The sequence below is a fragment of the Nocardia arizonensis genome (assembly GCF_001310275.1).
Taxonomy (GTDB): Bacteria; Actinomycetota; Actinomycetes; order Mycobacteriales; family Mycobacteriaceae; genus Nocardia; species Nocardia arizonensis.
In genome coordinates, this window is the sequence record NZ_LGYZ01000078.1 from 57,672 (window position 1) to 114,012 (window position 56,341).

Annotated in this window: 56 protein-coding genes and 1 pseudogene (2 of these 57 only partly in view); 40 read left to right on the plus strand and 17 right to left on the minus strand. The window is 68.8% G+C overall.

Features of this window, described 5'->3' with window-relative positions; translation table 11 throughout:
- The 23 genes and pseudogenes from APZ21_RS35570 to APZ21_RS14990 form a co-directional block, all read left to right on the plus strand.
- Positions 1-143, plus strand: a pseudogene (locus APZ21_RS35570) (zinc-binding dehydrogenase) (its annotated part extends 352 nt beyond the left edge of the window); the annotation flags it as partial.
- 233 nt (positions 144-376) lie between these two features.
- Positions 377-652: a hypothetical protein gene (locus tag APZ21_RS14890; protein ID WP_054813972.1), complete on the plus strand. Its 276-nt coding sequence runs from the start codon at positions 377-379 to the stop codon at positions 650-652.
- Between the two features lie 268 nt (positions 653-920).
- Positions 921-1,505, plus strand: a complete 585-nt coding sequence (locus APZ21_RS14895) for a MarR family winged helix-turn-helix transcriptional regulator (RefSeq protein WP_082393121.1) — start codon at positions 921-923, stop codon at positions 1,503-1,505.
- Between the two features lie 64 nt (positions 1,506-1,569).
- On the plus strand, positions 1,570-2,028 hold the full coding sequence (locus tag APZ21_RS14900; RefSeq protein ID WP_156371079.1) for a hypothetical protein: 459 nt from the start codon (positions 1,570-1,572) through the stop codon (positions 2,026-2,028).
- A gap of 352 nt (positions 2,029-2,380) precedes the next feature.
- On the plus strand, positions 2,381-2,746 hold the full coding sequence (locus tag APZ21_RS14905) for a nuclear transport factor 2 family protein (RefSeq protein ID WP_054813903.1): 366 nt from the start codon (positions 2,381-2,383) through the stop codon (positions 2,744-2,746).
- A gap of 141 nt (positions 2,747-2,887) precedes the next feature.
- Positions 2,888-3,991 carry an AMP-binding protein gene (locus APZ21_RS14910; RefSeq protein ID WP_054813904.1) on the plus strand — a complete coding sequence of 368 codons (1,104 nt, stop codon included), beginning with the start codon at positions 2,888-2,890 and terminating at the stop codon, positions 3,989-3,991.
- Positions 3,992-4,002: 11 nt separating this feature from the next.
- Complete coding sequence (locus APZ21_RS14915) at positions 4,003-5,367, plus strand: aldehyde dehydrogenase family protein (RefSeq protein ID WP_054813973.1); 1,365 nt, start codon at positions 4,003-4,005, stop codon at positions 5,365-5,367.
- A 14-nt stretch (positions 5,368-5,381) separates the two neighbouring features.
- A complete protein-coding gene (locus APZ21_RS14920) occupies positions 5,382-6,389 on the plus strand; it encodes an AurF N-oxygenase family protein (RefSeq protein ID WP_054813905.1) in 1,008 nt (335 codons plus the stop codon).
- Between the two features lie 3 nt (positions 6,390-6,392).
- Positions 6,393-8,489 (plus strand): aminodeoxychorismate synthase component I, encoded by a 2,097-nt coding sequence (pabB, locus tag APZ21_RS14925; RefSeq protein ID WP_054813906.1) that lies wholly within the window; start codon positions 6,393-6,395, stop codon positions 8,487-8,489.
- Positions 8,482-9,285, plus strand: coding sequence for an aminotransferase class IV (locus tag APZ21_RS14930; protein ID WP_054813907.1), 804 nt, complete (start codon positions 8,482-8,484; stop codon positions 9,283-9,285). The genes pabB and APZ21_RS14930 overlap by 8 nt, the downstream gene beginning before the upstream one ends.
- Positions 9,278-9,994 carry a hypothetical protein gene (locus APZ21_RS14935; protein ID WP_054813908.1) on the plus strand — a complete coding sequence of 239 codons (717 nt, stop codon included), beginning with the start codon at positions 9,278-9,280 and terminating at the stop codon, positions 9,992-9,994. Before APZ21_RS14930 ends, APZ21_RS14935 begins: the two co-directional genes overlap by 8 nt.
- Entirely contained in the window at positions 9,991-10,860 is an 870-nt protein-coding gene (gene fabD / locus APZ21_RS14940; protein WP_156371080.1) for an ACP S-malonyltransferase, read from the plus strand. Before APZ21_RS14935 ends, fabD begins: the two co-directional genes overlap by 4 nt.
- A gap of 4 nt (positions 10,861-10,864) precedes the next feature.
- Positions 10,865-11,335 (plus strand): FAS1-like dehydratase domain-containing protein, encoded by a 471-nt coding sequence (locus tag APZ21_RS14945; protein WP_054813909.1) that lies wholly within the window; start codon positions 10,865-10,867, stop codon positions 11,333-11,335.
- Positions 11,332-11,766 (plus strand): MaoC/PaaZ C-terminal domain-containing protein, encoded by a 435-nt coding sequence (locus tag APZ21_RS14950; protein ID WP_054813910.1) that lies wholly within the window; start codon positions 11,332-11,334, stop codon positions 11,764-11,766. The genes APZ21_RS14945 and APZ21_RS14950 overlap by 4 nt, the downstream gene beginning before the upstream one ends.
- A 108-nt stretch (positions 11,767-11,874) precedes the next feature.
- Complete coding sequence (locus tag APZ21_RS14955; protein ID WP_054813911.1) at positions 11,875-12,135, plus strand: acyl carrier protein; 261 nt, start codon at positions 11,875-11,877, stop codon at positions 12,133-12,135.
- Positions 12,132-13,133, plus strand: coding sequence for a beta-ketoacyl-[acyl-carrier-protein] synthase family protein (locus tag APZ21_RS14960; protein WP_204249101.1), 1,002 nt, complete (start codon positions 12,132-12,134; stop codon positions 13,131-13,133). The genes APZ21_RS14955 and APZ21_RS14960 overlap by 4 nt, the downstream gene beginning before the upstream one ends.
- Positions 13,130-13,372 (plus strand): hypothetical protein, encoded by a 243-nt coding sequence (locus APZ21_RS36000; RefSeq protein WP_204249102.1) that lies wholly within the window; start codon positions 13,130-13,132, stop codon positions 13,370-13,372. The genes APZ21_RS14960 and APZ21_RS36000 overlap by 4 nt, the downstream gene beginning before the upstream one ends.
- 25 nt (positions 13,373-13,397) lie before the next feature.
- On the plus strand, positions 13,398-14,402 hold the full coding sequence (locus APZ21_RS14965) for a beta-ketoacyl synthase N-terminal-like domain-containing protein (RefSeq protein WP_054813912.1): 1,005 nt from the start codon (positions 13,398-13,400) through the stop codon (positions 14,400-14,402).
- Positions 14,399-14,791, plus strand: a complete 393-nt coding sequence (locus tag APZ21_RS14970; RefSeq protein ID WP_054813913.1) for an ApeI family dehydratase — start codon at positions 14,399-14,401, stop codon at positions 14,789-14,791. The genes APZ21_RS14965 and APZ21_RS14970 overlap by 4 nt, the downstream gene beginning before the upstream one ends.
- Entirely contained in the window at positions 14,785-15,276 is a 492-nt protein-coding gene (locus tag APZ21_RS14975; protein ID WP_054813914.1) for an ApeP family dehydratase, read from the plus strand. The genes APZ21_RS14970 and APZ21_RS14975 overlap by 7 nt, the downstream gene beginning before the upstream one ends.
- Complete coding sequence (gene fabG, locus APZ21_RS14980; RefSeq protein WP_054813915.1) at positions 15,269-16,006, plus strand: 3-oxoacyl-ACP reductase FabG; 738 nt, start codon at positions 15,269-15,271, stop codon at positions 16,004-16,006. Before APZ21_RS14975 ends, fabG begins: the two co-directional genes overlap by 8 nt.
- Positions 16,007-16,043: 37 nt before the next feature.
- On the plus strand, positions 16,044-16,733 hold the full coding sequence (locus tag APZ21_RS14985; protein ID WP_054813916.1) for a DsbA family protein: 690 nt from the start codon (positions 16,044-16,046) through the stop codon (positions 16,731-16,733).
- Between the two features lie 325 nt (positions 16,734-17,058).
- A complete protein-coding gene (locus APZ21_RS14990) occupies positions 17,059-18,855 on the plus strand; it encodes an acyl-CoA dehydrogenase (protein WP_054813917.1) in 1,797 nt (598 codons plus the stop codon).
- Between the two features lie 123 nt (positions 18,856-18,978).
- Here APZ21_RS14990 and APZ21_RS14995 read toward each other — a convergent pair whose 3' ends face one another.
- Positions 18,979-20,340: an FAD-binding oxidoreductase gene (locus APZ21_RS14995; RefSeq protein ID WP_054813918.1), complete on the minus strand. Its 1,362-nt coding sequence runs from the start codon at positions 20,338-20,340 to the stop codon at positions 18,979-18,981.
- 173 nt (positions 20,341-20,513) lie between these two features.
- Between APZ21_RS14995 and APZ21_RS15000 the strand changes: the two genes are divergently transcribed.
- A complete protein-coding gene (locus APZ21_RS15000) occupies positions 20,514-21,659 on the plus strand; it encodes a response regulator transcription factor (RefSeq protein ID WP_054813919.1) in 1,146 nt (381 codons plus the stop codon).
- A gap of 12 nt (positions 21,660-21,671) precedes the next feature.
- On the opposite strand, the gene cysC is transcribed toward APZ21_RS15000, so the two are convergent.
- The 3 genes from cysC to APZ21_RS15015 are packed head-to-tail and all read right to left on the minus strand — an operon-like array spanning position 21,672 to position 25,379.
- A complete protein-coding gene (cysC, locus tag APZ21_RS15005; RefSeq protein ID WP_054813920.1) occupies positions 21,672-23,507 on the minus strand; it encodes an adenylyl-sulfate kinase in 1,836 nt (611 codons plus the stop codon).
- Positions 23,507-24,439 (minus strand): sulfate adenylyltransferase subunit CysD, encoded by a 933-nt coding sequence (cysD, locus tag APZ21_RS15010; RefSeq protein WP_054813921.1) that lies wholly within the window; start codon positions 24,437-24,439, stop codon positions 23,507-23,509. The genes cysC and cysD overlap by 1 nt, the downstream gene beginning before the upstream one ends.
- Positions 24,440-24,464: 25 nt before the next feature.
- Entirely contained in the window at positions 24,465-25,379 is a 915-nt protein-coding gene (locus APZ21_RS15015; protein WP_054813922.1) for a helix-turn-helix domain-containing protein, read from the minus strand.
- 84 nt (positions 25,380-25,463) lie between these two features.
- On the opposite strand from APZ21_RS15015, the gene APZ21_RS15020 reads away from it, so the two are divergent.
- From APZ21_RS15020 to APZ21_RS15030, 3 genes are read left to right on the plus strand one after another with little or no spacing between them, the layout of a single operon-like run.
- On the plus strand, positions 25,464-26,627 hold the full coding sequence (locus tag APZ21_RS15020) for a hypothetical protein (RefSeq protein ID WP_082393132.1): 1,164 nt from the start codon (positions 25,464-25,466) through the stop codon (positions 26,625-26,627).
- Positions 26,627-27,403 (plus strand): SDR family oxidoreductase, encoded by a 777-nt coding sequence (locus APZ21_RS15025; RefSeq protein ID WP_054813924.1) that lies wholly within the window; start codon positions 26,627-26,629, stop codon positions 27,401-27,403. Before APZ21_RS15020 ends, APZ21_RS15025 begins: the two co-directional genes overlap by 1 nt.
- A gap of 18 nt (positions 27,404-27,421) precedes the next feature.
- Complete coding sequence (locus tag APZ21_RS15030; RefSeq protein ID WP_054813925.1) at positions 27,422-28,585, plus strand: sulfotransferase family protein; 1,164 nt, start codon at positions 27,422-27,424, stop codon at positions 28,583-28,585.
- Positions 28,586-28,592: 7 nt separating this feature from the next.
- Here APZ21_RS15030 and APZ21_RS15035 read toward each other — a convergent pair whose 3' ends face one another.
- A complete protein-coding gene (locus tag APZ21_RS15035; RefSeq protein ID WP_054813926.1) occupies positions 28,593-29,267 on the minus strand; it encodes a PaaI family thioesterase in 675 nt (224 codons plus the stop codon).
- 228 nt (positions 29,268-29,495) lie between these two features.
- On the opposite strand from APZ21_RS15035, the gene APZ21_RS15040 reads away from it, so the two are divergent.
- Positions 29,496-30,152, plus strand: coding sequence for an HAD family hydrolase (locus APZ21_RS15040; protein ID WP_054813927.1), 657 nt, complete (start codon positions 29,496-29,498; stop codon positions 30,150-30,152).
- Positions 30,153-30,259: 107 nt separating this feature from the next.
- Here the strand turns inward: APZ21_RS15040 and APZ21_RS15045 are convergent, their stop codons facing one another.
- A complete protein-coding gene (locus APZ21_RS15045; RefSeq protein ID WP_054813928.1) occupies positions 30,260-30,553 on the minus strand; it encodes a hypothetical protein in 294 nt (97 codons plus the stop codon).
- 412 nt (positions 30,554-30,965) lie between these two features.
- On the opposite strand from APZ21_RS15045, the gene APZ21_RS15050 reads away from it, so the two are divergent.
- Positions 30,966-31,679 (plus strand): hypothetical protein, encoded by a 714-nt coding sequence (locus tag APZ21_RS15050; RefSeq protein ID WP_054813929.1) that lies wholly within the window; start codon positions 30,966-30,968, stop codon positions 31,677-31,679.
- 10 nt (positions 31,680-31,689) lie between these two features.
- Here the strand turns inward: APZ21_RS15050 and APZ21_RS15055 are convergent, their stop codons facing one another.
- Positions 31,690-32,505 carry a tyrosine-protein phosphatase gene (locus tag APZ21_RS15055; protein WP_054813930.1) on the minus strand — a complete coding sequence of 272 codons (816 nt, stop codon included), beginning with the start codon at positions 32,503-32,505 and terminating at the stop codon, positions 31,690-31,692.
- A gap of 423 nt (positions 32,506-32,928) precedes the next feature.
- On the opposite strand from APZ21_RS15055, the gene APZ21_RS15060 reads away from it, so the two are divergent.
- Positions 32,929-33,444, plus strand: a complete 516-nt coding sequence (locus tag APZ21_RS15060; protein ID WP_156371082.1) for a hypothetical protein — start codon at positions 32,929-32,931, stop codon at positions 33,442-33,444.
- On the opposite strand, the gene APZ21_RS15065 is transcribed toward APZ21_RS15060, so the two are convergent.
- The gene (locus APZ21_RS15065) at positions 33,435-34,364 is read right to left on the minus strand and encodes a helix-turn-helix domain-containing protein (protein WP_082393122.1); all 930 of its coding nucleotides are present in this window, start codon (positions 34,362-34,364) and stop codon (positions 33,435-33,437) included. The two genes, APZ21_RS15060 and APZ21_RS15065, sit on opposite strands and share 10 nt — an antisense overlap.
- Before the next feature lie 109 nt (positions 34,365-34,473).
- Between APZ21_RS15065 and APZ21_RS15070 the strand changes: the two genes are divergently transcribed.
- Both APZ21_RS15070 and APZ21_RS15075 read left to right on the plus strand, forming a co-directional pair.
- Positions 34,474-35,268 (plus strand): SDR family oxidoreductase, encoded by a 795-nt coding sequence (locus tag APZ21_RS15070; RefSeq protein ID WP_054813932.1) that lies wholly within the window; start codon positions 34,474-34,476, stop codon positions 35,266-35,268.
- Positions 35,265-36,338 (plus strand): NAD(P)H-dependent amine dehydrogenase family protein, encoded by a 1,074-nt coding sequence (locus APZ21_RS15075; RefSeq protein WP_054813933.1) that lies wholly within the window; start codon positions 35,265-35,267, stop codon positions 36,336-36,338. The genes APZ21_RS15070 and APZ21_RS15075 overlap by 4 nt, the downstream gene beginning before the upstream one ends.
- 139 nt (positions 36,339-36,477) lie before the next feature.
- Here the strand turns inward: APZ21_RS15075 and APZ21_RS15080 are convergent, their stop codons facing one another.
- Positions 36,478-37,557 (minus strand): YncE family protein, encoded by a 1,080-nt coding sequence (locus tag APZ21_RS15080; protein WP_054813934.1) that lies wholly within the window; start codon positions 37,555-37,557, stop codon positions 36,478-36,480.
- 112 nt (positions 37,558-37,669) lie between these two features.
- A complete protein-coding gene (locus APZ21_RS15085; RefSeq protein WP_054813935.1) occupies positions 37,670-38,146 on the minus strand; it encodes a nuclear transport factor 2 family protein in 477 nt (158 codons plus the stop codon).
- Positions 38,147-38,270: 124 nt separating this feature from the next.
- On the opposite strand from APZ21_RS15085, the gene APZ21_RS15090 reads away from it, so the two are divergent.
- Positions 38,271-38,567 carry a three-helix bundle dimerization domain-containing protein gene (locus tag APZ21_RS15090; RefSeq protein ID WP_054813936.1) on the plus strand — a complete coding sequence of 99 codons (297 nt, stop codon included), beginning with the start codon at positions 38,271-38,273 and terminating at the stop codon, positions 38,565-38,567.
- A gap of 92 nt (positions 38,568-38,659) precedes the next feature.
- On the opposite strand, the gene APZ21_RS15095 is transcribed toward APZ21_RS15090, so the two are convergent.
- Positions 38,660-40,390, minus strand: a complete 1,731-nt coding sequence (locus APZ21_RS15095; RefSeq protein WP_054813937.1) for a hypothetical protein — start codon at positions 40,388-40,390, stop codon at positions 38,660-38,662.
- 295 nt (positions 40,391-40,685) lie between these two features.
- Here APZ21_RS15095 and APZ21_RS15100 point away from each other — a divergent pair, with 295 nt between their 5' ends.
- A complete protein-coding gene (locus APZ21_RS15100; RefSeq protein ID WP_054813938.1) occupies positions 40,686-41,162 on the plus strand; it encodes a LysM peptidoglycan-binding domain-containing protein in 477 nt (158 codons plus the stop codon).
- Between the two features lie 4 nt (positions 41,163-41,166).
- Here APZ21_RS15100 and hemC read toward each other — a convergent pair whose 3' ends face one another.
- The 3 genes from hemC to APZ21_RS15115 all read right to left on the minus strand — a co-directional run bounded on the left by hemC (position 41,167) and on the right by APZ21_RS15115 (position 44,567).
- Positions 41,167-42,099, minus strand: a complete 933-nt coding sequence (hemC, locus tag APZ21_RS15105; protein ID WP_239476637.1) for a hydroxymethylbilane synthase — start codon at positions 42,097-42,099, stop codon at positions 41,167-41,169.
- Positions 42,100-42,207: 108 nt separating this feature from the next.
- Positions 42,208-43,881, minus strand: a complete 1,674-nt coding sequence (locus tag APZ21_RS15110) for an FAD-binding dehydrogenase (RefSeq protein WP_371852362.1) — start codon at positions 43,879-43,881, stop codon at positions 42,208-42,210.
- A complete protein-coding gene (locus APZ21_RS15115) occupies positions 43,878-44,567 on the minus strand; it encodes a TetR/AcrR family transcriptional regulator (RefSeq protein ID WP_054813940.1) in 690 nt (229 codons plus the stop codon). The genes APZ21_RS15110 and APZ21_RS15115 overlap by 4 nt, the downstream gene beginning before the upstream one ends.
- A 450-nt stretch (positions 44,568-45,017) precedes the next feature.
- Here APZ21_RS15115 and APZ21_RS15120 point away from each other — a divergent pair, with 450 nt between their 5' ends.
- The gene (locus APZ21_RS15120) at positions 45,018-45,599 is read left to right on the plus strand and encodes a cutinase family protein (RefSeq protein WP_239476638.1); all 582 of its coding nucleotides are present in this window, start codon (positions 45,018-45,020) and stop codon (positions 45,597-45,599) included.
- Positions 45,600-45,647: 48 nt separating this feature from the next.
- Here APZ21_RS15120 and APZ21_RS15125 read toward each other — a convergent pair whose 3' ends face one another.
- Together APZ21_RS15125 and APZ21_RS15130 are read right to left on the minus strand one after the other, a co-directional pair.
- Positions 45,648-47,117 (minus strand): SDR family oxidoreductase, encoded by a 1,470-nt coding sequence (locus APZ21_RS15125; protein WP_054813941.1) that lies wholly within the window; start codon positions 47,115-47,117, stop codon positions 45,648-45,650.
- 281 nt (positions 47,118-47,398) lie between these two features.
- A complete protein-coding gene (locus APZ21_RS15130) occupies positions 47,399-49,090 on the minus strand; it encodes a bifunctional metallophosphatase/5'-nucleotidase (RefSeq protein WP_054813978.1) in 1,692 nt (563 codons plus the stop codon).
- A 283-nt stretch (positions 49,091-49,373) separates the two neighbouring features.
- On the opposite strand from APZ21_RS15130, the gene rfbC reads away from it, so the two are divergent.
- Together rfbC and APZ21_RS15140 are read left to right on the plus strand one after the other, a co-directional pair.
- Positions 49,374-49,937, plus strand: coding sequence for a dTDP-4-dehydrorhamnose 3,5-epimerase (gene rfbC / locus APZ21_RS15135; protein ID WP_054813979.1), 564 nt, complete (start codon positions 49,374-49,376; stop codon positions 49,935-49,937).
- A 229-nt stretch (positions 49,938-50,166) separates the two neighbouring features.
- Positions 50,167-51,678 carry a sugar transferase gene (locus APZ21_RS15140; protein ID WP_054813942.1) on the plus strand — a complete coding sequence of 504 codons (1,512 nt, stop codon included), beginning with the start codon at positions 50,167-50,169 and terminating at the stop codon, positions 51,676-51,678.
- 9 nt (positions 51,679-51,687) lie between these two features.
- Here the strand turns inward: APZ21_RS15140 and APZ21_RS15145 are convergent, their stop codons facing one another.
- Positions 51,688-53,619, minus strand: a complete 1,932-nt coding sequence (locus APZ21_RS15145; RefSeq protein WP_054813943.1) for an acyl-CoA dehydrogenase family protein — start codon at positions 53,617-53,619, stop codon at positions 51,688-51,690.
- 140 nt (positions 53,620-53,759) lie between these two features.
- Between APZ21_RS15145 and APZ21_RS15150 the strand changes: the two genes are divergently transcribed.
- The 3 genes in view from APZ21_RS15150 to APZ21_RS15160 are tightly spaced (each overlapping or abutting the next) and all read left to right on the plus strand, a layout consistent with a single transcriptional unit that may run on beyond the window.
- Positions 53,760-54,410 (plus strand): TetR/AcrR family transcriptional regulator, encoded by a 651-nt coding sequence (locus APZ21_RS15150; RefSeq protein WP_054813944.1) that lies wholly within the window; start codon positions 53,760-53,762, stop codon positions 54,408-54,410.
- Complete coding sequence (locus APZ21_RS15155) at positions 54,383-55,327, plus strand: ABC transporter ATP-binding protein (protein ID WP_054813945.1); 945 nt, start codon at positions 54,383-54,385, stop codon at positions 55,325-55,327. Before APZ21_RS15150 ends, APZ21_RS15155 begins: the two co-directional genes overlap by 28 nt.
- A protein-coding gene (locus APZ21_RS15160) for an ABC transporter permease (RefSeq protein ID WP_054813946.1) crosses the window boundary here: on the plus strand, positions 55,324-56,341 show its 5' portion. The gene runs 617 nt beyond the window's last position; 1,018 of the gene's 1,635 nt are visible here — the first part of the coding sequence; it begins with the start codon at positions 55,324-55,326; the stop codon falls past the right edge of the window. Before APZ21_RS15155 ends, APZ21_RS15160 begins: the two co-directional genes overlap by 4 nt.

Here is a 56,341-nt window from a genome sequence, read left to right on the forward strand (position 1 = left end):
TGCGGGACATGGCGGGCTGGGTCGCCGAAGGCAAGGTCCGCTATCGCGAGGACATCGTCGAGGGGCTCGCGCAGGCCCCCGAGGCGTTCATCAGCATGCTCGAAGGCCGCAACTTCGGCAAACTCGTCGTCCGCGTGGGGTGAGACGTCGGCGGCAGCGCACATGGAGCGCTCTACGGCGCGCGGTGAATACATGGCCCGGACGTGCGAATTCGGTGTGTCCGGCCCTACGCGTGATCTCGATGCGGTTCAATTGATGCGGTCCACGCGTTCTTCCGTGTACTTTCGTGCGCTCGGTTCGTGAGTTTTCCGATCTCGGTTCGTGAGTTTCCCGATTCGGCATCACCTCGTCATCCGTGAAGGAGCATGAAGTGAGCATGATCCTCTGCGCGCTACACGACACCGTCCTCGCGCAGGTCGGCAACCCGACACCGGAAGCCCCGCCGCTGGCGGACAAGCTGCTACAGATGGGCCGGTACTTCACCTGGCTGGTGCAGCTCTCCGGATTGACCGCCATCACCTATGGCGGCGGTCGCTTCGCTTGGGAGAAGTGGAACGGCGGTGCCTTGCAGTCGCCGAAGATGATCGCGGGCGCCATGGCCGGCGGCGCGATCGCGACCAGCGCGGGCACGATCATGAACTCCGTGATCTGATCTTTCTCCGGCGCACTCGTTCCGATTCCGGCACCGTCCGCGCGCGGCCGTGCGGGCGGTGTTCGGTCGGCGCGCCGTTCGCGGTCGGCGCGGTCGTGTTCGGGCTGCCTCGCGGTGGCATCGATCGGCGTGGTGGGCGGGGACGGCCGGATCGAGGGGGACGCCGCCATCGGCCTCGTGTCGCGGATCGCGGCGCCCGCTTGACCGCTGCGGACGGATATTCCCACGTCAGCGCCACCTACCGGAATGGTGTGCGTACAGTGCAAATATGCCCGAAGCGCATCCCACACCAGTGGTGCGTGTCGAAGCGGCCGCAACCGATACCGACCTGCTCTCGCTCACCGCACAACTGTGCTTTGCCCTGTATTCGACCTCTCGCGCCATGACGGCGGCCTACCGGCCGTTCCTGGACGCGATGGAGGTGACCTACCCGCAATATCTCGCCCTGCTCGCGCTCTGGGAGCAACCGGGTATGACCATGAAGGAACTCGGTGCGCGGCTGCGTCTCGACTACGGTACGGTCTCCCCGCTCATCCAGCGACTTCAAGCGCACGGATTGGTGGAGAGCGTGCGCAGTTCCACCGATCGGCGCGCGGTCGAATTGCGCGCCACCGACGCGGGTCGCGCGCTCCAGGATCGCGCGCGGGGGATGATCGAATCGGTACTGGCCGAGGTGGACTGGCCGCTGGAGACCGTGATCGCCCTGCGTGATCAGGTCAACGCGCTCGGCGCCCGGCTCGCGACCGTCGTGGACGGGGGCGTAGAGGGCGGGGGCGGCGCGGTCGCGGCGGGCGCGCGCGGATCGGCGAAAGTGGCGTCGGACACAGTCGCGCAACCGGACTCGATGCGTTAGCCCGGGCGCGCGGTGGTACTCACGGGGGAGACACCGAGCGCCGACGAGGGGAGGGCATTCGCCGATGGGAGCCGGGCGAAGCGTCGTCTGTGAGGTGTTGCCCTCCAAGGACCAGCTGCTCGCGGCCCTGCGGGGCCATTATCTGCTCGGGCCGCTGTGCACCCAGGCGTTCGACTTGGCCGAACTGCACCGGCAACGCCGCGAGCGTCCCGAGTGCGCGGCCGAGATCGATTCCCGCCGAGACGAACTCAGGGGACAGATCGACGGGTGGGCGCGCGTGACGCTGCCCGTCCCGCGACCCGGTGCGCCGACCGTGGCCGAAACCCTCGGCGTGACCATCGATCGCATGGCCGCCGCGTCGGCGCTCGCCTTCCATCTGCTCATGACCATCGATCCGGCGGGCAACGAGATGCACGCCGCGTGGACGCGACTCGCGGAGCTCGAGATCGCCTACGGTGAACTGTCTTTCGGGCTCATCGCGGGATATCGCCGTCTGCCCGAGGCGGATTGCGGCGCGCGGTGACGCGCCTCACCACCGCGCGTGCGATCACGGCGGCCGCGCCGTGGGCTCGGGCTTCTTCGTATTCGGCGAGTCATTCATATCGTGAGTTTCCGACGAGTCGCCGCGGAGCGAATATGACCGGAACCCGCTATTTTCGTAGTTCATCTGTTGTTAATGTTCGCGATGAAACCGCAGCGTATTCGCCGATTCGGAGGTTGAAGCCCGAATCTCGGCGCCTGACAGCCCTTCGACGCGGTGCTAGCTTGGGTTTTGTCAGCGCTATCGAAGGGGTACGTCGCTCAGGCGCTTCCGCCGAGGCGGTCGAGATGCACGAAGCGGCGCCCACCATACTCTGAACCGGGGAGTGAGAGTTATGTCGAACCGCGAAGCCGTTGATCTCTACTATCGGGCGTGGACATCGTCGAACGGAAATCTCGCCGATGTTCCCCTGTCCGAGGATTTCGTTTTCACCGGCCCGGTCGGGACTTTTCACGGCAGGGCGGAGGTGCAGGTCATGGCGCAGCAATTCGGCCCTGTTGCCCAGAATTTTCGGGTCCTGCGCCAATACGCCGCGGGCGATACCGTGATATCGGTTGTCGCCTGGGAACTTCCGGGGACCGAAGGCAGCACCGAGGCCGCCGAGATCCTCACCATCGACAACGGCGTGATCACCCGCGCCGATCTCTTCTATGATCCGCGGCTGGTGCTGGAATTCACCGCGTCGGCCACCGCCAATTGATCTGACGAAATAAGTTCGATCCACCGGGCCGTCGCGTCCGGTGTTCGAACGTGCCCTCGTCCCGCTGTCGGCCGGGCGAGGTGAACAGGCGCGGAATAATGCGCCGCGCAATTCCATTCGAGTTTTGATCAGAGGTTCTGCATGTCTACTTCCATTGCGAGCGGCAGCGCACTCGACTGTCCCGCCGGCACCTACCCGGATGCCGACCAACTGATTCGCGACGCCGTTCGCTGGCATTTCGATCCGAATACCGGCTCCCGATTCTGGCTGGATCGGCTGCCCACCCTGGGGTTCGATCCGATCGAGCAGATACGGACCTACGCCGATCTCGCGAAATTCCCCAACGTGGTCAACGATCTGCGCGATGTCCCGGTGGAACACCTTGTGCCGCAGGGCATCCGCAAGGACGAGATCTACGGCGTCTACGAGAGCGGCGGCACCACCGGATCGCCCAAGCGCGTGGTGGCCACGCACGAATGGATCGATCGCTGGATCGCCTTCAGCGTGGACCATTTCCGGCGGCGCGGACAGGAGCCGGGCGGCAATTGGCTGGGTATCATGCCCTCGGGTCCGCACATCTTCGGCGCGGCGCTCAAGGAGCAGGCGCATCGCGGCGGCGGCATGCTGTTCACCATCGACATGGACCCGCGCTGGGTCAAGAAGCGCATTGCCTCCGGTGATGTCGAAGGCGCGGGGCACTACGCCGAACATCTGGTCGAGCAGGCCCGCTATCTGCTCGAGACGCAGGACTGTGCCGTCATGGTGACCACCCCCGCCCTGCTCGAGCGCATGGCCGCCGATCCGCGCCTGACCGACCTGATCAACGCCAAGGTCCGCTATATCCAGTGGGGCGGTATGCATATGGACGCCGACACCCGGCGGCTGTTCCGCACCGAGGTATTCCCCGGTGTCACCCTCCAAGGCGGATACGGCAGCACCATGGTGCTGGGCGGGTCGATGGAGCGGATCGGGCTGCGCGACGATGACCCCTGCGTCTTCGATCCGATGGGGCCGTTCATCGCCTTCTCCGTCGTGCATCCCGAGACCGGCGAGCGGGTCGAGTACGGGCAGCGCGGACAGGTGGTCATGAATCTGGTGTCGCGCGGAATGTTCCTGCCGAACAACGCCGAACGCGACACCGCGATTCGATGCGAGCCACAGCCAGGTATGCCGGGTGACGCGGTCGCCGACGTGGCGCCGCTGGCCTCCTTCGACGAGGCCACCGTCATCGAAGGTGTGTACTGACGGTGGTGGCGATGCTCGAGGCGCTCGGCAGCCGCGGCCGCTACGCGCCGATCGAACGCGAGGAGATAGCCGATATCCGCGGGGTGCCGAGGGCCGAATTGGGCCTGGTGCCCGAACTGTTCGTCACACGCACGCTCGCCGAGACCGGCACCGCCCCGGCCCGCTCGATCGAGGAAAGGTCGAAACTCCTGGCGGCGGCGGGCGATCTGTTCGCCGACGGCACGGTGGCGGGGGTGTCGGCGGCCGAGTACCGTGCCGCGGTCACGGCGGTCTCGGGTCTGCCGGTGACCGTGGTGGAGTCCGCGGCGCGGGTCATCGGCGAGGCCGCGCGCCGGGCCGTTGACACCGCGTACGCGGCCATGCCCGCGCGGGCCGAGGCCGTGTGGACCGATGTCGCGGGCGGTCGCGCGGTGTGGGCGCGGCGCGGGCGCAGTCTCGCGGTCAACGCCGCGGGCAACCACCCCGGGGTGCATTCGCTGTGGTTGGAGGCCGTCGCACTCGGCTACGGCGTGGCGGTGCGGCCGTCGCGGCGTGAGCCGTTCACCCCGCACCGGCTCGTCGCCGCCCTGTGGGAGGTCGGGTTCACCGGTCCCGAGATCGCGCTGCTGCCCGGCACGCAGCGCATCGTCACGCCGCTGCTGGCCGCCGCCGATCTCGGACTCGTCTACGGCGGCGACGATGTCGTCGCGCGCTACCGCGACGATCCGCGGGTGCTGCCGCAGGGGCCAGGGCGGTCGAAAATCGTGCTCACGGGCGATATCTCGGATCGTCACATCGAATCGGCGGTCGACTCGATCGCGCACCAGGGCGGCACCGCCTGCGTGAACGCGACCGCGGTCTTCGTCGACGGCGACCACCGCGCGGTCGCCGAGCGCATCGCCGAGAGGCTGGCCGCGCTGCCCGCGCTGCCGCCGGAGGATCGCGCCGCCGTGCTGCCGTGCGGTACGGAGGCGTCCGCGCGCGCCGTGGCCGGCGCGGTCGCGCGGGTCGCGCGGGGCGCGCACGCGGTACTGCCCGCCGAGGACATGGTGGTCCCGTTCGGCGACGGGAGCGCCGCGCTGCGCCCGACGCTGTACACCTGCGACCGGTCCGACGCGCCGCAGGCCGGCGCGGAGATGCCCTATCCGTGCGCGTGGGTGCTGCCGTGGTCACCCGGTGAGCTGTCGGTGCTGCGCGACAGTCTCGTGCTCACCGCGTTCACCGACGACGACGACTTCGTCACCGCACTGGTGGACGACGTGTCGATCCGCAATGTGTACGTCGGCGACGTGCCGACCTACTGGATGGATTTCGGGGTGCCGCACGACGGATTCCTCGGCGAATTCCTCATGCGCTCCACAGCGGTGGTCCGGCGGCCCGACCCCGCGCAGAACTGAAAGGAACGCAGGTCATGGCTTCGACAGCACCCGATCTGCCCGTCCACGATCCGGCCGATCCCGTCGAGAGCGCGGTGATCAACCGCTTGGCGGCGAATTGGGGCCGCCGCGCCTCGGTGAAACGCGACGAACCCGATCTCCTGGAATTCTTCGATCCGCTGCGACCGGATTTCCCGGAAGCCCTGATTCCCTTTCGGGATCACCCCGCCTATCTCCGGTTGCCGCGGACCGTCCGCGACCGCCTGAACGCCTGGGGGTGGATCGCGTTCAACAAGAACGTCATCGACATCGAGCAGCATGTGGTCAATCCCGGATTCCAGGCACTGGCCGACGACGCCTTCGGCACCGGTCTCGGCGACACGCTGATCGTGGCCGCGACCCAGGCCATGGTCGACGAGCAATATCACACGCTCATGCATGTCAATGCCTGCGTGGCCACCCGAAAGGCGCGCGGGTGGGCGCTGTCGGAGCGGCATCTGCCGTTGTCGCACAAGGTGCGTTCCCACCGGCGCGATCACGATGCCGCCGCGATCGAATCGCCCGGCGCCGCCGCCGTGGTGAGTCTGGCCTACACCACGGTCGCCGAGATCTCCATCAACGCCTATCTCGACCTGGTCGCGAAGGACCGAACGGTACAGCCTTTCAACCGGACCACCGCCGATCTGCACAGCCGCGACGAATACTGCCATTCGTCGGTGGCCGCGGAGCTGGCGGGCATCGTCTACCACGACATGCGGGCCGAGGACCGGCGGCTACTGCTCGACACGATGGCCCGCGCCATGGACGCCTTCGCCGCCACGGATCTCACCACCTGGTCGGCGATCCTGGAATACGAGCGGATTCCCGACGCCGAGCGGATCGTGGCCGATGTACGGGAGGGGGGAGGGCCGACCCGGCTCCTCCAGGATTTCAGCGGTCTGCACCGGCTCTGCCTGGCCTGGGATGTCATGGACGACATTCCCTTCGACTGGTCGCGGACCACCGTAGACACACCGTTACCGGATGTTCCCCCGGGGGGATGAGCAATGCGCACGTTACTGGTCGACAATCACGATTCCTATACCTACAACCTCTATCAGCTCATCGCCGCCACCACCGGTGTGCCGCCGACGGTGGCCTACAACGACGACCTGCGCTGGGATCAGCTGGATCTGGACGACTTCGACGCCGCGATAATCTCGCCGGGTCCGGGAAATCCCACCCGCGAAGCCGATTTCGGCTACAGCGCGGCGGTGATTCGGCGGCGCGGGCTGCCCGTGCTCGGGGTTTGCCTCGGACATCAGGGCATCGGCGCGCATTTCGGCGGCCGGGTGGACAGCGCGCCGCGGGCGCGCCACGGCCACGTCAGCGATGTGCGGCATTGCGAGGAGGATCTGTTCGAAGGCATTCCGAACCCCTTCAAGGTGGTGCGATACCACTCCCTGCACGTGCCCGCGCCGCTGCCGGGGGAGCTCGAGGCGCTGGCGACCTCGGAGGACGATGTGGTGATGGCCTTGCGGCACCGCAGCCTGCCGCGCTGGGGCGTGCAGTTCCACCCGGAGTCGGTGTCCACCGAATACGGCGGCGAGCTGATCGCGAACTTCCTTCGCCTGGCCCGGGATTCGGCCTCCGATCCGATCGAGATCCGCGCGGGTGCTGCGGTCGAGCCGCGGTCGCCGGAGGCGCTCGAGGTGCAGTGGCGGGTCGTGGAGCACGAGGTCGACACCGAATTCGTGGCCCGCGAGATCTTCGGCGCGCACGAGCGGATGTTCTGGCTGGACTCGGCGCGCGTGGTCGAGGGCATGTCGCGGTTCTCCTTCCTCGGCGCGGACATGGGTGTGGCCGGTGAGACCCTGACCTACGACGTGGGCACCGAACATGTGCGGGTGCACACCCACACCGGCACGCACCTGGAAGCCGGATCGATCTTCGATGCCCTCGGCCGCAGGCTCGATACCGCCGTGGCGGGGGCCGAGGGATTGCCCTTCGACCTCACCGGCGGCTACGTGGGCTACTTCGGCTACGAGATGAAGGCCGAATGCGGTCTGAACCGCCGCCATGTCGCGCCGACGCCCGACGCGGTGTGGATGCGGGCCGACCACCTCGTCGTGGTCGACCACGAGGCCGCGCGGACATACGTCGTGGCCGTGGTCGGCTCCTCGCGGGTGTCGGCCGCGCTCGGCTGGCTCGACAACACCACGCGCGCACTGCGTTCCGCGCGGCGCGAAGCCGCCCTCGACCCGCCGCACGACACGGGCGGCGCACTGGTCGACAGCGACGCGGTGGAACCGTTCGCGCGCCCGCGCGGGGAATACCTCGACGCCATCGCACGGGTCCGTGAACGGCTGCTGGCCGGGGACAGCTACGAGGTTTGCCTCACCAACAACGTGCACCTGCCCGCACCGCCGGTGGCCGACGAACTCGACGCCTACCTGCGGCTGCGGCGGACCAATCCGGCTCCCTACGCGGCATTCCTGCGCTGCGGCGAGCTGACGGTGCACTGCTCGTCCCCGGAACGGTTCCTGCGCATCGACCGTGACCGGGTCGTGGAGAGCAAACCGATCAAGGGCACGGCGGCGCGCGGTGCGACCGCGGAGCAGGACGAGCGGCTGCGCGCGAGTCTGTCGGCCGACCCCAAGACCCGGGCCGAGAACCTCATGATCGTGGACCTGCTGCGCAACGATCTCGGCCGGGTGTGTCGGGTCGGAACGGTGAGCGTGCCGGAGTTCATGGCCACCGAGACCTATACCACCGTGCACCAACTGGTTTCGACCGTGCGCGGCGAACTGGCCGACGGCGTGGGCGCGCTCGACGTCGTGCGCGCGTGCTTCCCGGGCGGTTCGATGACCGGTGCGCCGAAACTGCGCACCACCGACATCGTCGACGAGCTGGAAACCGAAGCGCGCGGGGTCTATTCGGGCACGCTGGGGTATCTGGGGTTCAACGGGACCGCCGACCTGAACATCGTCATCCGCACCGCGGTGCGCTGGCGCGACAGCCTGTCGGTCGGCGCGGGCGGCGCGCTCGTGCTCGGCTCCGATCCCACGGCCGAGTACGAGGAGATGCTGCTCAAGGCGGCGGCGCTGGCCCGGGTGTTCCTCGCGCCGCGAACCGGTCTCACGGTCGGAGGCGGACGTGGATGAGCTGTTCGGATTCGATCCGGTGGACGGCCGACTCGTACCCGCCGACGAACTCGGCGCGGTGGACGTGATGGACTCGTGGCTGGTGACCGATGGGCGTGTGCGCGGCCGCGACCTGCACGAGATCCGTTTCACGGCTTCGGTCCTCGCGCGTCACCCGGCGAGCGGGTCCGCCGTGGCGGAATTCCTGGCCGAGGCGCATCCGCTGGTGCCATCGACGGGTCGCTGGTTCCCACGGATCGAGTGCTCGCGCGACGGCGAACTCGGGCTGCGGGTGCGGCGGATGCCGCAGGTGCTGACCACGGCGCGGATATGGACCGCGACCCTGCCGGACCCGCGCTCGGAACCGACGATCAAAGGCCCGGACCAGCGACAGCTGACCGAACTACGTCAGATCGCGGCACATTTCGGCGCCGACGAGGCGCTGCTCACCGATTCCGACGGATATGTCCTCGAGGGCGCGTTCAGTTCGATCGGCTGGTGGCGCGGTGAGACGCTGTGCTTCCCCCGTCCTGACGCGCCGATCCTGCCCGGTGTCACGCGCAGACTACTCGAGACCGTCGCAGGCTCCTTCGGCGTGGCCGTCGAGTACGAGCGGGTGCGGCCCGACGATCTGGTGGGACTGCCGATCTGGGTGCTGAGTTCCCTGCACGGCATTCGGGAGGCGGTCCGGTGGACGGGCCATCCTGATCCGCCTCCGGCGTGTCGGTCCCGCGAGGTCTGGCAGCGCGCCTTGGATGAACTGGCGACCACGATCGAGCACCTCACACCGGACACGGGAGATATCCAACATGCCTGATCCGTTCGTCGAATACCTCGCCGAGTCGGGATGGAACAGCCTGACTTCCGTCCGCGCCGGGCTCGAGGACGCGGGCCTGCCGGTCCCGGACGCGCGATACCTGCGCGAGACATTCACCGCCGCGGACTGGAAACAGGCCCACCGCCTGGCCGATGCGCTCGGCGAACGCTTCGCCAAGGCGCGTTTCGCCGAGGACGTCACCTACGGTCCGGTCCTGATTCCCGATCCCGCGCGGCTGGACGTGCGCGCGGCGGTGCCGCGGGAATTGCGCGTCGATCAGGTCGAGGTGCGCACCGCCGACTTCGTCGACGACGCGCTGCCCGAAGGCGTGTCGGTGACCGATGAGGGCATGGACTGGACCCTCGCGGTGTCGGTGGTGAGTTCCGCCGGAATCGCCGCGGGCAGCTACAACGACATCGTCGGCGAACAGGACCCGCACTACTTCGTCGTCGACGGCAGCGACACCCGCGACCTCATGATCCGCCAGGTCTGGGGTGCGCGCACGCTCCAGTGCGGCCGCGAGATGCCCGACTGCGAACAGCGCGAGAGCTGGACCTTCTCGCTGTTCCCCGGCGAGGGGCTGCTCGACGGGCGGGCCGCGTCCGGCACCGTGCTGCACGGCACCGTCCGACATCGGCTCGGCCGGGCCGACCGCGGCATCAAGTCGGCCCGCGCGTGCCCGGCGCTGCTGGTGGAGGTGTCGCGATGAACGCCATCGCCGAGGTCGTCGTGTTTCCCGGACAGGGCAGCCAGCGCGTCGGCATGGGCGGCGAGCTGTTCGACCGCTATACGGATCTGGTCGCCGAGGCGGACGAGATCCTCGGATATCGCGTCCGCACACTGTGTCTGGAGGATGCCGACGACTGTCTCGGCCGCACCGAATACACCCAGCCCGCGCTGTTCGTCGTCAACGCGCTGCACTATCTGGCCCACCTCGAGGACGCGCCGCGGCCCTCGCTGGTGCTCGGACACAGTCTCGGCGAATACAACGCGCTGCTCGCCGCCGGGGTCTTCGATTTCGCGACCGGTCTGCGCCTGGTCCAGGCGCGGGCCGCGGCCATGAGCAAGGTCGAGGACGGCGGCATGTCGGCGGTCATCGGACTGTCCGAAGAGGTCATCGCCTATGTCCTCGGCCGTGAGCGGATCACCGGCGTGGATGTGGCGAATCTGAACACGCCACGGCAAGTGGTGCTTTCGGGTCCGCTGGACGAATTGGGCGCGTGCGCACGGCCGCTGACGGCGGCCGGTGCGAAGATGGTGCGCCCGTTGGCGGTCAGCGGTCCCTTCCATTCCCGATATATGGCGCGCGCACGGCGGGAGCTGGCGGAGGTGTTCGCCGCGACCACGTTCGGCGCGCCGACGATTCCGGTTATCGCCAACGTCACCGGGCGACCCTACGAATCCGATACCGTCGCCGAACTGCTGAGCATGCAGATCGACAACCCGGTGCGGTGGGGCCAGTCCTGCTATCGGCTGCTCGCCGCACCCGACACCACCGTCACCGAGATGTACAGCAACAACCTCACGAGGATGTTCGCGCAGATGCGCCGGTACTTCGACGCCATGGAGAGTTGATGACATGTCCGTGTTCAACCGCGATTTCATCGGCCGCGAATTCGGTCCGGTAGGCCCATACGAGGTGAGCCGCGAGAAGATCCGCGACTACGCCCTGGCCACCGGCGACCCGCACCCGGTCTACCTCGACCCCGAAGCGGCCCGCGCCGCGGGCTATCCCGATGTGATCGCACCGCCAAGCTTCCCGGTCATCCTTTTCTTCCGATTCGGCGGATGGCCGCTCTACGACCCGGAATTCGGCAAACGCGCCAAGCCGATCTGCGTGCACCGCGCGCAGTCGGTGTCCACCGTGCGCCCGATCCACCCCGGCGACCTGCTTGTCATGTCCACGAAGGTCACCGACATCACCGAGGTCGGCCCGCACGACCAGTTCGACATGACCCACACCATCGACGACCACGAGGGCGCGACGGTATCCGTGGTACGCAACTGCATCATCTCCCGCCACGTCCCCGGACTGGAGGCGGTGGCATGACGGCGCGGCTCGACTACGACGCGGTCTCGGTGGGCGACGCGCTGCCGGATCACGAGGTGGTGCTGAAGCGCGTCGACCTGTTGCGCTACTGCGGGGCCTGTTCGGATTTCACCGGCACGCACTGGAACGAGCGCGTCGCCGTCTCGGTGGGGTTGCCCGACGTCATCTCCCACGGCACCCTGAACATCGCCGCCGCCACCAGGCTGGTCAGCGACTGGCTCGGTGATCCGGGCGCGGTGCTCGGCTACACCGTGACCCGTTTCTCCCATCCGGTGGTGGTGCCCGACGACGACGAGGGCGGTCGCATGATCGTGCGCGGCGTGGTCGAGGAGAAGCTTCCCGACCGCCGCGCGGTCGTCCGGCTCACCGCCAAGACCGCCGATGGCAAACAGGTCATGGGCGGGGCGCGGGTCCACGTCCGACTCGCCTGATCCAATTCCCGGCGCGCACGCCATCCGCGCGCGCCGTTCCCTCGATACCTGCCGGTCCGGCTCGCGCACCGGCATTCGAATGAGCAAGTCCCAGTGAGGAGTTCCATCATGCAGCTCACCGACACCGATCGCGCCGACATCAAGGTCCTGGTCTGTGACATCCTCGAACTCGACCCCGAGGAGGTCACCTCGGGCAGTCACTTCGTCGACGACCACGGCGCGGATTCACTGCTGGCGATCGAGATACTGTCCGCGTTGGAGAAGAAGTACCGGGTCAAGATCGACCAGGCGAATCTGACCCGCATGAGTTCCCTGGACGGAATACATCAGGTGCTGGTCGAATCCGATCGCGTCGGGGCCGCGTCGTGAGCCACGCGCGGACAGGCCGCCGGGTTGCCATCACCGGCGTCGGTCCGATCAGCAGCATCGGCGCGGGCGCGGCCGACTTCCTGACCGGTCTGCGGTCGGGATCCTGTGGCGCGCAGCCGATCACGGCGTTCGAGACGGCGGGATTCGAACACAGCATCGGCTGCGAGGTCACCGATTTCGATCCGGCGGCGGCGGTCGCTCGCATCACCCCGCGCGACTACGGCCGATCCAGTCTGTTCGCCGCCGCGGCGGCGAACATGGCGCTGACCGACAGTCGGCTTCCGGCCGAATCCCTGCGCGCGGCGACCTCGCTGGTCGCCATCGGTACCACCGACGGCGAATCGCGCGATCTCGACGACCTGGTCCGCCAGGATGTCGCCGGAGGACGCGAGGACGCGCCGTTCGACCCGGTGCTGGCCCGGCGGGTGCCCGCCGCGCGGCTGTCGGCGGCGGTGGCGGCCGAACTCGATCTGGTCGACACCGAGGCCGTCACCCTGACCACCGCGTGCGCGGCGGGAAACTACGCCATCGGCTACGGCTACGACGCGGTGCGTCTGGGCGAGGTCGACTACGCGCTGTGCGGCGGCGCGGATTCGGTGTGCCAGAAGACCTTCGCGGGCTTCTACCGGCTCGGCACCGTCGCACCGGACCTGTGCCGCCCGTTCGACTCCGGGCGGCGCGGCATACTCACCGGCGAGGGCGCGGGGGTGGTGCTGCTGGAACCGTGGGACGCGGCCGTGGCGCGCGGGGCGCACATCTATGCCGAAGTCCTCGGTTTCGGCCTCAACTGCGACGCCGATCATCCGGTCGCGCCCAATGAGGATCGCATCGCCGAATGCATGCGCCTCGCGCTCGCCGACGCGGGCGTCGACCCGCACGGCGTCGACCTGATCTCCGCGCACGGCACCGGCACGATGGCCAACGACCGGACCGAATCCCGCGCCATCCGAGCGGTATTCGGCGACCGGGCGCCGCGCACCATTCCATCAAGTCGATGATCGGGCACACCATGGGCGCGGCCAGCGCACTGTCGTCCATCGCCTGCGCCCTTGCCATCGACAACGGTTTCATTCCGCCGACGATCAACCATGTCGAGACCGACCCCGAATGCGGACTCGACTGCGTACCCAACCGGGCGATCGACTACGACCTGAAGGTGGTCCAGAACAACGGACTCGCCTTCGGCGGCAACAATGCCGTGGTCGTACTCGCGAAGCCGGCTACCGCCGCGGCGTGAACGCCGAGGGCAGGATGGATTTCGCATGGCAACCACAGCACTGAGTCACTGGTCGACGCTGTCGCCCTACGGTCGGACCCACGAGGATTTCCGCGCCGGATTCGCCGCGGGCGGCGGGCGGACCGCGGTCACGGGGACGGTGCCGGGATTCGATATCCGCGGCACCCTCGGCAAGGCAGGCACCCGCAGCATGGACCGCGTCACCGCCCTGGCGGTCGCCGCCATCGGCAATCTCATGCGCGAACCCGGCGTCGCCGATCTCATCGGGCCGGACAGCGCGATCGTACTGGGAACCACCGCGGGCAGCGTGGCCTCCACCATGCGCTTCACCCGCGATTCGCTGACCGAGGAGCGACCGTACCTGGTCGATCCCGCGCGTTTCCCGAACACCGTGATGAACTGTGCCGCAGGGCGTTCGGCCATCTGGCACAAGCTCGCCGGACCGAACGCCACGGTGGCGGGCGGCGCCGCGGCGGGATTGTTCGCGCTCAACTACGCGCGCCGACTGCTCGACACCGGCCGGGCCGACACCGTTGTCGTCGGCGCGGCCGAGGAACTGTCCGCCGAACGCTCGCGTATCCACCCGCACACCGCGGGCGATACCGGCGCGCCGCTGTCGGAGGGTGCGGCGGTCTTCCTGATGAGCCGCGCGGGGGAGGGCGCGCGGCCCGGTGCCGAACTGTTGGCCCCGGTGCGCAGTCGCGTGGTCGCGCGCGAGGATCTGGCCGCCGCCATCGGACCGCAGTGCGCGGCCACCCTCGCCCGGGCCGGTGTCACCGCCGGGGAGGTCGACGCCATCGCCTGCGTCGGACCGGTCGAGATCGACGATGCCGTCCGCGCGGCCCTCCCGGCGGTCGGCGCGGTGCTGCGCCCGCAGGACCACATCGGCGACACGGGGGCGGCCCAGAGCGCCTTCGCGGTCGGCATGCTCGCCGCGCGCGGCGGGTCCGGCATCGGACTCGTCCTCGCCTACGACGAGAACACGCTGGCGACCGCGGCGCTCCGATACGGTGCGGACGCCATCGCATGACCGCGCCGCCGCTGATCACCGAATCCTTCGTCCTCGAGACGCCCGCGCGGTCCGGCGACATCGCGACCGCGCGCCTGCGCCCCGATCCCGACGCCGCGATATTCGCGGGCCACTATCCCGAATTCGCCGTGATCCCCGGTGCGCTGCTCATCGATATCAGCGACCGGCTCGCCGCCGTGGCCTTCGGCGCGGAACTCGCCGGGCCGCGCTGCGATATCGACGCGGCCCAGTTCCGTAGTCCGCTGCTGCCCCGGTGGGTGATCGACCTGCGGGCAGAACTCGGCGTCGACGGCGACGACACACTGGTGCGCACGTGGTTCTTCCACGAATCGCGCAAGGCGGCCTCGGTGCGGCTGCGCTACCGGTCGGGAACGGGAGTGACATGTTGAACGACAACGATATTCGGCGGCTGCTACCGCACCGGTCGCCGATGGCGCTGCTCGACGGCGTCGTCGACTGCACCGACGCGCGGGTGCACGCGCGCTTCGGTGCGGCGGGACTCGAATTCCACAGCCGGGACTGCACATTCGCGCGTGACGCGGACGGGTTCTGGCCGTGGGCGCTGGTACTGGAGGCATGGTGTCAGGCGGCGGCGATCGTGATGACCCGTCCCTGGCGCGCCGAGGGTGACCGCGCGGCACCCGCCGTGCTGATCAGCAGACTGACCTCGGTCCGTATGCCCGGTGCGGTCGCACTCGGCGAGACCGTCGATCTGTACGCGCGGATAACCGATCGGTACCCCGCGGCCACGGCACTGTCCGGGTACGCGCGGGTCGGGTCGCGGCGGGTGCTCGAGGTCGAGCGGCTGACCGCGTCGCTGCGGCCGTTCGACGACCTCGTCACGGCCGCGGGGAACGGAGACGAACATGGGTGAGAATCGTCCGGTCGCCGTGGTCACCGGAGGGTCGCGGGGGATCGGCCGCGAGATCGTCCTCGACCTGGCGCGCACCGGTCACGACGTGGCGTTCTGCTATCGCGGCGACGCCGCCGCGGCCGCGGAGGTGGTCGAGGCCGCCGGGACGGCGACCGTGGTGCCCTACCGCGTCGACGTGTCCGACGGCGACCAGGTGAACGACTTCCTGACCGAGGTCGGCGACGAACTCGGTCCGCCCTCGTGCGTGGTGACCTCGGCCGGGGTGACCGCGGACGGTCCGCTGGCCGCCATGGACGCCGAGAGTTGGAGCAAGGTCATCGACACCAATCTGACCGGGGTGTTCAACGTGGGCCGCCGCGCCGTATTCGACATGGTCAAACAACGCAGCGGCAGCATCGTCACCATCTCCTCGGTGTCGGGGGTGTACGGCAATCCGGGGCAGACCAACTACAGCGCCGCCAAGGCGGGCACCATCGGGTTCACCAAGGCGCTGGCCAAGGAGGTCGGCCGTTTCGGGGTGCGCGCCAATGCCGTGGTGCCGGGATATATCGACAGCGATATGACCGCGGCCATGAGCCGGGCCAGACGGGAGGCTGCGACATCCTCGATCGCCCTGCGCCGCTTCGGGAATCCCGCCGACGTGGCGAATCTGGTGAGTTTCCTGGCCTCCGATCGCGCCGCCTACATCACCGGGGCGGTACTGCACGTCGACGGCGGGATCACGCTGTGAAGCGACACCGCGCCGCCACGACCTCGAACGGATCATCATGAAATCTGCTCCACGAGCGTACTTCTCGTTCCGCAGCCCGTACTCCTGGCTGGCCTTCCACGATCTGCGCCTGCACAGTCCGCGGCTGCTGCGCGAGATCGAGTGGCGGCCCTTCTGGGAGCCCGACGCGGAATTCGACGCACTGCTGACCCGGGCGGGCGGCGAATTCCCCTACACCCCGATGTCGCGGGCCAAACACTTCTACCTGCTGCGTGACGTGCGCAGGCTGGCGCGGCGGCGCGGGCTCACCAACTGCTGGCCCGCCGATGTCGAACCACGTTGGGAGCCAGCGCATCTGACCTGGTTCGTGGCCGAAGACGCGGGTCTGGCCCTGGAATACATGGACCGCGTGTACGCCGCGCGCTGGCTCGAGGACGCCGACATCTGCGATCCGCGGGTCGTGGGCGCGGTGGCGCGCGCGGTGGGCGTCGATGTCGACATGGACGCGGTGCTCGCCTCGCCCGCCCTGCGCGCCCGCGCCCTCGACGCCCTGCTCGCGGTATGCGCCGACGACGTCTTCGGCGTGCCCATGTTCCTGCGCGGCCGGGACAAGTACTGGGGTCTGGACCGGCTGGCGGACTTCGTGGCCGCGGTCGCGCCCGAACCGATCCCCGACCTGCCCGACACCGTGGCGGCAGGGCTGCTGCGCCGCACCGCCGACGTGGGTCACGCGGGCGGGTGCGGCTGAGCGCTACCGCCGCGAGCCGAGCGACGATGGGGGCGCGCCACGATGCTCGGTGCTCGCGGCGGGCGCAGTGGTGGTAAAGTACGTCCAATTCCACGGTCCGGGAACGTATTACGACACCGAGCCGCCGCCGCGCCCGCGGGTGCGCGTGGACCGGGCGGCCGCGGCGACGTCGGCCACGCCCAGGGGGGTCGTGGTGATCGTGGACGAACCGCGACAACGCACCGCTGGTGACAATCATCCATCGCCATTCGGGACATAGAGGCGGTAACGTACCAAATACGTTCCGGGTCGCGGCCCGGATCCGATTGTCGCGAGAGGATTGCCCGTGCGTTCCCAGTTGATCTCCCGCCGGGATCTGGAGTTCCTGCTGTACGAGTGGTTGCGGGTCGAGGAGTTGACCGCGCTGCCGCGTTTCGCCGAACACTCGCGGGAGACCTTCGACGGATTCCTCGACCTGTGCGAAGAGCTCGCTACCAGGCATTTCGCCCCGCACAACAAGCGCAACGACAGCATGGAGCCCACCTTCGACGGCACCCGCGTCAGCGTCATACCGGAGGTGAAAGCCGCGATCGAGGCATTCGCCAAGGCCAATCTCATCGGCGCGGCGATGGACGAGCGGCACGGCGGCATGCAGTTGCCCGCGGTGGTGGACGCGGCCGGGCTGTGCTGGTTCCAGGCCGCCAACGCGGGCACCATGGCGTATCTGTTCCTCACCATCGGCAACGCCGACCTGCTCATCGCGCACGGCACCCCCGACCAGGTCGAGCGCTTCGTGCTGCCGATGGTCGAGGGCCGGTGCACCGGGACCATGTGTCTGTCGGAACCGCAGGCGGGCTCCTCGCTGGCCGACATCGTGACCCGCGCCGAACCGCGCGAGGACGGCACCTACCGGTTGTTCGGGTCGAAGACGTGGATCTCCGGCGGCGATCACGAGATGACCGAGAACATCGCGCACCTGGTGCTGGCCAAGATCCCGGGCGGCCCGGCCGGGGTCAAGGGCATCTCGCTGTTCCTGGTGCCCAAATACCTGGTCGAGGCCGACGGCTCGGTGGGGGAGCGCAACGACGTCACCCTGGCGGGCCTCAATCACAAGATGGGCTATCGCGGCACCACCAACGCGGTACTGAACTTCGGCGAGGGCACGCACTCCCCCGGCGGCGAGTCCGGCGCGATCGGCTACCTCATCGGCGAACCGCACCGCGGCCTGTCCTATATGTTCCACATGATGAACGAGGCCCGGCTCGGCGTCGGACTCGGCGCGACCGCTCTCGGCTACACCGGTTACCTCAAATCGCTCGCCTACGCGCGCGAACGTCGACAGGGACGCGCGATCACCGCGAAAGACCCTGCGACACCGCAGATCCCGATCATCGAACACGCCGACGTGCGGCGCATGCTGCTGGCCCAGAAGTCCTATGTCGAGGGCGCGCTGGCACTGCTGCTGTACTGCCACCGCCTCACCGACCTGAAGCGCACCGCCACCGATCCCGACGCCGCGCGCGAGCACGCCATGCTGCTCGACATCCTGACCGGCGTCGCCAAGAGCTGGCCGTCGCAGTGGTGCGTCGAGGCCAACAGCCTGGCCATCCAGGTGCACGGCGGCTACGGCTACACCCGCGAATACGATGTCGAACAGCACTACCGCGACAATCGGCTCAACCCCATCCACGAGGGCACGCACGGCATCCAGGGCATGGATCTGCTGGGGCGCAAGGTGATCCAGCACAACGGCGCTGGTCTCGGCCTGCTCGCCGCGGCCGTCGGCGGCACCGTCGCGGCGGCGGGTGCGGCGGGCGGGGCGACCGCCGAACTGGCCGCCGCGCTCGAGGCGGCATGGCAGCGACTGGTCGCCGTCACCGCGTCGATGTTCGCCGCGGGCGATCCGGCCGCGGCCATGGCCAACTCCACCGTCTACCTTGAGGCGTTCGGGCATATCGTCATCGCCTGGATGTGGTTGGAGCAGGCCGTCGCCGCGCACGGTCGCGAAGGTGATTTCTACGACGGCAAACGCGCCGCGGCCACCTACTTCTTCCGCTACGAACTGCCGAAGACGGGTCCGCAGCTGGACCTGCTCGACGCACTGGACCGCACCACCCTCGACATGCGCGACAGCTGGTTCTGACCCTCGCGCGAGTTCACGGCCACCCCTCGTTCGGGCCGTGCCGACTTCGAAGCCGCGTCCGGCCGAGCGACCGGGCAACCCGAGGACCCGCCCACGCCGGGGGAGGCGGGTCCTCGGCCGCGCTCACAGGTGGTGATTCGCCACGAACATCGACCCGGCGGCGTAGCTGTCGCGCACTCGGCACAGTCGGGCCCAGTCCTCGCCGTCATAGAAGCGACCCGTGTCGACCCGGTTCTCGGCGAAGGTCGGGACCAGATTCGGCCGCGACCACGGCGACATGGCGCGCACGACGGCGAAGGCGGCCGCCCGGCCCGCGACCGCGGCCGCGGGCGAGGGCGCGATCGCGACGCAGAGCAGTCCGTAGTCGCCCGGAATGTGGGACAGGGCGCCGCCGTCGGCGGCGGGACGGGACAGCGCACCGCCCATGTGACGGAGTTCGGCGAACATGAGTCCGGCCGCGGTGCCGTCGCCGACCTGGTCGAGGAAGGCGGCCACGGCGGCGTCGTCGAGTTCGCCGAGCACGCTGTGGTCACCCACCGCCGGTGACGGGTTCGGCGGGTCCATGTGGACGCTGAGCAGGCCCGAGGCCGGAATGCGGGCGAAGGTGTCGATCTCGGGAGCCAGGGCGCGCAGCGGTGCGAGCAGATCGGCGGCGGTCTCGTCGTCGCTCAGGATCGCGCCGTCGATCACCACGACATCGCGGCCCGACAGGAACGGCGGCAGTTCCGGCAGCGGCGGGAAACTCATGACCCGCATGCTGGTCGTCACCGACTCGGGTGCGGTCCGGGTCCATTCGACCCAGGCGGGCACGACCTCGGCGGCGCGGGCACGATCCCACAGCAACATGCCCGCGACGATGTCGGCGTAGGGCAGCAGGTCGATCTCGAGCGCGACGACCACCCCCAGGTTTCCGCCGCCGCCGCGCACGGCCCAGAACAGGTCGGGATGCTCCTCGGCGGTGGCGCGCACCAGCGACCCGTCGCCGAGCACGATCTCGACCGCGCGCAGCATGTTCGCGGCGACGCCGTGTCTGCGTCCGTAGAACGACAGACCGCCGCTCAGCAGGTATCCCGCCACCGCGACATCGGGCGCGCTACCGTGCTGCGCGGTCAGCCCGTGCGGGGCCGCGGCGGCCACTACCTGATGCCACTGCGTGCCCCCGAGGACCCGTGCGGTGCGCGCCGCCGGGTCGACGGTCACACCGGTGAATTCCGACAGCCGCAGCAGCACGACGTCGGTGAGGGTCGTATCGGCGAGCGGACCGGCGCCGTGTCCGGTGCTCTGCGGCGCGATCCGCAGACCGTCCGCGGCAGCCGCCCGCACCACGGCCGCGACCTGGTCGGCGTCGCGGGGCAGGGCGACCGCGGCGGGCCGCTGGTCGACGGCCAGATTCCAGGGGGTGCGCGCGGCGTCGTAGCCGTCGTCGCCGGGCAGGTGCAGTTCGCAGTCGTCGCGCAGAGTCGCGAGGGCGAGGGAGGTGGTCATCGGGGTCCTTGTCACTCGGATGCCGGTATCGGGTTCGTCGATGACTCTGCCGTCGGCGGGGTCCGGCCACCATCCCGGTCGGAGGGGTATTCGCGACCCGTCGGATCTGGTGGTGGCCGCGACCCAGAGATCTGGGATGGTGCCAGACGCGCGAATGGCGCACAATCGCGGGCATGGCTCGAGGACTGACCGCGGCGCGCGTGCGACAGGATATGGATGTGGTGGCCCGCGCGGGCCTCGACCTGGACACCTTCCTCGCGGAGGCGGTCGATTCGGTGGCCCGCGCGGTGCCATGGGTGAGCGCGTGCGTCGGCACCCACGACCCGCTCACCCACATGCTGACCAGCGCCCGCAAGTACGGCGACCTGTATCAGCGCAACAGCTACGACCTCGAATTCGGTCTGATCGAATACAGCACCGTCGAGCCGAGCGCCTTCACCGAACTGGCCCGCGCCGAGGTTCCCGCCGCGGGCGTGCACCTGCTGACCGACGGCGAAGTGGAGCGGTCCGGTCGCATGAGCACCTTCATGAAACCGCGCTTCGGGTACGCCGACGAGGCCCGGCTCGCCTTCCGCGACGGGAACGAGGTGTGGGGCGCGATGGCGCTGTTCCGCGGACCGGACGACCCGCACTTCGACACCGCCGAGATCGACTTCCTGGCCTCGCTGACGGTGCCGTTCGCCCGGGGCGTGCGCACCGGCATGCTCGCGCGCCTGGTCGAGGCGCCGCCCGCGGCCTCGGTCACCGGACCGGCCGTTGTCATCGTCGGCTCCGACGACGAGATCGTGCAGATGAGCCTCGGGGCCGAACAGCGCCTGGCCGATCTGACCTCGGGGGCGGCGGGCTGCGATCCGATCTCACCGGTCGCGGCGTTGGTCGGCGCGGCCCGCCGCTACGGGCGCGGCGAGACCAGCGTGCCGCCCCGGTGCAGGCTGCGCACCGCGAGCGGTATCTGGCTACTGCTGCACGCGGGGCCGCTGACCGCCCGCGGCGACCGGCACGGCGACGTCGTGGTGACCATCGAGGAGGCGCGCCCGCCGGAGATCGTGGCGATCGTGGTGGCCGCCTACGGACTCTCGCCACGGGAGCGCGACGTGGTCCAACTGGTGCTCCAAGGGGTGGACACCAAGGAGATCGCGGCCACGCTGCACCTGTCCACGTACACCATCCAGGACCACCTGAAGTCGGTGTTCGACAAGGCGGACGTGCGGTCGCGGCGCGAGCTCATCTCCCGCGTGTACTTCGACCAGTACGTGCCGCGCATGGGCACGGAGCTCAACCCGTCGGGCTGGTTCGCCGGGTCCGCGCCCGGCGCGTAGCCCGCGCGCCGGTCAGGCCAGCTCGCCGAGGCGGGCGAGGATGGTCGTGGCCATCGCCGCCGGATCGCCGTGCTCCGGCCGCAACACGAGTTCGGCCTCGGTGGGCGTCTCGTACGGCGCGTCGATTCCGGTGAAACCGCGGATCTCGCCCGCGCGCGCCTTGGCGTACATGCCCTTGGGGTCGCGTGCCTCGCAGACCTCTAGCGGGGTGTCGACGAAGACCTCCACGAACGGTATGCCGTCCGCCAGATGCGCCGCGCGGACCCGGTCGCGATCGGCGCGGAACGGACTGATCAGCGAAACCACCGCAACGACACCGGCTTCGGCGAACAGCCGTGCGACTTCGCCCACGCGCCGGATGTTCTCGGTGCGGTCGGCGTCGGAGAAGCCGAGATCGGAGTTGAGGCCGTGGCGGAGGTTGTCGCCGTCCAACAGGAAGGCGGGCCGTCCGCTCGCGACCAGCCGCCGCTCCAATTCCACGGCGACTGTGGACTTCCCGGACCCGGACAGTCCGGTCAGCCACACCGTGAGACCGCGGGTGGCGCGTTCCTCCCGACCGACCGCGGTGGCATGCCACACCACCCGCGCCGAGGGCAGTGTCGGCCCGGTGATCATGCCCGCGGCGACGGTGTTGTGCGTGCTCTCGTCGACGAGGATGAAACTGCCGGTGCCGCGGTTGCGCCGATAGGAGTCGAACAGCAGCGGCGTGCGGGTGCGCAGTTGGACGCGGCCGATCTCGTTGAGTGCCAACGAGTCCGCGGTCTCGTCGCGGTGCAGGGTGTTGACGTCGAGGCGGTAGTCCAGACTGCGGATCTCGGCGGTGGCCGCGCGGGTGGTGTGGCGCACGGTGTATGTCGCGCCCGGTGTGAGCCGGGTGTCCTCGGCGAACCAGCACACCATCGCGTCGATATCGCGCCCGACCTGCGGGCGGTTGGCCGGGCGGCAGATCATGTCGCCGCGCGAGATGTCGAGTTCGTCGGCGAGTTGGATGGTCACCGCCTGCGGCGGGAACGCTTCGGTGACCGGTGTGCCGCCCGGCCCCCAGATCGCCGAGACCGTGGTGGTGAATCCGGACGGCAGTACGGTCACGTCGTCGCCCGGTTTGAAGATGCCGCCCGCGACCGTGCCCGCGTAGCCGCGGAAATCCTCGGCGTGCCTGCGGGTCACGTACTGCACCGGGAACCGGGCGTCGATGAGGTTGCGGTCCGAGGCGATGTGCACGTGTTCGAGATGGTGCAACAGGGGAGTGCCCTCGTACCAGGGCGTACTCGCACCGCGGTGCACGATGTTGTCGCCGTGCAGGGCCGAGACGGGAACGAACGCCAGATCGGAGACGTCCAATTTGGTGGCGAATCCGGTGAATTCGGCGCAGATCTGCTCGAATCGCTCCTGCGACCAGTCCACCAGGTCCATCTTGTTCACGCACAGCACCAGGTGCGGGATCCCGAGCAGTGCGGCGAGGAAGGCGTGGCGGCGGGTCTGTTCGATCACGCCCTTGCGCGCGTCGACGAGTATCAGCGCCACGTCGGCGTTGGACGCGCCGGTCACCATGTTGCGGGTGTACTGGATGTGGCCCGGGGTGTCGGCGATGATGAATTTGCGTCGGGGCGTGGCGAAGTAGCGGTGCGCGACATCGATGGTGATGCCCTGTTCGCGTTCGGCGCGCAGGCCGTCGGTGAGCAGCGCCAGATCGGGATAGTCGTCGCCGCGTTCGCGACTGGTGCGTTCCACCGCGGCGAGCTGATCGGTGAAGATCGTCTTGGAGTCGTAGAGCAGGCGGCCGATGAGCGTCGACTTGCCGTCGTCGACGCTGCCCGCCGTGGCCAGGCGAAGCAGGGTGGTGGCCATCAGAAGTACCCTTCTCGTTTGCGATCTTCCATGCCCGCCTCGGAGATCCGGTCGTCGGCGCGGGTGGCGCCGCGTTCGGTGACCCGGGCCGCGGCGACCTCGGTGACGACCTCGGCCGGTGTGGCCGCGGTGGACTCGACGCATCCTGTGCACGTGGCATCGCCGACGGTGCGGAAGCGCACGGTGGCCTCGTAGGGCTGTTCCCCGTCGAGCAGGCGCAGGAACCTGGTGTGCGCCAACAGCATTCCGTCGCGCTGCACCACCGGGCGGCGGTGCGCGTAGTACAGCGGCGGCAATTCGATGCCCTCGGCGGCGATATAGCTCCAGATGTCGAGTTCGGTCCAGTTCGACAGCGGGAACACCCGGATGTGTTCACCCGGACGGTGTCTGCCGTTGTAGAGGTTCCACAGTTCGGGTCGTTGGCTGCGCGGTTCCCACTGTCCGTACTCGTCGCGGAAGCTGAACACCCGCTCCTTGGCGCGTGCCTTCTCCTCGTCGCGGCGCGCGCCGCCGAAGACCGCGTCGAAACGGCCTTCTCGAATGCTTCGCAGCAGCGTCGCGGTCTGTAGACGGTTGCGGGAGGCGCGCGGACCGGTGTCCTCGACGACCCGGCCCGCGTCGATGTCGTCCTGGACGCTGCCAACGATCAGGCGCAGGCCGAGTCGGGCGACGGTCGCGTCCCGGTAGGCGATGACCTCGTCGAAGTTGTGCCCGGTGTCGATGTGCAGCACCGGGAAGGGCAGTGGGGCGGGCCAGAAGGCCTTGGCCGCCAGATGCAGCATGACCACGGAGTCCTTACCGCCGGAGAACAGCAGGACGGGGCGTTCGAACGTGGCCGCCACCTCGCGGAAGATATGTGCCGACTCGGCCTCGAGCGCGTTCAGATGCGGCAGCTCGTAGGTATTCGCCGTCGACTTTGCGTACTGGCTCACGTTTCAAAACTAGAACACGTTTCCGTCATTGGTCAACGGGTCGTGCGAGCGCGTGCGCCGGGGCGCGACCGCCCGATGTGGCCGTCACCGCGTCCGCCGCGGCGACAAGGGCCCGGCCGCGACGCTCGATCTCCGCGCCGGTGATCGAGGTGCCGACGTACATGGTCAGCACCATGTTCTGCCTGCCGTCCGCGTCGTAGGTCGGGGCGGCCAGCAGGCTGACCGGATGTTCCTTGCGCGGGCGCAGATCGGTGCCGAGATAGACGCGTTCGCCCAGGCTGGTGACCAGCTCGCCGACCAGTTCGCGCAGTTCGTCGGGCAGATCGCGGGCCGCGACGCCCGCCAGCAGACCGTAGAGCCGCCGCCCCGCCGCGGTCAGGCTCTCGACCAGGTAGCCGCGCTCGCGGCATTCGGCGACGACCTGGCGCAGGCGGGTCTCGTCCTGGCGCAGCGGCACCGTCGGCGGAATGGCCAGCCACGCGTCGAAGGCCGCGTCGGTGTCCCACAGCACGTACATGAGCCCGACCGGCGGCGCGAAGACGTAGGAGGCGCCGAGCTTCACGTGGCCGGGGCCGGTCGCCTCCAGCACCGCGATCCGCTCGCCGACCACGGCCGAGGCGGTGCAGGTCGTGCGGTATCTGGCGGTGAGTCCGTCCAGTTCGGCGCGGGCGATGGCCGAGACCGCGAAATTCTCCTGCGCCACCCGGCCCGCGGCGACGAGCGCGGGACCGAGGCCGTAGGTGAGGGTGTCCGGGTCGCGCACCAGGTAGCCGCCCGCGGTGAGTTCGGTGAGTATGCCCAGGCAGGTGGGTTTCGCGAGGCCGAGCTCGCGGGCAAGTTCGGAGAGTCCGAATCGTCTGCCGCGCTGTTCGACCAGGAAGTCCAGAACTCGCACCACCCGCTCGGTGGGCGCCGACCGTCGCGCGACGCTGGAAACCATTGACCCACTCCTAGAACACGTTCTAATCTGACTGTAATCGAAATGTACCAGAGTGGTACAGATATGGACCACCGGGAGAGCCTTTTGCTTACCGAACCGTTCGCGGAGGCGATCGCCGCCGCGGAGCAGATCATCACCACCGCACCGCACATCGTCACCGAGCAGGACCTCGTCGAGGGCTACGACTACCTCGCGGGCAGTATCCGCGCCTCGATCCAGATGGCGTGGGCCTACGAGCGCGACTTCCCGTTCTTCGTGCAGTCCACCGGCCCCTACACCAAGATGGGCCTGGACAATCCGGACACCCTCTACTTCCACGCCTATCTACGTCCCGATGCCGAATACGTGGTCACCGGCCGCCGCGGCAGCACTCGCGACCTGAGCTTCCAGGTGCTCAACGGCGACTACTCCCCGGTCGACGTGCCCGACAGCCTCACCGCCTTCGACGACCGCGTCCTCGACATCGCCGCCGACGGCTCCTACGAGATCCGCTTCGGCCCCGGCCCGAGCGGGCCGGGATACGTCCAACTCGGTGCGGACGCCGCCATGCTCGTGGTGCGCGAAGTGCACAGCGACTGGGCCACCGAGAAGCCGGGCATGCTGCGCATCCAGCGGGTCGACCGCATCGGCGACGCGCCGCCGCGGCCGACGAAGGACCTGATGGCCAAGCGCTACGCGGTCGCGGCGCGGATGCTGACCTCCCGGCTCAACACCTTCCTGGCGTTCCCGAAGTGGTTCTATCTGAACCTGCCGGTCAACACCCTCACCGAACCGCGGCCCACGCCCGGCGGGCTGGCCACCCAGTTCTCCTCGGTCGGCCACTACGACCTCACCGACGACCAGGCCATGATCATCACGGTGCCCAAGTCGGACGCGCCCTACCAGGGCTTCCAACTCGGCAGTATGTGGTACGTGTCGCTGGACTACGTCAACCACCAGACCAGCCTGACCGCCGATCAGGCGCAGGTCGACCCGGACGGCATGATCCGGCTGGTGGTCAGCGAACGCGATCCCGGCGTGGCCAACTGGATCGAGCGCACCGGACACGATCGCGGATATCTCCAGTTCCGCTGGCAGCGACTGTCGCGCGAGATGGGCCCGCAGGACGGTCCCACGGTCGAGGTGGTCGCGGTCGACGAGATCGCCGAGCGACTGCCGTACTACGAGCAGGCGCGGATCTCCCCCAAGGAATGGCAGGCCCGGATCGCGGCCCGCCAGGTCGCCGTGGCGGAAAGGATGCAGGGCTGATGTTGTTGCGGGACAAGGTTGTCGTGGTCTCGGGCGTCGGCCCCGGATTGGGCCGGGCTATCGCGGTGCGCAGCGCCGAGGCCGGCGCGGATCTGGTGCTGGCCGCGCGGACCGAATCACGGCTGACCGATGTGGCGAAGGAGATCGAGGCCATCGGCAGGCGGGCGTTGGTCGTGCCCACCGACATCAACGACGAGGCCGCGGTCAGCGCACTGGTGGACACCGCGCGCGCGGCGTACGGCCGCGTCGACACACTGGTGAACAACGCTTTCGCCATTCCGCCGATCACCGATCTCGCCGACGTCGACCTCGATCAGGTGCGGGCCGGATTCGAAACCAATGTGCTCGCCGCACTGCGTCTCACGCGGCTGTTCGTGCCCGCGCTGGCCGAGGCGAAGGGCTCGGTGGTGATGATCAACTCGGCGGTGCTGCGGCATTCGCGGCGCACCTTCGGGCCGTACAAGATGGCCAAGTCGAGTCTGCTCGCCCTCGCGCAGAGTCTGGCCACCGAACTCGGACCGCGTGGCATCCGGGTCAACACCATCGCGCCCGGCTATATCTGGGCCGACAATCTGAAGTGGTACTTCAATTTCCTGGCCGAGCAGCGCGGCATCACCTCCGAGGAGGTCTACGCGGAGACGGCCTCGACCATCGATCTGCGCAGACTGCCCGAGCCCGACGAGATCGCCGACGCGGTGGTCTTCTTCGCCTCCTCGATGGCGCGCGCCATCACCGGGGCCTGTCTCGATGTCAATTGCGGCGAATACCATCACTGATCCAGGAGTAGAAAAGTCATGATCGGCAGGGACGACGTCGGCACCATCGACGATCTGCACGCCTCGGCCACGAAGGTGGTGGGGCTGGACGATTTCGGTGATCCCGGATACCGCGAAGGGCTGGGCGTACTGCTCGAGTCCTACGCGAAGGAGGCCGAACTCACCCCGTTCGGCAACAAGGTCAACCGCGCCTTCCTGCGCGGCGCGCTGATCGCGCGGCTGCTCAGCGAGGCCGCGTGGCGACAGCATCCCGAATACGCGGATGTGGCGATCGAACGCCCGATCTTCGTGACGGGGCTGCCGCGCTCGGGCACCACGGCGGTGCATCGGCTGCTCAACGCCGATCCCGGACATCAGGGTCTGGAGATGTGGCTGACCGAGATGCCGCAACCCCGGCCGCCGCGCGAGACCTGGGCGTCGAATCCGGTGTATCAGCGCATCGAGGCGGCCTTCGACAAGCACCACGTCGAACATCCTGAATTCATGGGTGTGCACCACATCTCGGCGGATCAGGTGGAGGAGTGCTGGCAGCTGCTGCGGCAGTCGGCCATGTCGATCTCCTACGAATGCCTGGCCTATATCCCCGGATACTCGCAGTGGCTGCGCGAGCAGGACTGGACCGACGCCTACCGCAGGCACCGGCGCAACCTCCAGCTGATCGGACTGCCCGACGCGGGCCGCCGCTGGGTGCTGAAGAATCCGAGCCACCTGTTCGCGCTCGACGCGATCTTCGAGGTGTACCCGGACGCGCTCGTCATCCAGATGCACCGCGATCCGCGCACCATCATCGCCTCGGTGTGCAGCCTCAACGAGAAGGCGTCGCAGGGCTGGTCGGAGAAGTTCCGCGGGCCGGTGGTGGGTTCGGAACAACTCGACCTGTGGGCGCGCGGCGCCGACCGCTTCCTGGCCGATCGGCAGCGCCACGACGCGGCGCAGTTCTGCGATGTGTACTACGACGATTTCGTCGCCGACCCCATCGGCACGGTCGACGGGATCTACCGGCACTTCGGCCTGACCCTCGACGAGTCCGCCCGCGCGGCCATGACCGCGATGCACTCCGAGAGCACCTCGGGCGCGGCGAAGCCGGCGCACAAATACACCCTCGCCGACTTCGGTCTGACCGCCGACCAGGTCGACGCCCGGTTCGGCGCCTATCGCGCGGCGCACTTCCCGGGACGCTGACTCCGTACTACTGCTGGCCCGACTTCAGCACGATGAACAGACCCTTGGCCTCCGCGCACAGGGTCTGCCCGTCGTGCAGGGTGGCCCGGACGTAGACCTTGCGGCCGTCCTGCCGTTCGGCCCAGGAATGCAGTCGCAGTTCGGTATCCAGCGGTGTGATCGCCCGGTAGTCGACGGTGAGGGAGGCGGTTCTGGCCACCGCCTGCGCGTGCACGGCGGCCGCCATACCCATCAGGTCGTCGAAGGCGATCGCGACCTGTCCGCCGTGCGCGGCGGCATTGCCGCCGAGATGGAAGGTGCGGAAGGTGACGTCCGCGCGCACGCCCTCGCCGTCGACCTTCTCGAGGGTGTAGGGCGGCAGTGTCACGTTGCCGCGCGCGGGCAGGTCGCCACGGGTCCAGGTGGGGGCGACCCACTCGTCGACGACGGCCTCGCGGAGCCGGTCGTTGAGCTTCTCCAGCGTCGCGATGGCCTCGAGGGCGAGGTCGTCGGAGGGAGCGATGAGCCTGGCGCGGTCCATGAGGGTGCGGACCTGTTCGATGAACGGACCGAAGTGCGGTCCGCCCTGCGAATTGTCGCGCACGTCCTGCGCGCTCACGATATCGGCCATGGAGGTCGGCCGGAAGCCACCTTCGTGGTGCTCCTCGCTGGGTAGCCCGACGTCGACCCGCTCATCACTCATGTAGAACAAGTTATCGGTTGCCGACCGAATGCCCCAACGTGGCGGTCCGTCGTTCCCGTCACATCGCGGCGCGGGTGACCACGGGTTGGCCGCGGTCGACCGAATGGCGTGACCTACGCTGGGTATCCGTCGAGCCATCAGGTCTGCGACACATCCCGCGGTACCAGCACCGATCGACGCGCGCGTCGGAGACGGCTGCGCCCGTGGACGGCGAAGGGCGTTGTACGGATGAGTATCACGGCGGTCGTCTTCGACATGGACGGCGTTCTCATCGATTCCGAACCGGTGTGGGAGCGCGTCCGTCGCGACTACGTCGCCGAGAAGGGCGGCCGTTGGCTGCCCGATACGCAGAAGCGGCTGATGGGAATGAGCACGGGGGAGTGGTCGCGATATCTGAGCGGCGAACTCGGGGTCGGGGAACCGCCGCGGCGGGTGGCCGACGCGGTGATCGAGCGTATGGCCGCGCACTACGGTCGCACCGTGCCACTGCTGCCCGGCGCGGTGGACGCGGTGCAGCGGATCAGTCAGAATTGGCCGCTCGGCGTGGCCAGCTCCTCGCCGCGCGCGCTCATCGACGCCGTGCTCGGCCGCACCGGGTTGATCGAATTCTTCGATGTGACCATGTCGACCGAAGAGGTCGACCGCGGCAAACCCGCACCGGATGTCTACCTCGCGGTCGCCGCGAGCCTGCGCAAGAAGGCAGCCGACTGCGCGGCGGTGGAGGATTCCAGCAACGGTCTTCGCGCCGCGCACGCCGCGGGCATGCGGGTCATCGCCGCGCCACGTTCGGAATATCCGCTGGACCCCGACGCCCGCGAGCTGGCCACCCACGTCATCGCCGGACTCGACGAATTGACGCCCGCCCTGATCGCCGCGCCGGCGTGAGCAGCGTTCCGCCCGCCGAATCCACCGTGACCGGTTCGCCGCGGGCTTCGTGCGGCCCGCGTCCCCGCGGACGGCGCGCGTACGCGTGTCGCGCGGGCCGCGGCGTATCAGTCTCGGATGGGCAGGAGTTTGGCCTGACCCGCGACCACCATGTCGCCCGCGTCGACCAGCGCGACCCGTATCTGCACGAGTTCACCCGCTTGCGGCAGGTTCTCGCCCGCGCCCGCGACCATATCGATGGTGGCGGTCCGTTCGGTGCCGTCGCAGGTCACCGCCTCCTGGACGCCGAGTGCGGCCGGATGGTCGGCGTTGGCCGCGCCGACCATGGCCTTGAGGGCGACGACCCCCGCACCGGCGTCGCAGCTGTAGGCCGCGCCGATAGCGGCGGGCGCCGCGGTCACGGACCTGCGGGGCGGCCGCTGCGGTACCGGCGGCGAGGAGGACGGCGGCGCCGAATCCGGCGAGGGCGGCGGTGCGCAGCGCGGGACGGCTGTTCCAGGTGATCATCTTGGTTCCTTCCGTACGACGGGACGGATCGGTGAACTCGACGAACACGCTCGGCGGCGACGGTGCGCCACCCCTGCCCATCATGCAGCCCGCATTCCGCCCCCGTGGTGGAACCGCAGGTAGATCGCTGGCCGAGAGCGCGGGCCGCGGGGGTGCTGCCGCCGATTCGTTCGCGCAAGACCCCGTGCCCGTTCGGCGCGCGCGTGCCCGCGTCGGCCGTGCGGCAGCACGGCGTGGACGGCGCGTCGGTACGGAAATCATCGGTCCGGTGCACCGCCCGCGCGGGCATCGGGCACACTGGGCCCGATGAGCGAGGTGGAATCGGGTATCCGCATCCGAACCGAGGACGGCGACCTGCCCGCGCTGACGGGGCCGGTGCTTGACGGCCTGCACGACGTCGGCGCGGGGGAGCGCCCGTACCTCGAGGTCGCCCGCGGCGTCGACGACTGGATTCTCACCCGCCTGCTGCCTGACGCGATGTTCCGGCTCACCCATCGCCGCGGCGCGGACGACGACGAGTACGAGCTCTACACCGCCGACCCGACCCTGGTCTGCGACATCGTCTTCGCCTGGATCGACGGCGACCCGTGGTGCTACGACGGCGTCCCCTGGGCGCGTGTCGACCCCACCGTCGCCGAACTGGAATCCGTGCGCGGGGAGCTGGCCGGATTGCTGGACGGGTTCGACGTCTTCGACACTCTCACCAGCGCATTGGACGGTGCGCTGGCCCGCGCCGGTGAGCTGTTCGCCGGCGCGGACGACGACTTCGCCGCGCGGCTTTCCGGCGATGCCGCACCGGTGGCCGACGCGTCCGAGGACGGCGACTTCGCCGCCCGGGCGTCGGAGGCCGTCGACGGTTCGGACGCGGCCTCCGACGGCGCAGCCGGCGACGGCGAGGTCTGCGCGAATCCGTCGATGCGAGCCGCCGCGAGCGCGGACGACGACGCGGAACTCCTGGCCCGGCTCGAGGCACTGCTCGCCATGGACCCAGACGACTTCGACCCCGAGTTCGACCGCTGAGTCTGCGCGATCACGCGGGAGGGTCGACGAGCACGGTCCGCAGCCGGCGGAGTTCGGTCGCGCCGAGACCGTGTGCCGACAGCCAGCCCGCCGCGCCGCCGTAGTCCGTGGCGATTCCGGCGAGGAAGCCGAGCATGGTCGCGGGCTCGGCCGAGAGGATGCCGGTGCGCGCCGGCGGCAGGTCGGGGTAGGACGACAGCGCGGCCAGTCGGGCGCGGATGCGGTCGAGTCGAGCGTCGGTCATGGCGTAGTCGGCCGCGATCTCGGCGGCGGGCACACCCACCGCGTCGAGCACGATGGCGGCGAGCAGGCCGGTGCGGTCCTTGCCCGCGGCACAGTGGAAGACCACCGAATGCCGGGTTCCGTCGGCGATGAGACGTACCGCCGACACCACCGATTCCGCGCTGCCGGACAGCAATTCGCGATACATGCGGGTCAGGTCGGCGGCGTCGCCGATGGGGACCGGATCGGCCGGTGTCGCCGCGGCGGCGGTGGCCGTGCGCACCGGGAGATTGACCGTGTGGACGCCCGCTCCGGTGAGCCGCCCGTAGCCCTCCGCCATGACCTCCTCCGTATTGCGCAGGTCGATGACGGTGCGCAGCGCGAGCGGCCCGAGCAGCAGCGCCAGGTCCGCGGCGGTCATGTGTTGCGGTGTGCTCGCCCGATAGGCGACACCGAAGCGGGTGCGTCCACCGCCGATCACGGGAAGTCCGCCGAGATCGCGGACATTGTCGATCTCGGCGAAATCGACCCACCGGTTCGCGGTGGGGCCGCGGTCCGGTCGCGCCGCGCTGGTTTCCGTGTGGTGGTATCCGCTCGCCGTCATGGCTCCATTGTCTGCCGAACACCGGGGCGGGAAGGGGGCTTTCGCATGGCGATATCGCTATCGGGATGCGACACTGCTCCCTTCGGGAACGGGAATGCGGGATTCGGGACGGAATCGTACGAACCGGGCGGATTACGCTCGCTGCGCTGTCAACCCCACTGGACCGTAATTTTTCATGGGACATCCCGCCGGCGAGCGCGCGGTTCCGGTCGTGCCGCACGATATTCGGAGCAATGTCGACAGCGGGATCGCCGCGGTGATCGTCCCAGGTCACCATCGTGCCGATGGCCGAACCGGGACGCGCGAACTCGACGAACGTGCGTGCAGATGTACCGCTCATCGGATGAATTGTGTTGGGCGATACCGATATACGACTTGGTCACGGAACCGGTGTGCACCACTGTCGCGGGGTACGGTGTGCCCGTGGCGGAGTGGATCAGCGTGTACTGCGAGAGTCGAATCGAACTCGACGTGAAGGATATGCGCGAGGAACTGGTGGCCGCGGATCTGCGGACTCTCGCGGAGGCGGTCTTCGACACCGGAGAGGAAGCCGCGCTCGCCCTGGAGGCGGCCACCCGCAATCTGCGCATCGAGCGCCACGGCGCCGAGATCGAGGTGCAATGGCGCGCGGCGGGACCGCAATTGCAGATCAGGGCCGTGACCGGCAGTGCGGCCGAGAACGATATCGCCGAGGTGCTCTCGGATCGGCTGCCCGCGGCCCACGGACCCGGCCCGGATCGGGTGCGCGCCCAATTGGCCCGTGCCCAGCAGGTCGTCTACCTGGAGATGGGCAATACCGACGCCAAGGGCCTCGGCGCGGTCTTCGGCGAGGTGCTTGCCTTCCGTATGGCCGCCGCGGGCGACGGCCTGGTATGGCTGTTCGACCGGCACTGGGCCGCGCCGGAGGATCGCGCCGCGCGAATCTGGAGTCATTCCTGACGGCGGCCGTCGAATTCGGCGGCGGCCGTGAGCGCTTCGGCCGCCGATCGGGTCGCGGCGATATAGCCGTCACGTTCGGCCTTGGTCGTCTCGGCCCGTAGCGGGCCCAACTGCACCTCGTAGGCGGCCGACCCCGTGGCGTCGAAAACCGGTGCGGCGAGATAGCTCAGCGGGAGTACCGCCTCCGAATCGAGTTCGTCCCTGGTGAACGGCCGGGAGGTCAGTGCCGCGAGCTGACGCAGCGCTCGCGCGCGCAGAGTCGACTGCCGCAGTTCGGTTCCCACCGCGCCGAGCAGATCGATCAGTAGATCGACCATGCCCGTATCGTCGGCGCGCGGCCGGAAAACCGCCACACGCCGTTCGCGCACGAGGGTCAACAGCGCACTCGCCGTGCGGCGATCGGCTTCGGCGGCCGTGGCCAGCCACGCGTTCTGTTCGGCGGCGACCCGCCACGGCATGACACTCGCTCCCGCCGGGAATTGCAGCGGAATGCGGTGTCCCACCGGGATGCCGAACACCACCCGATCCGTACCGTGACGGACCTCGAGCACCGTGAGCCGATCCGGGGAGATGCGGCTCAGCGTCGCGCCGCAGCCGGTGCTGTCGGTGAGCGCGGCCAGGATGTCGCCGACCCCGCTCGGCATCGGCGGTTCGGTGAGTCCGGCCGGGGTGTTGCCGAGTCGGTAGCCGCGCCGCGGTACCCGGACCACCCAGCCCGCCGCGTCCAGTTCGGCCAGCACGGCCGTCGCGGTGGCGCGGGCGATGGCCAGTCGATCGGCGATGGTCGCCACCGGCAGCGGTTCCTTGGCGGCGGCGAGCAGCGAGACGATATCGACGACCCGACGCGTCGGCGGTGACGGCGACCGGTCGGCTTCGGCCTCGCCCGCCGGGTCGCCCGGTGCGGTCGTGCTGTGGTCCATTGTCGGCGACCCCTTGTGCTCATTCCGTGCGCGCTCCTACGATGTCGAATATACGACATAATGTGTCGAATATTCGACATGAGAAATTCGGCACGGATGGGTGGAGCGCATGATCCTGGACAGATTCCGTATCGACGGACAGGTCGCCATCGTGACCGGTGCGGGTCGCGGCCTCGGTCGCGCCATCGCCGTCGCCTACGCCGAGGCGGGGGCCGACGTGCTGATCGCGGCCCGCACCGAGTCGCAACTCGACGAGGTGGCCGAACAGATCGCCGCGACCGGTCGCCGGGCGCACGTGGTGGCCGCGGACCTGAGCGACACCGACATCGCCGCCGGACTCGCCGCGACCGCCGTGGACCGGTTCGGCAGGCTCGACATCGTGGTCAACAATGTCGGCGGCGCCATGCCCTGTCCCCTGCTCGACACCACCCCCGAGGCGATGGCAGAGGCGTTCCGGTTCAACGTCGGCACCGCGCACGCGCTGACCCGCGCGGCGGTCCCGCACATCCTCGCGACAGCGGGCGGCGGTTCGATCGTCAACATCACCTCGACCATGGGCAGGCTTCCCGGCCGCGCCTTCGCCGCCTACGGCACCGCGAAGGCCGCGCTCGCGCACTACACCAAACTGGCCGCCCTCGACCTGAATCCCCGTATCCGGGTCAATGCCATCGCCCCCGGTTCCATCCTGACCTCGGCGCTCGAAATCGTCGCGAGCAACGACGCAATGCGCACCGAACTGGAATCCAAGACCCCGCTGCACACGCTCGGCGAACCGGAGGACATCGCCGCCGCCGCACTGTATCTGGTGTCCCCCGCGGGCAAGTACCTCACCGGGAAGGTGCTCGAACCCGACGGCGGATTGATCGCGCCGAACCTCGACCTGCCGATCGGAGATCTGTCATGAGCCTGCGCGTGGTGCAGTGGGGCACGGGCAATGTCGGCAAGCACGCGCTGGCCGGGGTCATCGCCCATCCGTCGCTCGAATTGACCGGTGTGTGGGTGTCCGGTCCGGCCAAGGCGGGCCGCGACGCGGGCGAATTGGCGGGTCTGGACGAGAAGGTGGGCATCGCGGCCACCGAGGACGTCGACGCGCTGCTGGCCGCGCGGCCGGATTGCGTCGTGTACTGCGCCATGACCGACAACCGGCTCATGGAGGCGCTGGCGGATCTGCGGCGGCTGCTGGCCGCGGGGGTCAACGTCGTGGCGTGCGCGCCGGTCTTCTTCCAGTATCCGTACGGCGTCCTGCCCGAGGACCTGCTCGGGCCGGTCCAGGAGGCCGCGCGGGAGGGCGATGCGTCGCTGTGGGTCAACGGCATCGATCCGGGATTCGCCAACGATCTGCTGCCACTCGCGCTCACCGGCACCTGTCTGCGTGTCGACCGGGTGCGCTGCATGGAGATCGTCGACTACGCCAGCTACGACAATCGCGCGGTCATGTTCGACATCATGGGATTCGGCGGCCCCATCGACGATGTGCCCATGCTGCTGCAACCCGGCGTGCTGTCGCTGGCCTGGGGCAGTACGGTGCGGCAGCTGGCGGCCGGAATCGGTGTCACGCTCGACGAGGTGACCGAGGTCTTCGAGCGCGCGCCCGCCCCCGAATCCTTCGACATCGCCACCGGCCACATCGCCGAGGGCACCGCGGCCGCACTGCGATTCGAGGTGCGCGGCATGGTCGGCGACGAGCCGGTCACCGTGCTCGAACACGTCACCAGACTCCGGCCGGATCTGTGCCCCGACTGGCCGCAGCCCGCGCATCCGGCGGGCTCATACCGCGTGGAGATCACCGGCGACCCCTGCTACGCGCTGGACTTGGTCGCCTCGAGCCCGCGCGGCGACCACAATGTCGCCACCCTCATCGGCACCGCCCTTCGCATCGTCAACGCCATCCCCGCCGTGGTCGCCGCCCCCGCCGGAATCCTGACCGCCCTTGATATTCCGCTGATCACGGCCCCGGCGATACGGCGGGGCTGACCCTCGACTCGGCGCCCTGACCCGCAATGCCCGCTCCACATCCTCCTCCCGTTGTAGAGACGGAAGGCGAACCGCGGTCCGCCGCCACGGACGCCTTCGGCGCCGGCGGGCGAATACACTGGACTCGCGTGAGGTCTTTCTACCCGGGGTATGCGCCGAGGCCCGGGCCGGTTCCGGTGCCGATCGGCGCGCCCGCGGGGCTGAAGTCGGTGGCGGAGAACGGGATCAGGCTGCCAGGGCGGGGGTCGGCCTGGAGGAAGGCGGGCAGGACCGTTGTGGCGTCGAAACCCTTGGCGGCGGTGGGGACGAGGGGCCTGCTCTGCGGGCCGAGGCTGCCGACGTACATCTTGGCGCCGTCGGCGGTGAAACCGACCGAGACCGGTGCGTCGACGGGGACCGATCCGACGATGTCGTTGCTCGCGATATCGATGACCTGCACGGCGTTCGCGCCGAGGGTGGCGATCAGCAATTTGTCGCCGCGCGGGCTGATCGCGCCCGCCACCGGGGCGCTGCCCGGGGCGAAGGAGATGGCCCCGGTGCGCCGCCAGCTCGCCGTGTCGATGACCGAGACATTGTCGCCAAGCACGTTCACCGAATACAGGGTGCGACCGTCGGGGGAGACGGCGGCGGCGTAGGGAACCGAACCGTCGATCTGGATGCGCCCGCCGAGCTGGAATCCGTACTCGGGATCGAAGGCGGCGGCGGTGGAGTCGCCGAAGATCGTGTAGAGGCGGCTGCCGTCGGGGGCGATGGCCGCCGCGAACGGAATCGACGGCAGCGGCATGGAACGCAGCAGCGTATTCGTCGTCGTGCTCACCACATCGATGGACGGGCGCGCGGTGAGAATGTAGATCTGATCGCGAACCGGATCCGAGATCGGTTGCGCCAGACCGTCGGTGCCGGTGATGGGAACCCGTGCGGTGACCGTGTCGGTGGCGCGATCGATCACGGCGATGTCGTCCGAGCCGACCAGCGGCGGATTGAACGCCTGCACATAGATCCTCGCGCCGTCGCGCGAGGCGGTGGCCGCCGAGGCGAACCGGCCCGCCCCGTCGATGCGCTGGACCACGCGATCGGCGGCGGTGTCGACCACGAGCACCGCTCCGTCGCTCACCACCGGGATATAGGCGTAGGAAACGGCCGGATCGGCCGCCGCACGCGGTGCGAATATCGCGAGCCCGACCGCGGCCGACACGACCGCGATAGACCTGAATACCATTCCTCGACCTTTCCGTATCCGGCGCAAGAGGTCACTATTGCGTGTAATCGTCACGGCCGCAACAGGTCGAGGCGACGATGATATGTGTCACCGTGCCACGGCGCGGCGGAGATCACGCGCCCGGGGTTGCCCACATATTGCTCAGCAGGTGATAGCTCGGCGTGTCCGACAGCGCCTGGGAGGATTCGTAGATGCGGCGGTAGCCGGTTTCGGCGATGCGCCACTGTCCGTCGTCACGGCGGTATCGGTCGGAGTAGTAGCCCGCGCCCCGGATGAGCACGCCGTATTCGGTGGCTATCACGGTGTCCTCGAAAGCCCATGAGCCCGTGGCGTGATCGCCGTCCACCCGGATCTCGGGGTGATCGGCGATGTGCACCGTCACGATGGCGGGTCCGAGATTGCTCCGCATGAAGGCGGTGATGGCCTCGCGGCCGTCGAACACCAGCGGTTCGCCCATCGCGTGCGTACCGTATCGGCCCGACGCGTCCTCGGTGAGGGTCTGCGCGAACTCATCCCACTCCTTGAGGTCCAATGTTCGGAAATATCGATATTTCAGTTGGCGGATATCTTCCACTGCGGCGAGGTCCATTCGCACAGAATCCCACGCCCTCGCGGCGCACACAAGAACGTGTTCTAGTTTTCCGTCCGCGTGAACGGTCGCCGATCGGGTACCCGTCGAGTGCCCGACCAGAGAGGCACGTCGAGGAGATATCGTGACCGAGAGCCCCGCCGAATCCGACCGACAGCATTCCGACCTCACCCTGGACCAGCAGGTCGCCCTCCGGGCGGCCACCGATCGACTGACCCGGGAATTTCACGGCGTCGCCCGGGAGAAGGTCATCGACGACCTGTTGCAGGCCGCCTACGACCACATCGCCGACCATGCGAATTTCGACAATTTCGTGCCCCTGCTCGCCGAGCGCTACACCCGCGAACTCCTGAGCGCCGCCGCCGAGGACCAGGCGGGCGGCGAATCCCCCGCGACCGAGGGCGACCGCGAGAACGCCTGAGTACCGCTCGGAGGCGAACACGCCCGGTCCGGACGGCCCGAATCCGAGCCGTCGCGGGCCGGGCGCGGGTGGTGGGTATCGACCCGATCGAATCATGCGGTGTCGCGCAGTCCACTGCTCGGCGGCGGTTGAGGTGCGCGGATGCGCGCGCCCCGCCGCTGCCAGTTCCAGACCGCGACGAGATCGGTGTTCTTGTCGAGGACGCGTACCAGGGTGCGGACGCGGTCGAGATCGATGTCGGCGGGCGCCAGATTATCGAATCGGCGGCCCGCCAACTGTGTGGGGGTTCCCGGGTCGATCTGACCGGGCGGGAAGGCTATGAGCAGGTCGGTCGCCGTTCGGATGCCGAGTTGGCGCAGCGCGACGCGGGTGTCGGTGCCCGCGTGGCTGTGCGAGGGCTGCTCCGACGACTCTTCGCCGCGTGCGGATTCGCCGTCGTCGAGGTGGAGGTAGAGCTGGGCCTGGTCGATCCAATCCACGAGGCGACCCAGCGGAACGCGGGTGTGGAGTATGACGTCGACCAGATTGGCCGTCACCAGACTCTGCATATCCTCGATGCCTTCCTCGATGAGTCGGGATTCGTACCAGACATTGAGGCCGTCGATCCGGTTGAGCGGGTACTCCGGGGTCAGCTGCGGTACCGCGTGGCGGAGCGTGACCGCCGCGGCCCGATGCAGTGCGTAGATACCCGCGATCGGGAATACGCCCACGACGAAGGCGACCACCGCCTGCACGCTCGGCCCGAAGCGGTAGACCAGTTGATACAGCGGTGCCAGGACGGTGAAAACAACGATGATCCGCAGCAGCGCCGACGCGTACGCGCTCGGCCTGAGATCGCTCTGGAAGAACCGTCGGACAAGACTCTGCAAGGTGAACACATAGGCGCCGAGAAATCCGAATTTCAGGAAGTCCCAGACCGTAATCGGGTTCTCGATGAAGCTCGTATCCCACAGGATCGCGGTCCAACAGGTCGCGAAGACGGTCGTGGCGAGGAAGACCGGAAACAGGGTTTCGGTCTTGACCGCGAAATCGGAGCCGCTCGGCGACGATACCGCGCGCCCATAATAGGCATTGAATTTCTGCCGGTAGATATTTTGCTCCTCATCCAGAAGGAAGCCGTCGTCATCGAGCCATTCCCGGTAGAACTCGGAGGCTTTCGGTGGTTTGGGCAAGTATCGCGGCTCGTCCACCGCGAGACGGTGTAGATGGATGACGTACTCGTTCCACAGCGCGCTCGCGCGCTGTCGCAGAAATCGGATGTACAACCAGCTCGGCAGGAACGACAATACCCAGACGAGAAATGCCTTCAGCAATCCGGAGATATCGGCCGCGTAATACTGGCGCTCGAATCCGCCCCAGACCGTGAGGAAAGCGAACGCGATCGGTACGGCGAACAGGAGATTCATCCACACCAGAATCATGGTGTGACCGAGCCATCGCGCGGATCGACTCCACCGCCGGGCGCGGCGAACGAGCGAGCCGTCGGTGACGGGTTCGGTCGCCGATTGCGTCAATGCCAGCAGCGCCGCGCGGGTATGCGGAAGCTCGCGCAATGCCAGATCCACCTGGTCCACGAGCCGTCTGCGGTCCGCATGGCCCTTCATCTCCTCGACCAGGGCGGCGAGCGCCGGAGTGTGTCGGAACAACTCGGCGAGTTCGACGTCGACGGCCGCGGCGACCCGGTCGCAGTCGGTGAGGAATCCCGCCGCGAGGCGGGACCGGTCGCCGCGGTCGTACGCGCGATCGTCGGCATATCGCGCCGACATCGCGAGAGCCGCCGAGAGTTGTCTCGCCAAGACGTGTGTTCGGGCCGCGAGATCCATGATCGCCTCCGACGAACGCCTGCGTCACCGGGACCGATAGTAGCGTCGTGGCTTCGCTCGAGAAAGAGTAGTCCACTACTCGCCGATCATCGTGTACGCATTTCTGACTACCCGGAGGTCGTTGAAGTAAGAATTACCTTTCGCGGGACGGAAACAGCGGCGCGCGTAGTGTGATACCCGAATTCGAGCCAAGTCGTCCGATGTCCTTGATGGTCGGCGAGCCGGAAGTAGGCTGAGGCTGTCCATTCAACTCCCGTGAACCGCAGTGCGGGATTCTGTCGGAAGGATCATCGCGATGATAAGCACTCACACCGTCGTCGAGGGCGAAACCCTGTCGGCGATTGCGCAGAAATTCTACGGGCAGGCAGGGTTTTTCAAGCTCGTCGCCGTCGCCAGCGGCATATCGGATCCCGACCGGATTCGCCCCGGTCAGGTACTGCTGCTTCCGGAGGTGGGCAACAAGCACACGGTGGCGGCGGGGGAGACCCTGTCCGGCCTGGCGGCGAGCTACTATCACCCCCGCAACTCGAATCTGTATCCGCTGATCGCCGCGGCCAATCACATCGATGATCCCGACAAGATCGACGTGGGCCAGGTACTCATCATTCCCGGCATCTCCTACACCGTCGTCGCGGGCGACACGCTGTCCGCGCTCGCCGAGCGCTTCTACGGCGACGCCACGCTGTTCCCGCGGCTCGCCGAGGCGAACGACATCTCGAATCCTGATGTCATCGATGTCGGCCAGGTCCTGATCGTTCCGCCGAAAAAGTAGGCGGTCAGTGGGGGATGGCGTCGATCAGCGCTCGGGCGCCCTGGCGCAGTAGGTCGGCGCCCACGAAGAAGCCGAGTGCCTGCGGGTCCTCCGGGACGCCCCAGTGCTGTGCGTCGAGCCACCGGGTGCCGTCGAGATCGAACACTTTGCCGTGCAGGGTGAGGCGTCCGGTGGCGTCGGTGGTGGCATAGCCCGCGATCGGCGAATTGCAGTGGCCCTGAAGGGCGTGCAGCATGGCGCGTTCGGCGTCGGCGGTGCGGTGGGTGGCCGGATCGTCCATGCGCGCGCCGAGTTCGAGCAGTTCGGCGTCGTCGCGGCGGCATTCGAGCACGATCACGCCCGCGCCGATCGGCGGCAGCATGGTCTCCAGATCCAAGGTCTCGGTGATCCGGTGCTGCTGTCCGACCCGGTGCAGACCGGACACGGCGGCGATCAGCACGTCGACGTAGCCCTCCTCGAGCCGGGCCAGACGCGTGTTCACATTGCCGCGCAACGGTTTCACCGTCAGGTGCGGGTAGTGCAGGCGCAGCTGGGCCGTGCGGCGCACGGAACTCGTGCCGACCACCGTGCCCGACGGCAGTTCCCGAAGCGCCGCGCCGGTGCGGGTGATGACCGCGTCGTGGACGTCGTCGCGGGGGAGGTAGCCGTTGAAGGCCAGTCCCTCCGGCACGGGGATGTCACCGGGAATGTCCTTGAGGCAGTGCACCGCCAGATCGGCCTCGTCGGCCAGCAGCGCGCGGTCGATCTCCTTGACGAAGGCGCCCTTGCCGCCGAGCGCGGACAGATCGCCCATCCAGCGGTCGCCCGCGGTGGTCACCTTGACGAGTTCGGATCTCACGCCGAATTCCGCGAGCAGCCCGGCGACCTGTTCGGCCTGGGCCACCGCCATCGGGCTGGATCGGGTGGCGATGCGAATGATGCGCGTCCGCGACATCATTCGGACTCTACTACGGGAGTTTCGGGGACATGGCGACGGGGCGGCCTCCGCGCGGGGAGGACCGCCCCGGCCGGTCCGTGAAACGCGTTCGCGGTGGCGGTATCCGATTCAGCCGAGGCGAGCGGCGAGCGAGCGACCCGCGGCGCGGCCGGAGAAGATGCAGCCGCCGAGGAAGGTGCCCTCGAGCGCGTTGTAGCCGTGCACGCCGCCGCCGCCGAAACCGGCCACCTCGCCCGCGGCGTAGAGCCCCGGCAGCGGCGCGCCGTCGGGGCCGATGACCCGGGACTCGAGATCGGTTTGCAGACCGCCGAGTGTCTTGCGGGTCAGGATGTTCAGGCGCACCGCGATGAGCGGGCCGTGGGCGGGATCGAGGATGCGGTGCGGTTTGGCGACCCGGCCCGCCTTGTCGCCGAAATAGCGCCGCGCGTTGGCGATCCCCATGACCTGGCTGTCCTTGGTGTACTTGTTGTCGAGTTCGCGGTCCCTGGCGATGATTTGGCGTTCGAGCGTCTCGTAGTCCAGTTTCGGCCCGCGCGCGATCTCGTTCATCCCGTCGACGAGTTTCCGCAGCGAATCGGCGACGACGAAATCGACGCCGTGCTGTTTGAAAGCCTCCACCGGACCCGGTGCGCCCTTGGCGACGCGGCTGCGCAATGTCAGCCCCAGATCCTTTCCGGTGAGATCCGGATTCTGCTCCGAGCCCGACAGCGCGAATTCCTTCTCGATTATCGATTGGGTCAGCACGAACCACGAATAGTCGTGGCCGGTGGCCAGGATCGCCTTCATGGTGGTGTTGGTGTCGTAGCCGGGGAAGCAGGGGGCGGGCAGGCGCTTGCCCTCGGCGTCGAACCACAGCGAGGACGGACCGGGAATGATCCTGATGGCGTGGTCGGGCCAGATCGGATTCCAGTTGAGGACGCCCTCGGTGTAGTGCCACATGCGGTCGCGGTTGACGATGGTCGCGCCCGCCGCCTCGGCGATGCCGAGCATGCGGCCGTCGACGTGCGCGGGCACGCCGGAGATGAGGGTCCGCGGGCACGGGCCGAGCCGGTCGGTGGGCCAGTTGCGGCGGATGAGTTCATGGTTGTGGCCGATGCCGCCGGAACTCACCACCACCGCCTGCGCCCGGAAGTCGAACTCGCCCACGGCGTCGCGCGAGGTGGCGACCCCGCGTTCGGCGGTGGTGTCCTCGAGCACCGCGCCGCGGACGCCGACCACCGCGCCGTCCTCCACGATCAGTTCGTCCACCCGATGCCGGAAGGAGAACCGCACAAGTCCGCGCCGTTCGGCGTCGAGCACCGGATCGGCGAAGACCCGGACGACCTCGGGACCGGTGCCCCAGGTGAGGTGGAATCTCGGCACCGAATTGCCGTGGCCGTCGGCCAGCGCGCCGCCGCGTTCGGCCCAACCGACCAGCGGGGTGACTCGTAGGCCGAGGGCGTGCAGGTAGTCCCGCTTCTCGTGGGCGGCGAAGTGGACGTAGGCCGCGGCCCACTGCCTGGCCCAGTGGTCCTCGTCGTCGCGGTCGAAGCCCGCCGAGCCGAGCCAGTCCTGAAGCGCCAGGTCATGGGAGTCCTTGATACCGAGGCGGCGTTGTTCGGGGCTGTTCACCAGGAACAGTCCGCCCAGTGACCAGAACGCCTGACCGCCCAGATTGTTGCGATTCTCCTGATCGATCAGGTGTACTGTGCGGCCCGCTTTCGCCAGTTCGTGGGCGGCCACCAGTCCGGCCAAGCCCGCGCCGACCACGATGACATCGGAACTGAGATCGGTCATGTTCATCCTTCGGGTGAGATGGGTGTTCGGCTCGGGTCCGGTTCGCTGTAGGCCAGCACGATATGGGTCAGCAGATCCGTGCGCCTGCGACGCACCGCGGCATCGGTCGGTTCCATCAGCACCTGCACGGCGGTGCCGTCGTGCGCCGCCACGATCGCTCGGCCGAGGGCGAGCGGATCGGCGACGGTGCGCCCGATGCGGGCGAGCGCGTCCAGTACGGTCGGCATGAGCGCGGTGACGATGGCGTCCTCACGGTCTGCCATCGCCCGGCGCAGTCCGGCGGTGCGCAGGGCGTGCGCGGTGAACTCGGCGCTGATCCGGTACCACGCCTCGTCAAGCGGCACCGCGCGCTCGAGGCGGTCGACGGCGTCGTGGACATCGCGCACCTCCTCGGTGGTCGTGTGATCCAGCGCGGCGCGCACATCGGCCGACATGGCCGCCGAGCGCTGCTCCCACAGGGCCAGGAAGAGTTCGTCGAGCGAGCGGAAATTCGAGTAGAACGCGCCGCGGGTATATCCGGCGCGCCCGCAGATCCGCTCCACCGACGCGCGGCCGAATCCCTCCGCGGCGAACACCTCGTACGCCGCGGTGAGCAGACGGTCGCGGGTCTCGCCGCGACGGCGGGTGACGCGGCGCGGCGCGTTCGGGTCCGCGGGTGACGCCACGCGCACCTCCTCGGATGAACTGGGCATGCTGACTCTCAGAATACAGAATCGTATCCGATGCGGTGTTGTATCCGATACGGAGATGTATTCCGGCGCGAGCGGGCTGGGCACGGTTCGGTGATGTCGGGTCTCGGTGCTGTCGGGGCGGTGGATTCGCGCGGACTCGGACCGTAGTCGATCGGGCCGTCGAAGGGGTCGGTTCGCCGCCTTCCCGCCCGGTCGCCGAGGTTCTGCGTGGCGCAAGGGATCTCGACTTCACGTCCCGCACAACGATCCGGCGTTGCGGCGATTGCGCTTCGGTCGCGTTGCTTGACGGGCCTTCTCGCCGTTCCTACCTTCGCGAATATAGCCGAGTGACCCCTGTGGTGACGGGGGTCACTCGGCTTCTCACAACGACGTGAGTGGGTGATCACGATGGGATTTCGACAGTTTCGACGCTCCGGGAAATGGCTTCCGATACCGACATTCGCGGTTCTGGTGTTGATAGCGGCGGCGACGAGTATCGGTGCGACGGCATGGGCCGGTGACTGCGCGGCGGTGGACGTCGTCGTGGCGCGGGGCACCGACGAGCCGGGAGCGCTCGGCTCGGTGATCGGCGATCCGCTCTATGACACACTGGCACAGCGACTTCCGGTCGACTCCAGTGCGTACGCGGTGCGGTATCCGGCGAATCTGGCGTTCCCGACGTCGGTCGCCGAAGGTGTCGCGGACATGTACGGACATATCACGGCGCAGGCCGCCCGATGCCACGGACAGCGTTTCGTCCTCGTCGGGTACTCGCAGGGCGCGCTGGTCACCCACGGGGTGCTCGGCACGGTGGCGGCGCCCGCCATCGCCACGCTCCCACCGAGTCTGGCCCCGTCCATCGTGGCCGTCCTGCTGTTCGGCGATCCGCTGCGCGCGGTGGGGTGGCAGGTGCCCGCTCCGTACTCGGACAACGTCGCCGACTACTGCACCGGCGGCGACGCCATCTGCGGCGGCGGACTGGTCGCCGACGCGCATACCGCCTACGGCTGGGCCATGGAGCCGGCGGCGTCGTTCGCGGCCGACCGGATCTGAAATCCGCGACGGCGGCGGCCTCGTCGCCGCCGTCGCGAAATTCAATGTCTACCAGCGTAAGCCGGGAACGATCCGGGCCACCCGCGCGGCCGGTCCCGGCATCGCCATCAGTGGGCGCAGCACGGGCGCGAGTGCGGTGAGCGCCGTGCCCGAGGCGAGCTCGGAACCGTTCCCGGTCGCCGCGGGTAGCGCCGAGATACCTTGTGCGGCAGATGATTCCCCGAACAGCCGGTATCCCTGGTGCATGATCGACCGCTTGACCGATGGCATGAGCAGATCGACCGCCTGGGCGAAGGCGCCGACCGGGGTGTCGATCCGGTCGGGACGTTCGGCCAGCGCCCTGACCACGATGGCCGCCGCCTGATCGGGATCGGCCACCGGCAGGGACCGGTACAGGTCCGTCGGCCCGATCATCGGCGTGCGCACCAACGGCATACGCACCTCCGCGCTCGCGCGCCTGCGGTTCGGGTCGAGGTGGGTGCGCCAGTACTGCCACAGCGTCGCGGCGTAGGTGTCGAATTCGGGGACCTCGATTCCGGTGCCGCGCAGTTGCGCGCGGGTGGAATCGCAGACGAATCGTGACGGAATGTCGATGTGCGGCGCCACCTCGGCCGGGATGCCGAGACGGTCGAAGAGGAAGTCGCGCACCCCCGCGACCCCGGGGAGGCGCGCGAGCACGCCGAGTGCGGAGGCGCTGCCGGGCAGCACGCCGATGCCGGTGGGCGCGCCTGCCGCGGCGGCCAGCGCCCGGTAGATATCGCCGAACGGCTGCGGATGCGGATTGACCAGGTGGAAGGTGCGGCGGTCGAGTCCACGGCGTCCGATGAGCGCCACCATGGCCGCCGCCACGTAGTCGACGGGCACGATATTGGTTGCGCCGAGATCGGGCAGCGGAATCGGCAGTTCGGGCAGTCCCGCGAGCGCGGCGATGGCGGGGAAGAAGTAGTAGGGCCCGTCGATCTTGTCCATCTCGCCGGTGCGCGAGTCGCCCACGACGATGGAGGGCCGGTAGATCCGCCAGCGCACTCCGCTCGACGCGCGCACGATCTTCTCCGCGGCGAATTTGGTGCGGTGATACGGCGAGGTGAGGTTCTGGCCGAGGTCGAAATCCTCCTCGAAGAAGGCGCCGCGGTGATCGCCCGCCACCGCGATCGAGGACACGTGGTGCAGCACCGCCCCGCACTCGCGGGCCAGGTCGAGCACCGCGCGCGTGCCCTCGACATTGGCGCGCCGGGCGGTCTGCTCGTCGGCGGTCAAGTCGTATACCGCGCCGAGGTGCACCACGTGGTCGGCCTTGGGCGCGGACGTGCGCAGACCGAGCCGATCGGCGGTGAGATCGCCGACGAGCGCGAACACCCGTTCGCTGCCCGTCCATCCGGTGGCGAGTTCGTGGAATTTCGCCAGCGACTCCGCGCGCACCAGGACGTGCACGATCGCGGCGGAATCGCTGTCGAGTAGTCGCTGTACGACGCGCCTGCCGAGGAAACCGGTACCGCCCGTCACGATGTAGGAAACCATCGACCCTCCTGCTGTCCATTCGAACCGTGTTGTCGGCGACGTGATCCGGCATGCGGCGGTGAATGCGGAGATCGGGATTCGGCGCCGCGCGGCGACATGACAGCCAGCGGGCCGAAAGCAGGAACACCTTCGTCCTGACCGATAGGCAACGGTAATGGAAGCGCGGGGGCACCGGCAAGTCGCTGACCTGCCGGTGCGCTGTGGGTATCGTCACCGCCGCCCGCTCGGTGATTTGTGTGTGTTACAACAGTTTCAGATGTCTGCGCGGATATCGCGGTGGCCTACTTCTTCTCGACCCGAGCCTGCGGCGCCCGCACCGCGGGGCGGGAGGTCAGGAAGGTCTCGAAGGCGTCGAGATCCATCGGTCCCACGGTCTTGTCGACGCCCTCGGTGAATACCGAGAAACCGTCACCGCCGGAGGCGAGGAAACTGTTGGTGGTGATGCGATAGGTCGCCACCGGATTCAGCTGCTGCCCGCCGATGCGCACACTGTCGGCGACCACCTTGTGGTTCTCGGGCGCGCTGTCGCTGTAGGCGTAGGTGATTCCCGACGGCGACAGCACCGTCGGTTTGGCGACGTTGCGCCACTGCTGTTCCAGCAATCGCAGTATCTGCTGTCCGGTGAGTGTGACCGTGACGACCTGATTTCCGAACGGCTGCACGGTGAAGATGTCGCCGAAGGTGATCGGGCCGGACTTCAGATCCGAGCGCACACCGCCCGGGTTCATGAACGCGGCGACCGCCGCCGCGGGCTGCGAGGAGGTCACCGCGAGCATGGAATCGGCGATCACGTCGCCCAGCGGGGATTCACCCGAGGGTCCGGGATCGTGGGCCAGCGCCGTATCGGCCGTGCCGACGACCCGGCTCGCGCGCGGGGCGGCCTGCGCCGTGTAGAAGTCGATGAGCGCGGTGGTCGGCGCGTCCGGGGTGACCTCGCGGGTCACCACCCGGTTGACCGCCGAGGCGGCCACGCCGTCGGAGCCGAAGCGCAGGGTGATGTCGGTGATGAGCCTGCCGTAGGAGGCTGCCTGGGTGACCACCTTGCCGTCGATCGCGCACACGTACGCCTGGTGGGTGTGGCCGGTGATGATAGCGCGGACCGCGGGGTCGGTCCTGGTCGCCAACTCCGTGACCGCGGGGCCGACATTCGCGCACCCGTTGTAGTGCGGATCGGCGACGCGCTGCGCGCCGCCGTCGTGGACCAGCGCCACGATCGCCTCCGCGCCCGCGGCCTTCATCTCCGGGACGTAGGCGTTGATGGCGGCGACGCTGTCGCCGAAGCGGTAGCCGCGAATCCCCTCGGGCAGCACGATATCGGCCGTCTCCGGGGTGACCGTGCCGATCACGCCGATCTTGCGTCCGCCGACCTGGAGCATGGTCCATGCCCGCAGCGCGGGCGGCAGTGCGCCGCCCGCGTCGGTGACATTGGCGGCCAGGTACGGGAACGACGCACCGGTGAAGGGCGCACCGGGCGAACAGCCCTCGATCGAACAGCCGCCAAGCTGCATGCGGGCCAATTCCAGGACGCCGTCGTCGAATTCGTGATTGCCGACCGAGGACGCGGCGACTCCGAGGGAATTCATGAACGTGATCGTCGGCTCGTCGTGGAACAGGCCCGACACCAGCGGACTGGCCCCGATGTCGTCCCCGGCCGCCAGCACCGCGCTCGCGGGGTAGGCGGCTTTGAGCCTGGCCAAATGGGTGGCGAAATAGGCCGCGCCCCCCGCGTCGTGGCCCGCGATCTTGCCCGTGGAGCCCTGCGGTGGTTGCAGATTGCCGTGCAGGTCGTTGAATCCGAACAGGTGGATCTCGTCCGGGCGCGCCCCGGTGAGGTCGTCGGTGGAGACCAGCGGGATCTTGTCCGCGGTCGGGGTGGGTGACACGGAGTCGCCGGGTCCGGTCGAGCATCCGGCGATCAGGGCGAGGGTCAGGAATCCGATGATGACGCTGGCGATATGGCGGCGCTCGCTCATACGCCCGACTTTCCCATGTCCGGCGCGGGCGCGCACCTGTGAATCGGCCCCGCGGATCGCCGGACCTCGCGCCGCCGTGGGACTGTCGACGCCGACCACCGGTTTCCCCGACCCGGCGGTGGCTTTCCGACGTCGGTGACGTTGTCGGCGATCGCCCTCCGCGATCCCGGTCACCCGGGCTGTGTCCGGCGGCCGGATTCCGCCTCCGCGCGGGCGTCGTCCGGCGACGTGAGTGTCGATTCCGTCCGTGGCGGACCTCCTTCCTTCATGGCAGGATGTCGCGGTGCGTATCGAGCAGACCGAGCTCGCCGATGTTCTCGTGTTGATCCCTCGGCCCTTCCACGACGACCGCGGCCTGTTCACCCGGACCTTCGACGCGGAGATCTTCGACGACCGTCTCGGCACGCCCGGCGCGAGCGCGGCCTTCGTCCAGGACTCCCAATCCCGCTCCGCGCGCGGGGTGATCCGCGGCATGCACGGCCGTTCCGGGCGCGGTGAGGCCAAACTCGTGCGCTGCGCCAACGGCGCGGTGCACGACGTGCTCGTCGACATCCGGCCCGGATCACCGAGTTTCGGCAGGACGCAGACGTTCCGGCTCGACGACGTGGAATTCCGGCATCTGTACATACCGCCGGGCTTCCTGCACGGATTCCAGGCGCTGACCGCGACCGCGGACGTGTGCTATCGCATCGACCGGCCGCACGATCCGCGCGAGGACATCGCGGTCGCCCACGACGATCCCGATCTCGGCATCGACTGGCCGCTGCCGGTGACGGCGATCTCGGCCAGGGACGCGGCCGCCGGGAGCTGGGAGCACCTGCTCAGGACCGTGTGGCAGGGCCGGTGACGGTGGTCGTCCGGTGTGCCCGCCTCGCCGAGCGGTTCCACCCGCCCGTCGCGCGGTGCGGAGTCGTCGGAGACCGACGCCTTGGATTCGTGCGATGTCATGCCTTCTGTAACAATCACCGGGCGGACGCCGAATGACCGAAGACCCCGGGCGGCGACGATGTGCCGAGGGGGCCGGTCGAAGCGGATCGGGGGCGAAGGATTCTCTCCCGGGGGGAGGTAGGTGTTCGATGGGCGACGAGCGCTCCGACGACGAGCCGGAGAACGCGGCGCCGTCCCCGGCGGCTCCGCGCTCGCAGCGTGAACGCTGGCAGGCCGAGTACGTGAAGCGGCTGGAGGCAACGGATTTCGGGGTGGTCACCGCCGCGGTGCTCTCGGCCCAGCTCATCCGATTCGGCGGTCCCGCCGCGCCCCCGCTGGCGTGGGGCCTGCCCTACGCGGTCGGCTACACCGTGGTCTCGCTGCTGCTCATCGCGGCGTGGATGGGCTTGCTGCTGGTCTGTAGCACCCGCTCGCCGCAGGTGGTCGGCGCGGGCACCGAGGAATACCGCCGTCTGGTCTCGGCGACGATGCGGCTGTTCGGCATGTTGGCGATCCTGTCGCTCATTTTCCAAATCGAGTTCGCCAGGGGATATCTGGCCATCGCCCTGCCGTCGGGTCTGCTCGGTCTCATGGCCAGTCGGCTGCTGTGGCGGCTGCACGCGCGCTCGCGCCGCCGCACCCGCGACGACTATCTGACCGCGGTGCTCGTGGTCGGCTCGGCCGAGGCGGCGCAGGCGATGGCCACGGCCTTCTCCGGCGATCCGAATTCCGGCTACCGGGTCGTCGGCGTCTGTGTTCCCGACGGCGTTCCCGGCAACGGCGCCCACGGGGTGCGGGCCGCCGGGCGGCCCGTCTCGGTATTCGGCGACGACCGTTCGGTGGTGGACGCGGTGCGCCGCAGCGGCGCCGACACCGTGGCCGTCACCGCCACCGACTACCTCGGACCCGCCGAATTGCGCCGCATGGCCTGGGAACTCGATCCGCTGGGCGTCGAGCTGATCGTGGCGCCGGGCGTGGTGGACATCTCCGGCGCGCGGCTCACCAATCGCCTGGTCGCGGGCATGCCCATGCTGCACATCGCCAAACCGCAGTACGACCGGGCCAAATCCACCGGCAAGGCCGTCTTCGACCTGTGCTTCGCCATCACGGTCCTGATCGCCATCGCGCCCGTGCTGTGTGTGATCGCCGCGGCGGTCAAGATGACCAGTCCCGGACCGGTGTTCTACCTGTCCGAGCGCATCGGCCGGGGCGGCACGCCGTTCCGCATGATCAAGTTCCGCAGCATGTACGTCGACGCCGACCGCCACGTCGCGGCGCTCATCGAGAACAGCGGCGGCAATCCGGTGTTCTTCAAGATGAAGCAGGACCCCCGGGTCACCCCGGTCGGGCGGGTCATCCGCAAGTTCAGCCTCGACGAGCTGCCGCAGTTCTTCAACGTGGTGCGCGGTGAGATGAGCGTGGTCGGCCCGCGTCCCCAGGTGCAACGCGAGGTCGACTCCTACGACGGCGATATGCGTCGCCGCCTGCTGGTCAAGCCGGGGGTCACCGGATTGTGGCAGGTCAGCGGACGGTCGGATCTCTCGCTCGAGGATTCGGTGCGCCTTGACCTGTCCTATGTCGAGAACTGGTCGATGGTGCTGGATCTGCTGCTCATCGCCAAGACCATTGGCGCCGTCGCGCGCGGCGAGGGCGCCTATTGACGGTCGGTCTCAGCGGCGGTCGTAGACGCTCGCGTCGTCGAGCATGGCGGCGCGCAACATGGATTCGGGTACGCCCATCGCCTCGACCAGGGTCAGTGCGTGCGGACGCAGGCGGTCGACCAGTTCGTTCACGCCGCGCCGCACCGCTTTGGCCCGCTCCACCGACATGAACCGGTGCATGATGAACCAGGCCGAATTCTCTTCGAGCAGGGTGTAGACGAACAGATCGCAGACATCGCCGGCCAGCGCCTTGGCCTCGGGATCCTCGATATCGCCGATGCCGTCGATGAACGCCTCGAGCACCAGACGGTCGATATGCGCGGCGCCTGCGGCGAGGATGTGGTCCTGGGCATTGTTGAACGCCTCGAACGGCCCGGTCTCCTGCGCGCGCGCCCGCAGCCGGTGCGCGGCGGTGCGTACCAGGTAGTCCTCGCGGTCGGCGAACAGCTGCAACTGCACCGAGCGGCGCGACAGATCCGCCTCGTCGATGGTCTCGTCGCCGCGGTCGCGCATGGTCTGGATCATCTGGCGCACACCCGAGCGCTTGCGCACCACGTCACCGGCCATGGTGGCGGCAAAGCGGACCCAGCCCAGGGCGTCGAGATCGCGGACCTCGTCGGCGTAGGCGGTGAGCAGTTCCTTGGCCACCAGCTGGGTCAGCACCACGTTGTCGCCTTCGAAGGTGGTGAAGACGTCGGTGTCGGCCTTCAGGGTGACCAACCGGTTCTCCGCGAGATACCCCGCGCCGCCGCACGCCTCCCGGCACTCCTGGATGGTGCGGGTGGCGTGGCGGGTCTGGGCCACCTTCAGGCCCGCGGCGCGCTTCTCGAGCGCCCGCTGCGCCGCCGGATCGATATTCTGCCCGGTCTGGATCAGATGCATCCGGCGCACCAGGTCGTTCTGGGCGAATGCCAGCGCGTAGGAGCGCGCGAGCGGGGGCAACAACCGCCGCTGATGACTGCGGTAGTCCATCAGCAGCGTCTCCTCGCCGGTGTCGGGATCGGAGAACTGCCGACGCTCGAGCGCGTACCGGATGGCGATGCTCAGCGCCACCCGCGCGCCCGCCGCGGCCGCCCCGCCCACGCTGACCCGGCCGCGGACCAGTGTGCCCAGCGTGGTGAAGAAGCGGCGGCTGGGATTGTCGATCTCGGACCGGTAGGTGCCGTCCGGTTCCACATCGGCGTAGCGGTTGAGCAGGTTCTCGCGCGGAATCCGCACGTGGTCGAACGAGATGCGCCCGTTGTCGACGCCGAGCAGACCGCCCTTGAGTCCGTCGTCGGAGGTGGTCACCCCGGGTAGGTCCGCGCCCTGCTCGTCGCGGAGGGGCACCAGCAGACAGTGCACACCGCGATTCTCGCCACCGGTGATCAACTGGGCGAAGACCGCGGCCATGCGCGCGTGTTCGGCCGCGCCGCCGATATAATCCTTGCGCGCCGACGGAGTCGGGGAGTGGATGACGAATTCCTCGGTGGCCGGATCGTAGGTCGCCGTGGTCTCGATATTGGCGACATCGCTGCCGTGCCCGGATTCGGTCATCGCGAAGCAGCCGAGCAGGTCCAGCGACAGCAATCGCTTGATGTAGTCGCGGTGACGTTCGGTGCCGAGGTTCTCCACCGCGCCCCCGAACAGGCCCCACTGCACACCCGCCTTGACCCACAGCGACAGGTCGGCGTAGGCCAGCATCTCGAGTCCGGTCACCGCCGCACCGGGTTCGCCGGTGCCGCCGTTCTCGCGGCGGAAGCCGCGTTCGGCCAGACCCAAGGTCGCGATGGCGCGCAGCTGGTCGAGCGCCCGCGCCCGCGCGGCCTTGTGGTCCATAGTCGGCTCGCCGGTGAAATCCGCGTCCGCGAGTTGGATGCGCGCCTTTTCGCGCACGTCGCGCCAGGGTCCGTCGAGTGCCGCGCGAAGGTGATCTGCCGTCGTCGAGCTGCCGGTATCCATAACCCGACGATAGCCCGGCGGCACGGGAGCAAACCCGTTGCGCGACAAGTGTGACGTAGCCCTTGCGGCGGCCCTGAACGAGCGTTTAACATACTGAACATGTGTTCAATCGCTCTGCGTACCAAAGCTCCGCCGGCCCGATGAACGCCTCGGATCTCACCACCGCCGCGCGCATCCGGGACACGGCGATCGACGTCTTCGGCACACGCGGATTCCAGGTCGGGGTCCGGGCCATCGCCGCCGCCGCCGGGGTCTCGCCCGGACTGGTCAATCACCATTTCGGCTCCAAGGAAGGCTTGCGCGCCGCCTGTGACGAGCGGGTGCTCGAGATCATCCGGGTGGAGAAGGCCAAGGCCATCAATACCCCCGGCCCCGCGGGCATGATCGACGCGTTGGCCGAGATCGAGGTGTACGCGCCGGTCATCGCCTATATGATGCGCAGTTTCCAGGCGGGTGGCGCGCTGGCCGAGTCGCTGCTCGAGCACATGATCGACGACGCCGAGAAGTACATGCAGGCGGCCGTGGACGCGGGCAGGATCAAGCCGAGCCGCGATCCCGCCGCTCGCGCCCGCTACATCGTGCTCTGCCATGTCGGAGCCATGAACCTCTACATCCAAATGCGTCTGCACCGCGAGGGAGAACTCGACTACCGCAGGGTGATTCGCGATATCGCCGAGGAGACCACCTTCCCGGCGCTCGAGCTCTACACCCAGGGCATGTTGACCGACGCGACGATGCTGGACGCGCTCACCGAGGAGAAACGATGGCCGAACGAACCGCCGAACCGGTAATCGAAATCACCGACCTGCACAAACGATTCGGGCACGTCGCCGCGCTCGACGGACTGGATCTCACCGTCGCCGCCGGCGAGATCCACGGCTTCCTCGGGCCCAACGGCGCCGGGAAGTCGACCACCATCCGGGTACTGCTCGGCATACTGCGCGCCACCTCCGGCACCGCGCGCATGTTCGGCCGCGACCCGTGGGCCGACGCGGTCGCCCTGCACCGTGACATCGCCTATGTCCCCGGCGATGTCACGCTGTGGCCGTCGTTGTCGGGTGGGGAGACCATCGACCTGCTCGCCCGGATGCGCGGCGGTATCAACACCGCGCGCAGGGCCGAACTCGTCGAACGGTTCGACCTCGACACGCGCAAGAAGGCGCGGACGTACTCCAAGGGCAACCGGCAGAAGGTCGCGCTCGTCTCGGCCTTCGCCTCCGACGTGCGGCTGCTGCTGCTCGACGAGCCGACCTCCGGGCTGGATCCGTTGATGGAGAAGGTCTTTCGCGAATGCGCCGAGGAGGCGCGCGAGCGCGGTACCACGGTACTGCTGTCCAGCCATATCCTGTCGGAGGTTGAGGCGCTGTGCGACCGGGTGACCATCATCCGGGCCGGGCGCACGGTGGAGAGCGGATCGCTGTCGGACATGCGGCACCTTTCGCGCACCTCCATCACCGCCGAATTGCTCGGTGACCCCGGCGATCTGAGCCGCATACCCGGTGTCGACGACATCGAGCGCGATGGCGCCACCGTGCGCTGCCAGGTCGACGGCGAACATCTCGGTCAGCTGATCCGCGTACTCGGCGACGCCGGCGTGCGCAGCCTCACCAGCGCGCCGCCCACGCTCGAGGAGTTGTTCCTGCGCCACTACCACGTCGACACGGGCGCGGCGTCCGTTGCGGCGGCGGGGGAGAAGGTGACGGCATGACCACGGCCGCACTCGAACCCGCGCGCACGGCAACCGGTTTCGTCGGATCGGCCGATTTCGCGGGCACCGGGCAACTGCTGCGGCTCTACCTGCGCCGCGACCGCATCGTGGCCCCACTGTGGGTGCTGGCCTTCGGTCTGCTGCCCGCTTTCTACGTCGCCAGCACCACCGGTGTCTACGACACCGAGGCCCAACTGGACAACTACGCCGCGTCCATCATGGACAGCCCGGCGCTGATCGCCATGTACGGACCGGTTTTCGGCACCGAGACCGGATCGATCGGGCTATGGAAGGCGGGCCCCTTCTACGCGCTCGTCGCCATCGCCACCGTCCTGACGGTCATCCGGCACACCAGGGTCGAGGAGGAGACCGGTCGCGCCGAACTGCTCGGCGCGACCAGGGTCGGCCGCTTCGCGGGCCTCACCGCGGCATTGATCATGACCGGCCTGTGCTGCGCACTGGTCGCGCTCGTGGCCGCGGCCACGCTCTACGCCGATGATCTGCCCGCCGCGGGATCGATCGCCTACGGGCTCACCCTCGGCGGGTCTGGCTTGGCCTGGGCGGGCATCGCCGCGGTCGCCGCGCAGGTCGGTCCGGGTGCGCGGGTCGCGCGCGGTGTGGCCTTCGCGGCACTGGGCGCGGCTTTCGCGGTGCGCGCGGTCGGTGACGCGGGCAACGGCGTGCTCTCGTGGTTCTCACCGCTGGGCTGGTGCATCAACATGCGGCCCTTCGCCGAGGAGCGGTGGTGGGTCCTGATTCCGCTCTACGGCCTCGCGGTGCTGGCCGTAGCGGTCGCCTACGTGCTGCTGAGCAGGCGGGATATCGGTTCGGGACTGTTCGCCGAACGTCCGGGGCCCCCGAGCGCCGGGCCTGCGCTGTCGGAGGCGACCGGTCTGGCCTGGCGGTTGCAGCGCGGCACCCTGCTGGCCTGGTCGGTGGGATTCCTGCTCTACGGACTGCTCATGGGCGGTGCGATCGACAGCGTCGGCCGGATGCTGGAGGACAGCGAGGAGA

Coding starts and splice junctions, on each gene's coding strand:
- APZ21_RS15115 (WP_054813940.1), bottom strand. CDS start 44,567: ATGCCCAGTTCATCCGAGGAGGTGCGCGTGGCGTCACCCGCGGACCCG.
- APZ21_RS15030 (WP_054813925.1), top strand. CDS start 27,422: ATGATCGGCAGGGACGACGTCGGCACCATCGACGATCTGCACGCCTCG.
- APZ21_RS14950 (WP_054813910.1), top strand. CDS start 11,332: ATGACGGCGCGGCTCGACTACGACGCGGTCTCGGTGGGCGACGCGCTG.
- APZ21_RS14900 (WP_156371079.1), top strand. CDS start 1,570: ATGGGAGCCGGGCGAAGCGTCGTCTGTGAGGTGTTGCCCTCCAAGGAC.
- APZ21_RS14890 (WP_054813972.1), top strand. CDS start 377: ATGATCCTCTGCGCGCTACACGACACCGTCCTCGCGCAGGTCGGCAAC.
- APZ21_RS15095 (WP_054813937.1), bottom strand. CDS start 40,390: ATGGATCTCGCGGCCCGAACACACGTCTTGGCGAGACAACTCTCGGCG.
- APZ21_RS15050 (WP_054813929.1), top strand. CDS start 30,966: ATGAGCGAGGTGGAATCGGGTATCCGCATCCGAACCGAGGACGGCGAC.
- APZ21_RS15125 (WP_054813941.1), bottom strand. CDS start 47,117: ATGGTTTCCTACATCGTGACGGGCGGTACCGGTTTCCTCGGCAGGCGC.
- APZ21_RS15015 (WP_054813922.1), bottom strand. CDS start 25,379: ATGGTTTCCAGCGTCGCGCGACGGTCGGCGCCCACCGAGCGGGTGGTG.
- APZ21_RS14910 (WP_054813904.1), top strand. CDS start 2,888: ATGTCTACTTCCATTGCGAGCGGCAGCGCACTCGACTGTCCCGCCGGC.
- APZ21_RS15145 (WP_054813943.1), bottom strand. CDS start 53,619: ATGGATACCGGCAGCTCGACGACGGCAGATCACCTTCGCGCGGCACTC.
- APZ21_RS15025 (WP_054813924.1), top strand. CDS start 26,627: ATGTTGTTGCGGGACAAGGTTGTCGTGGTCTCGGGCGTCGGCCCCGGA.
- pabB (WP_054813906.1), top strand. CDS start 6,393: ATGCGCACGTTACTGGTCGACAATCACGATTCCTATACCTACAACCTC.
- fabG (WP_054813915.1), top strand. CDS start 15,269: ATGGGTGAGAATCGTCCGGTCGCCGTGGTCACCGGAGGGTCGCGGGGG.
- APZ21_RS15070 (WP_054813932.1), top strand. CDS start 34,474: ATGATCCTGGACAGATTCCGTATCGACGGACAGGTCGCCATCGTGACC.
- APZ21_RS14895 (WP_082393121.1), top strand. CDS start 921: ATGCCCGAAGCGCATCCCACACCAGTGGTGCGTGTCGAAGCGGCCGCA.
- APZ21_RS15000 (WP_054813919.1), top strand. CDS start 20,514: ATGGCTCGAGGACTGACCGCGGCGCGCGTGCGACAGGATATGGATGTG.
- hemC (WP_239476637.1), bottom strand. CDS start 42,099: ATGATGTCGCGGACGCGCATCATTCGCATCGCCACCCGATCCAGCCCG.
- APZ21_RS14965 (WP_054813912.1), top strand. CDS start 13,398: ATGGCAACCACAGCACTGAGTCACTGGTCGACGCTGTCGCCCTACGGT.
- APZ21_RS15035 (WP_054813926.1), bottom strand. CDS start 29,267: ATGAGTGATGAGCGGGTCGACGTCGGGCTACCCAGCGAGGAGCACCAC.
- APZ21_RS15110 (WP_371852362.1), bottom strand. CDS start 43,881: ATGAACATGACCGATCTCAGTTCCGATGTCATCGTGGTCGGCGCGGGC.
- APZ21_RS15055 (WP_054813930.1), bottom strand. CDS start 32,505: ATGACGGCGAGCGGATACCACCACACGGAAACCAGCGCGGCGCGACCG.
- APZ21_RS15075 (WP_054813933.1), top strand. CDS start 35,265: ATGAGCCTGCGCGTGGTGCAGTGGGGCACGGGCAATGTCGGCAAGCAC.
- APZ21_RS14945 (WP_054813909.1), top strand. CDS start 10,865: ATGTCCGTGTTCAACCGCGATTTCATCGGCCGCGAATTCGGTCCGGTA.
- APZ21_RS15140 (WP_054813942.1), top strand. CDS start 50,167: ATGGGCGACGAGCGCTCCGACGACGAGCCGGAGAACGCGGCGCCGTCC.
- APZ21_RS14975 (WP_054813914.1), top strand. CDS start 14,785: ATGTTGAACGACAACGATATTCGGCGGCTGCTACCGCACCGGTCGCCG.
- APZ21_RS15100 (WP_054813938.1), top strand. CDS start 40,686: ATGATAAGCACTCACACCGTCGTCGAGGGCGAAACCCTGTCGGCGATT.
- APZ21_RS15040 (WP_054813927.1), top strand. CDS start 29,496: ATGAGTATCACGGCGGTCGTCTTCGACATGGACGGCGTTCTCATCGAT.
- fabD (WP_156371080.1), top strand. CDS start 9,991: ATGAACGCCATCGCCGAGGTCGTCGTGTTTCCCGGACAGGGCAGCCAG.
- APZ21_RS14905 (WP_054813903.1), top strand. CDS start 2,381: ATGTCGAACCGCGAAGCCGTTGATCTCTACTATCGGGCGTGGACATCG.
- APZ21_RS14970 (WP_054813913.1), top strand. CDS start 14,399: ATGACCGCGCCGCCGCTGATCACCGAATCCTTCGTCCTCGAGACGCCC.
- APZ21_RS14995 (WP_054813918.1), bottom strand. CDS start 20,340: ATGACCACCTCCCTCGCCCTCGCGACTCTGCGCGACGACTGCGAACTG.
- APZ21_RS15150 (WP_054813944.1), top strand. CDS start 53,760: ATGAACGCCTCGGATCTCACCACCGCCGCGCGCATCCGGGACACGGCG.
- APZ21_RS14935 (WP_054813908.1), top strand. CDS start 9,278: ATGCCTGATCCGTTCGTCGAATACCTCGCCGAGTCGGGATGGAACAGC.
- APZ21_RS14955 (WP_054813911.1), top strand. CDS start 11,875: ATGCAGCTCACCGACACCGATCGCGCCGACATCAAGGTCCTGGTCTGT.
- APZ21_RS15080 (WP_054813934.1), bottom strand. CDS start 37,557: ATGGTATTCAGGTCTATCGCGGTCGTGTCGGCCGCGGTCGGGCTCGCG.
- APZ21_RS36000 (WP_204249102.1), top strand. CDS start 13,130: ATGATCGGGCACACCATGGGCGCGGCCAGCGCACTGTCGTCCATCGCC.
- APZ21_RS14920 (WP_054813905.1), top strand. CDS start 5,382: ATGGCTTCGACAGCACCCGATCTGCCCGTCCACGATCCGGCCGATCCC.
- APZ21_RS15065 (WP_082393122.1), bottom strand. CDS start 34,364: ATGGACCACAGCACGACCGCACCGGGCGACCCGGCGGGCGAGGCCGAA.
- APZ21_RS15130 (WP_054813978.1), bottom strand. CDS start 49,090: ATGAGCGAGCGCCGCCATATCGCCAGCGTCATCATCGGATTCCTGACC.
- cysC (WP_054813920.1), bottom strand. CDS start 23,507: ATGGCCACCACCCTGCTTCGCCTGGCCACGGCGGGCAGCGTCGACGAC.
- APZ21_RS14985 (WP_054813916.1), top strand. CDS start 16,044: ATGAAATCTGCTCCACGAGCGTACTTCTCGTTCCGCAGCCCGTACTCC.
- APZ21_RS15155 (WP_054813945.1), top strand. CDS start 54,383: ATGGCCGAACGAACCGCCGAACCGGTAATCGAAATCACCGACCTGCAC.
- APZ21_RS15085 (WP_054813935.1), bottom strand. CDS start 38,146: ATGGACCTCGCCGCAGTGGAAGATATCCGCCAACTGAAATATCGATAT.
- APZ21_RS14915 (WP_054813973.1), top strand. CDS start 4,003: ATGCTCGAGGCGCTCGGCAGCCGCGGCCGCTACGCGCCGATCGAACGC.